This is a genomic window from Aetokthonos hydrillicola CCALA 1050, assembly GCF_017591665.1.
Taxonomy (GTDB): domain Bacteria; phylum Cyanobacteriota; class Cyanobacteriia; order Cyanobacteriales; family Nostocaceae; genus Aetokthonos; species Aetokthonos hydrillicola.
On record NZ_JAAKGC010000001.1, the window covers coordinates 92,437 to 150,107 of the forward strand.

The following is a 57,671-nucleotide window of genomic DNA, read 5'->3' on the forward strand; positions in this document are numbered from 1 at the left end:
CACTCTCCTGCTCAAATTGTTTTAACTCTTGCCAAAATCTGGTGGATTTGACTCCAACCAGTTGCGCAAATCCGCAGTTGATGTAAAGTCTAACAATTCCTCTCCAAGTGTATCCAATTGCTCTAGGGTTAGAGATTCGATATGCGCTTTCACCTGTTGTGGTAATTCTCCTAACCGTTTTTGTAGTTGCTTTAGAATTAGCGCTTTTGCATGCTCATATTGTCCTTTAGCTTGTCCTTCCTCTTTTCCTCGTTCGTAGCCAATGCGTTCACCAGTAGTCATGTAGCTCATACGACTCTCCTGCTCAAATTGTTTTAACTCTTGCCAAAACTCTGTTTCCAATTCTCTTGGTAAAATCATAACCCAATCAATAAATCTATATAGGTTACGAATATCCTTCTCCTGCCAGCCTAATTCATATAATCGTCTGATGAGGCTAAATTTCCACCTTTTTCTATCTTGGGGTTTTTTGGCTGTCTGTTGTGTCTTTAAATGTGCCATTACCACCGTCGCAAATGGATTATCGCTTGTCTCTAGTTCCGCCCATTTTTTTTCGTAATCCAGAAGCTTCACAATACCAAATTCAAAACTCAACCGCGTATTTGGATAATCATAGCTGTATTGGTTTGGTCGCCAATCATGGTTTGTGTCACACAAAATCGCCAGGCTAATTGCTGGTTTTTTAAACCTGTCAAAAATTCGCAGATTGTAGGAAAACATCCTTTCTGCAAAAGCTGCTTCTGATGTTGCTTGCACTTCTACATGTATGAGCAACCAAATTTCCTCTCCCCCTAACAGCCACACTTTTACTAGTTTATCTGCGTATCTTCTGCCAATTTCTCCTTCTCGGGCTATTTGCTGAAATTCTTTATCTAGAAATACATGGGGTCTAGACCAGTCAATTAATGCTGCTGTTTGCGGGAAAAAAAATTCTATGGCTAGGGGAAAGTAAGCTTCTAGAATTTCTTTCCAAGGACTGTCGTTATCTGCTCTTTGTTTCTCTTCGGTCATAAATTAGTTAACGAATATAATGCAGTTCAGTTAAAGAGTGTTGGCGATTTACATGATCTCATTTCGGCGCTGCTGAATACAGATGCACTTAGAACGCAAGTACAAGCGGTTCAAGTTATTCTACAAAAATTTAGGTACTGTGTATGATTCTTGCTGACTTACTTAGGTTTTTCAATCCTCCGATAACCACCTTCAGATTTTTTAGCAGAAGGGGTTGACATTGAACTGATCGTTCGGTAAAGTAAATTGTATACTGAATGTTCGGTAAAAGAGTTCAACTTGATTTTAATTAATTTACCGTCTACGTCCAATGATAAAATTCTAATTTGGAGAATATATGGCACGTAAATTTGCGAAAATTGCTTTCACCCCTGAGGTTAAGGCAATGCAAGAACATTATGGTTCACGGAATATCTATGCGCGATTTGAAGGAGATACCCCATCAAATGATCGCATTAACCCCGACATTGCTGCATTTATTGCCGCTCGGGATGGCTTCTACTTGGGTACAACCAGTAGCAATGGTTGGCCGTATATCCAGTTTCGGGGTGGTTCTACAGGGTTTCTGAAAGTTTTGGATGAGCAAACACTTGGCTTTGCAGACTTTCAGGGAAATCTGCAATATATCAGCGTCGGTAACCTATCAACAGATGATCGTGTGTTTCTGTTTTTAATGGACTATGCCCATCGTCGTCGCCTGAAAATCTGGGGACGTGCTAAAGTGATTGAAAATGATCCAGAATTGTTGCAACAGCTAATCGATCCTAACTATCCAGCAGAAGTTGGAAGGGCTATTCTGATTCACGTTGAAGCTTGGGATTGGAATTGTCCTCAGCATATTCCGATTCGGTATTCGGAAGCTGAAGTGAGAGACATTGTAAGACCACTGCAAGAACGTATTGCGCAACTGGAAGCACATTTACAATCTTCTTCTTAAAAATTACTGGATTATTGAGCCACTCCGCGCACGCTTCGTGACGCGGATTCTGGCTGAAAGATTACACTAACTTTTCGCCCGTTACAGCTATCTGGTTAGTGGTTTTCAGCTTATTGGAGAACTGCTCTGAGGGTGAATGACTCAGCCTCAATTAAGTTCAACTCAGGCAGCAGAGGGATGGAGTGACAGAAGTACCCTTATTAACTTGGCAATTGTGGCTCGCAAGGGAAGCTTGCATCGTAGTAGGTTTTTGATGCGTTCCCACCTACATTCCGCAAAAAACCTTCACCTTTGCGGGACGAGCTCGCCTGTGACAGTTGCGTAAGTCCTGCCGACGTTAAAACTGATGAAAGTCAGGGAATTATAAAGAAGAATCCATCTATCAGAGCGATCGCCATTATCTATTTTGGCTACCAAATTGCTCTTATTTTTATCCTCAAAATGAACAATACAGGTTTTCTGATTTGCAAATCTCACATATACAAATTTTGGTATTCCTTGATTTTGGCGGTTATTAGTGTCACCGTACCTTTGAACCTAGTAAAAGCACAGATACCTAATCAAGACAGTGCTAAAACTCCTTTACCTCCCTCTCAACCGGGTAAACCACCTTCTATTCAACCATTACCAGAGTTACCACCACCAACTAAGTTACCTCCTCTAGAGGAGTTATTACCACCTGCAACCACCTATCCTTCATCTCAAGAAACGCCTTTGGGAGAAAATTCTCCCACTATCGTAGTCAAAGCATTTGCCATTACTGGTAGCACAGTCTTCAGTCAAGAAGACTTTACCAAAATCACTGCACCTTATACTAACCGTCCCATCACGCTCAAAGACCTATTTCAGCTACGTTCAGAGATTACTAATCTTTACATCCAAAATGGATACATTACCTCTGGAGCGTACATTCCCCCACAGAAACGCCAAGATAGAGTAGTAGAAATCAAAATCGTGGAAGGGGGACTGGAAGATATAAAAGTTACAGGTACACGCCGACTCAATCCCCGTTATGTGCAAAGCCGGCTGGCTACTGCTACAAATAAACCCCTAAAACGCGATCGCCTGTTGACAGCACTGCAATTGTTAAGACTAAATCCTTTGATTGCCAATATTTCTGCCGAACTATCTACCGGTACAGAACCAGGAAAGAGTTTGTTAGAAGTGCAGGTAAAGGAAGCAAATACTTTTAATACCCAGATAGTGCTCGATAATGGGCGATCGCCAGCAGTTGGTAGTTTTAGCAGAAAAATCCAGGTGAGTGAAGCTAATCTCCTCGGTTGGGGCGATCGCATTAGCGCCAGCTATACTAACACGGATGGCAGCAATGCCTATGATTTCAACTACACTCTGCCCATCAACCCCCAAAATGGTACCCTTTCCTTTAGCTACGGCACATCTAATAATCATTTCATCGAAGAGCCTTTCAGTGTCCTCGACATTCAATCCAACTCCCATTACTACGAACTTACACTCCGCCAACCCATCATCCAAAAACCCACACAGGAATTAGCATTAGGTTTCACAGCCAGCCATCGCGCCAGTCACACCAGCTTCTTAAATGGAGAACTTCCTTTTCCCAGTGCTGGCGCAGATGAACAGGGAAGAACCAACACCACAGCCATCCGATTTTTTCAAGAATGGACTGCGCGCAGTAACCAACAAGTCCTAGCCTTGCGTTCTCAGTTCAGCCTGGGACTAGATGCTCTCAACGCCACCATCAGCAACAACTCTCCCGATAGTCGTTTTTTTGCTTGGCGAGGACAAGCCCAATGGGTGCGTTTATTGGCTCCCGATACTTTATTAGTGCTTAGAGGTGATTTGCAATTAGCAGACCGACCCCTCACGCCCTTTGAACAAATTGGTATCGGCGGTCAGGATAACGTCCGGGGTTATCGTCAAGATGCTTTGTTAAGCGACAATGGAGTGTTTGCTTCAGCAGAAGTACGAGTTCCCATTGCCCGCTTCTGGCAAGGAAAGAGCCTGCTACAACTCACCCCCTTTATAGAATTTGGCAGTGCTTGGAATAATTCTGGCAGAACATCACAATCAAAGCTAGATCAGAATACTTTAGTATCTACAGGATTAGGGTTGCGTTGGCAATTGCAAGATCATCTCACAGTCCGCTTAGACTGGGGTATTCCTTTAGTTTCCATTTCTACTGGAGATAAAAACTCATGGCAAGAAAACGGCGTGTATTTTTCTATTATCGCTAACCCCTTATGAATAGGACTTACGCATATACCAGATTGTTTATTGTCGTGTCTATGACAGTTTCTCAAATTATATACATAGCAATCATATTTGTGATGTCACGGATCAACTAATCACAAATTAGGATTGCCATTGCATTGTGTTGTCACTTGCCAGGAAGTTTGATCTGTCGCCTGTGGTATGCTTGCCAATAGCTCTATTGTTCCATCTGAACTAGCAATTAATCCTTGAGCTTCGACAATTGGTTCTTGATGGCTTGTAGAGTGATAGTTGCGCCTGTTGGTGTTTGGACTGCTGACTTGTTTTGATAAATCTCTCATATCATTCCAAACTATCTCTCCTCTAATAACATCAGTAGGGTTAGTAGGTAGTCCGCCGTGATTGCTGACAACAAAACGATTCTGTTGCGCTGCTGCACAACCATTGGTAATTTGTCGAGAGCGATCGCTCAAATCAGATGGTAACTTCACCAATCCGCTAGATGGATCAACATCTGGAGTATTAATCGTCACAGTGCCATTAAAATCCGCGCCTAAATCTGAAGAAGCCGTAATATCACTTTCAGGAGTTAGTTGGGGACGAAATTCAGTGCCAAAAATCCCCTTGGCGTTGACAAACACCTTACCACCAAAGCCTTTTTGAGCATTAGCAGTGATATCGCTATTTTCAAAAGCAACTAAAGTATTTGTCGTAATATTAATATTTCCGCCTACCGAGCTATTGCGGGCATTAGTGCTAATAATACTACCCTGACGCATTTGGAAATTGCCAGAGCGAATAGTAATATTACCTTGATCACCTGCATTAGTATTAGCAGTGATAATACCTTGATTTGCTAATAAAATAAATGCAGAACTAATATCGATGTTTCCTGCCGCACCTTGACCAGCTAAACCGCGCAAATTTTCAGGGTCTCGGCTGAGGAAGTTACTAGCATTAATAATTGCACCATCATGAACAACTAAGCGATTAGCCGTAACCTTCACATCACCACCCTGTCCTTTACCAACAATCGCACTAGCAAATAAACCGCTCCGACCATATTGATTCAACCCTACCAATTCTACAGAGTTGGCAGTAATTTTCATATTACCAGCAGAGCCATTCCCAGTTGTACTCACAGCAATCTGAGCACCATCAGCAACTCGTAAGTTATTAGTTTCAATCAATAAATTACCTCCAGTACCAAAGCCTAGACCTAATTTTGTAGCTATTGTTTGTGGAACACCTGGGATGATTTGAGTTGAAGATTGAATAGCGCTAGGTCCATTTTGGGTGCCACCAATTACTGCCACATCTTGTGCAAATATCTTCACATCACCAGCTTTGCCAAAGCTATAGGTACTGGTAAATATCTGTGCGCTGCCTAAAACTTGCAACCCATTGGTTCGTATAGTTAAGTTACCTCCTGTTCCCCTAGCTCCTGGAGCTACAGGCGCAAATAAACCACTCGGACCAAAGACAGAAAAGCCACTTGCTTGTATGTTGCCTGCTGTGATGCTCAATTCTCCAGCATTACCATCACCAAAAGTACCAGTAGATATTTGACCGCCATTACTCACTTGCAGAGTTTTTGTGTTAATAGTGATCTTCCCACCTTCACCGCTGGCTTGAGAAGCAACATCAGCCAGTATGCCACTAAATATCTGGTTATTGGGGTTTAATACAAAGCCATCAACAGTTAAGTTATTAGTTGCAAGTACATTTAAAATACCACCAGAACCATTACCTCTAGTATCTGTAATAATCATCGAGCCATTTTGCAAGCTCACATTTTGTCCCCGTACCTGGATGAAACCACCACTATTACCACTAGCATCAACAGAAGCAGCACGATTCAGGTCAATATTACCGTAACTAACTCCTTGTCCTGGTTGCAGTTGTATTTGTCCATTTGAGTTGATGATTGCAACTTGACCATTATTCACAGACCATAATTCTACTCTGCCCTGGGGTACAGTGATATTTCCACCGTCCAGTTCTACTTTACTGCCAACTAATGCTAAAGTCTGACCATTGGGTGTTTGATAACTCAATCCTGAAGGACGGCTACTGACATCGAGAGAATTATCAGGATTGAGTTGTAAATTGTTTCCTGAACCGTTGACGCGAATTGTACTGCTAGGATTAGCACCAAATTGCAAACCCAAAGGTGTGCTAATGGTAAGTAAGGGATGAGATGTGGGGTTGATAGCGCTAAATTCTGTTCCATCACTAAATTTGATGCTATCTGCTGTAGTACCAATAAATGAGCCACCAATATCTAACTTGGCATTAGCACCAAAAACAATTCCACTAGGATTAATTAAGAATAAATTGGCATTACCTATATTAGTCGTACCGTTAATTAATGTTTGAATAGTCCCATCAATCTGCGAAGAAGATCCCCCCGTGATCCGCGTAATGATATTACTTACACCTGGATCATAAATAAATCTAGCAGTATCACTTGATTTAATCGAAAAATCTTTGAGACTGTGAAAAAGATTAGCACCATTATTTGGTCTAGTACCGCCAGTAATGTCATAAATGCCACGAACATTAGTTACATTAGTAGGTAAGGTACCATCCGGCGTGATACTAGTTTGTCCCAATGCTTTTAAGGGTGTTCCTAGAACTAAGTAGCAGCTAATAAATAATAATATTTTTTTTATTTGCGGCTTCAGCATTTTATTTTTATGTATTTTTGTCAGCTTACCTAATATAAAAACCCGTTGCTAACATGAATTTATGTGTCAGCAAGTGGTAAAAATGAGAAAGATGAAAATCAACGAAGATTATCTGCTCCGATGGGGGATTGTATTGCTTACCAATCTATATTTCCCAAAAAATATACTAAACTAACAATCAACACCATACTAATTTTGACAGCGAAGTTGGAACCGTACAGCAAAACCCAGTAAAGCTATTGCTAGCAATCCAGAGGTAGCAGTAGGTTCGGGAACATCTTGAGTCTGAGAATAAGTATTGTCATGCTCACCATCTGCAAATTCATCCAGTGTTTCCCAGGCAGTATTTTGCCAAAAACCATCAGCAGTCAAGTTAGCAGTATTTTGCCAATAGCCATTCCAACCCCACCAATAGCCGTTCCAACCCCACCAATAGCCATTCCAACCCCAGTTGTATACACCACTGCTAGTCACCATTTTGTTTAATGCTTCACCGCGATCGTCGTAGCCATTTTTATTAGCATCGATGAATCCCGGTGTCAGGCTTAAAGCGGCTTGGGCAGAATTGGCATCCATCCAAGCAGTAGTTACACCCATCTTAGTAGCCAGCCCAGATTTGGCACTGTTGAAGATGGTGGTTAAATCTTGATTGTTTTGCTGTAGAGTCCAACCAAGAGCATCTAGCACAGTTAGATCATTATTCGTAACAAGCTTTCTTGTACCCCCTGCACCTAGACCAGATTCCATGATGCCATCATAGGTGCCATCTTTCTTCCAGTGACTGCCTTGACTTCCATCCCCTCCAAATTTGCCACTTCCAGAGGACATATTACCTAACTTGGTCATCCCACCATCAAGAGATAACATTGTATCTTGACCAATTGATATATCAGGTCTATTCCAAAAATTGCTATTCTGAGATAAACGAAACATATCCATCAGGTAGGTATATTTAGACATATCATCACTGGTAATAAATGACCTTTTTGTCAATAGGTCTGCGTATTCAGGTGAGTCAATGCCACTAATAAAGCCCAGGGTGTGAGTCAGTTCATGTACCGCCACACTGAAAAAGTCTAGAGTGCCTGTGGGAATAATATTGCTGCTATTGGTAGCAGAAAAATAATTCCATGAAAGTGGGCGGCTAATATTACCTAAGTTACTCACGAGGATGTAGCCATCATAACCAGTGTCGTTAGCACCAATAATTCCTAAAGCTTTAGCATTAGCACGGGTAAGATTGATCTTTTTGACACCGGATTGAACCTCTAAGTCAGAGAGTCCAGATACACGGGTTGTGGTTAAAGAGTTATATCCTGTGCATTGACTCTGCAATAAAGAGATGAGGCTTTTATCACATTGGTTATATACAGTATTTAAAGCTGTGCGATCGCTAGATGAAGTGGCATCCGCTTGTAGTCTTTGATAGACAGTATTAAAGTTTTGCGAAGTTACCCCTGGTATTGCCCCACCAATCACGTTAGTAGGTAGAGTATTTGTCGGCTCAATAAAGATGTTCAGGGTGACATCATCGGCTAAGTAGTTTGACCAATATCTACCAGCCATTTCATAGCCCAGCATTTGCTCTAGTCTTGTTCCAGGCGCGTAAGTAAAATTAAATTGCAAGGCTTGAGCTGATGAGCCAGCACCCATGATCCCAGAAACAGCTAGTGTTAAAGGTGTAAGTAACTTGAGCAAACCCAAAAATTTATTTTGCTGCTGATTGATGCTGTTATTCATAAAATACAAGAACCTCTACTAAGTTGAAAAAAGAATGCTATATATGGGGTAACATCTATAAAATGACTTTTATATACCCCAGAATTGTGGGTATTCCCTACAAAAATTGCTTGGAATTAGTACTACACTCTATAGATTCTTGATTGTTGAATAACGACGCTTCAATCGCGCAGCTAGAGCCATCACAGCTATGATTAATAATCCAGAGGTAGCAGTAGGTTCCGGAACAGATTGAGTCTGAGAATAAGTGGTCGAAGCACTATTGTCATCCTCACAATCTGCAAATTCATCCAGTGTTTCCCAGGCAGCATTTTGCCAAAAACCATCAGCAGTCAAGTTAGGAGTATTTTGCCAATAGCCATTCCAACCAACCCCAATAGGGATTCCAACTCCAGGTGTATACACCACTGCTAGCCACCATTGTTTTTAGTCTTTGAGAAACGGTGGTAGAGTTTTGGGAAGTCACCCCCGGTATTGCTCCACCAATCACGTTAGTCGGTAACTTATTGGTTGGCTCAACGAATATATTCAGGGTGACATCGTTGGCTAAGTAATTTGACCAATATCTACCAGCGATCTCATAACCAAGCATTTGGTTGAGAGTTTTTCCTGGTGCATGGGTGAAATTAAATTGCAAAGCTTGAGCTGATGAGCCACCCATAACCACAGAAGCAGCTAGTGTTAAAGGTGTAAGTAACTTAAGTAAGCACTGCTTATTATTGATGGAATTCCTTCCCTGCTTATGGAGATGAGGTTGATTTCTTATATGCTGCATAATCTACTAGATAGTCTGTTAGACAATAATCAGTAATATTAATTTTATAAAGTGTTACCAATTAAAGAGTTAACTTTCTGCTAAGAAACACACTTTTATCATGTGGCAGGCATGAAAATATATTTATCAAAAAAACATTTTTTTTGAATTTCACATTAAGCCCCATCCTGCGCTCAACTGGATCAACGTTGAATAATTAAATGAATATTAGATTATTACGTAAATTTAATATTCACTCTACTGACGATAAGGTTATTTAAAGTACGGCGGAAAGCCTAAAAAACTTGCTATCTCCGTGAATACAACAGGGATATTATTAAATAATGCTCCTCATGTACCGCCATCCCTAATAAAATTTGATTTGAACACCTAACAGAATTTGCCATATATAAGTGCCATAAGTGGTTTTACTGTTAACCTGCGATACAAGATAAAAGTATAATCATGGATGTTGACTTTTTTATAAAAACATTTATCTACGTCAACTGGATTTTTCCATCACGACTGACTCATTACATAATTTTAGTTATGAAGAATCAAAATAAAAGCCGTTTCAAACAAAGTTGGTTGAAAATTGCTTCTCTAATTTACTTAGCATCAATGCTGATGCCAATAGAGCCAAGTGCTGCACAAGTTACCTTCAACCCACCAAAGGAGCAAGCTCCAAAAAGCTCAATTGGGGGAGCGTCACGGGATGCTTCTACTTGCGGTGCTGATATGACTGCAACGACAAAAGCCTCAGTTACACCGTTGCTGCCAAACACTAATATCGGTTTGACAATAGCAGAACATCCGGCAATATTGGTTTATGTTCCTCAAACAAAAGCTAAAAAAGCACTTTTTGGATTGCAAGATGAACAAGGAAAACAGTCTTACCAGACAACCTTAGCCTTGCCTCAAAAACCTGGCGTGGTAGAAATTAAACTTCCCAGTTCAGTTTCAGCACTGAAAATCGGCAAGAATTATCGATGGTCTTTAGTCATGATTTGCACGGAAGAATTAGAACCTGATAGTCCTTGGGTTAGTGGATGGATTCGTCGAGTTGAATCCAATCGCAATTTAAATAATCAACCTACGCTAGAGTTAGCATTTAAGCTAGCTAATATGGGTATTTGGTATGATTCCCTGTCCACTCTTGCCGAATTAAAGAGAAAACAACCAAATGATTTAAAGGTAACTACTTCTTGGCAAGAACTTTTAAAATCTGTTAATTTGAATGCGATCGCTGAAGCACCTCTTGCCAATTAATTAAGTAAAACTAGACTAAACTAGAGCAAGAGAATAGGAAAAATGTGAATAATTACCCTCTTGCTTATTTTCTAGCGATTATTATTTGCCTTGTCAAGTTGCAAAATTTCTGTTCTTGCTTACAAACCTAATGAGGTTATCTGTCAAAACAATTGTTGGGTATATACACAGGGTGTGTTCCGCAGATTGGCGCAGTATATTTATGACAGCACCTGCTGTGGCAATCTGCGTCATGGCTGGTGGGGTAACAGGGTTATTTCAACTGCTGGAGTGGAGTACTATGGAGGGATTTTTTGCTCTACGTCTTACTGAACCACCAGACAAACGAATTTTAATTGTCACTATTGATGAACAAGATATTACTCAAAGTGGCAAATGGCCTATTCCTGATGTTATTTTAACCAAGCTGATTTCTCAACTCAAATCTCAACGACCAGCAGCCATAGGCTTGGATATCTATAGAGATTTGCCAGTGGAACCAGGTTATCAAGAATTGCTGGGAGTGATTAAATCTACGCCGAACTTGATTGGAATCAGAAAATTAGCTGGGGATCAAGTTGCTCCATCACCCACTTTATCTGCACTCAATCAAATCGCACTGGCGGATTTGGTGTTGGATACAGATGGAAAAGTCAGGCGAGGTTTGTTATCTGCCGGAGATGGTGAGGGAAAAATTTTTTTAGGCTTAGCACCTCAGTTAAGTTTAATATATCTCAAAAATAAAGGTATTGCTTTACAAGCACTTGATAAAAACAATACTTATTTGCAGTTGGGTAAGGCAGTATTTACCCCTTTGACTGGCGACGAATTTAGTTATCGTCATGCAGACATGGGAGGATACCAAATTATCTTGAATTTCCGTGGATTTCAAGATAATTTTGACACAGTAAAAATGCGGGATATATTGAATAATCGTGTACCTTCGGCGTTAGTGCGCGATCGCATTGTTTTGATTGGGACTACAGCTAAGAGTATTAATGATTTTGTAAATGTTGGTTACAGCCGCAATTTGCACGATCAAGAAAAAAATATGGCTGGGGTAGTAGTTCATGCCAATTTAATCAGCCAAATTTTGAGTGCTGCTCTTGATGGTAGACCGTTGTTGCGAGTGTGGTCAGAGCAAGCAGAGTGGTTATGGGTTTTGTGCTGGTCTTTTTTGAGTAGTGGTGTCACTTGGCGGGGCTTGCAAAGCAACTCTCAACGCAAACAGCCTTTACCAGGATGGTCAATTCTGGTGATTTTATCTGGTACAGTCATAATCTTGGGTATTAGTTATACAGCCTTGATGATTGGTTGGTGGATTCCTTCAATTTCGCCACTGCTAACAATTTTTCTATCTACAATTATTACTAATAACCTGTATAAACAATCACAATTAGAAAAAGCCAACCAGCAACTCCAAGATTATTCTCATACCCTAGAAGAAAAAGTCCGCGATCGTACTTTAGAGTTAGAAACTGCCAAAATTGCTGCTGATGTCGCTAACCAAGCTAAAAGTGAATTTTTGGCAAACATGAGTCACGAGTTACGGACACCCTTGAATGGAATTTTAGGATACGCACAAATTCTAGGACGGTCTCAAGCCATAGCTCCGTCAGAGTTAGAAGGCATTAATATTATTCATCAGTGTGGGACTCATCTGCTTACTCTGATCAACGATATTTTAGACTTGTCTAAAATCGAGGCACGAAAACTGGAATTACACAATACGGATTTTGATTTTTCTTACTTACTGACGGGAGTTGTAGAGATGTGTCGTATCCGTGCCTTACAAAAAGATATTTCTTTTATTTACCAACCGGATACCCAGATTCCTAAAGTAATTAGTGCCGATGAAAAACGTTTACGGCAAATATTAATTAATTTACTGGGTAATGCAATTAAATTTACGGAAACTGGTGGGGTCACTTTCATAATCAAAGTTTTAAAATTTGGAGAAAATTTTAACAAAATTAGATTTCAAGTGGAAGATACAGGGGTGGGAATGACTCGTGAACAATTGACAAAGATTTTTTTACCTTTTGAGCAAGTAGGTGAGAAAGCAAAGCAAGTAGAAGGTACGGGATTAGGGTTGACCATTAGTTGTAGAATTGCTGAGTTAATGGGCAGTGAGATACAGGTGGAAAGTACCTTCGGTACTGGAAGTAGATTTTGGTTAGATATAGATTTAAAAGTTGTTAGCAACTGGTGTCCAACAGCCAGTATTATACAGAATAAAAAAATTGTCGGCATCCAAAACAAACAACCTAAAATTCTTATTGTTGATGATAAATGGCAAAACCGTTCTATAATCTATAATTTTCTTCAAGCCCTTGGTTTTCAATGCTTTGAGTCTAACAATGGTCAAGAAGGATTAAACATAGCAATCAAAATTCAACCTGATCTGGTCATAACTGATTTGGTAATGCCCATCATGGATGGATTTGAAATGATCAAAAGTTTGAGAGCTTTACCTCAATTAAACAAAGTTCCGATTCTAGTTTCTTCTGGTAATGTGTTTGATAGCGATAAAGCTAAAAGTTTAGCAGTAGGAGGTAATGAATTTTTACCTAAACCTGTAGAAATGGATGAGTTACTCAAGTATTTACAGGATTATTTACAACTCGATTGGGTTTACGCAGAAAATAGACAGGCAATCACAGATACGGAAAGTAACAAATTTGAATACCAAAATCCTCAACTAATGGTTGTGCCACCAATAACAGAACTTGATAAGCTCTGGGATTTAGCTATGAGAGGCAATATTAAAGGTATACAAACGCTGTTAACTGAAATAGAAGTATCAGATAGAGATAGTAACTTTACCGAATTTATCACACATGTTCGGCAATTAACTGATAATTTTCAAATTAAACAAGTACGTGAATTAATAAAATCCTTAAAGGCTGGACAATCATGAAAATTTATAATGACCTGGAAAAAGCGATTATATTGATTGTTGATGATAATCCCACGAATTTAAAAGTTTTGTCTGATACTATTTCCTCGATAGGCTGGGAAATTTTAATAGCAACTGATGGTGAGAGTGCTATTGAACAGGCCGAATATGCCCAACCAGATTTAATTCTTTTAGATGTGATGATGCCAGGAATAGATGGGTTCAAAACATGTGAAGAACTCAAAAAGAAATCTGCGACTAAAGATATACCAATTATTTTTTTAACTGCTCTAACAGACCAATTTGATAAGGTTTTGGGTTTTTTAACAGGTGGAGTAGACTATATAACTAAACCTTTTCATCTAGATGAGGTTTTAGCTAGAATTCAAGTACATTTAAAATTGCGGTTTTTAACTAAACAACTTGAACTACAAAACCAGGAACTTGACAAGCGTGTAGAAGAACGCACACAGGAATTATCTAATAGCTTAGAGAAACTCAAGCAATCACATTTACATTTAGTAAAAAGTGAAAAATTATCTATGTTGGGTGAGTTAGTTGCCGGAGTAGCTCATGAAATTAATAATCCGCTCAACTTTGTGATCAATAATTCTGCATTTCTCCATAACTATATTACTGCTTTAACTCAGCATTTACAACTTTATCATGAACATTATCCTCATACAGTTATCGATATTAGTAAAAACGCAAAGCTAATAGAATTAGAGGAGATATTAGAAGATATTCCTAAAATTATATCCTCAATCAATACTGGATTAAAAAGAATTAACAATATCACTGATAGTTTACGCGATTTTTCCCGTTTAGATATATCTAAAAAGGCATTTTTTAATATTCATGAAGGTATTGATAGTGCTTTAATCATTTTGTCGCATCGTTTAAAAGATAATAAACTACGTGCAGCAATAGAAGTTATTAAAGAATATGATAATTTACCACTAATTGAATGCTATCCTGAACAAATTAGCCAAGTTTTTATAAATATGATTGCTAATGCTATTGATGCAATTGATGAATCATGTCAAGAAGTAGCAGGTAGTAAAAGCAATAAGGTGAACCAAATCATTATTAGAACTGAATTTAAAAAATGGGATAAATTACTCACTATTACCTTCAAAGATAATGGTTTGGGTATGTCAGCAGAAAATCAAAAGCAGATATTTGAACAGTTTTTTACCACCAAACCAATAGGTAAGGGAACTGGCTTAGGCTTATCTATTAGTAGGGAAATTATTGAAGATAAACACAATGGCAAATTAAATTGTTCCTCAGTATTAGGTGAAGGAACAGAATTTTTTATTGAAATTCCACTGCAATCTTTTGAAGATACAGGTAGCGGGGAATGGAAAGAACAACTAATGGCTAATGATTATTGACGTTTTGATTTCATTTGTAGCAGTTGGTACTCTGCCTGTTCAACTGCTATTAAAATCTAACCTGTGATTTATTCACTATAATCTACGCAAATCTCACAATTATGTATAAAAATAAATATACGCTAAATTTTACTAAATATGGTATTTATTTTGGGGGAATAGCTTTCTTTTTAGCAATAAACTTTGTAAAAGCAGATGCATACACCATTTGGCAGTTGCAACCTAGCTCCAAATTAAATTTAGTATCAGACTCACAGTTAAACCAAAACTTTATTACTAACTTTTCAGACCCAAAATCTCAACTTAATCAGGGTAGAAATCTATTTGAGGCTGGAAGCTTTGCTGAGTCTGTGAAATTTTGGGAAGCAGCCTCCGTTACTTTTGAGAAACAAGGTGATACTATTAATGAAGCTTTGAGTTTCAGCTACTTGTCTTTGGCTTATCAAAAGTTAGGAGATTGGCAAAAGGCAGAAATTACTATTGGTAAAAGTTTAGATATATTAAAGCATATCAAAAACCAGAAACAAGGAAATTCTACTATATTGGCAGTAGCTCTAAATGCTCTGGGAAATCTCAAACTTTCAACAGGGAAAGCAGAAGCAGCTTTAAAAGCTTGGCAAGATGCGGAAAGTGCATATGCAATAGCTGGGGACGAAGTGGGAAAGGTAGGTAGCCAAATTAACCAAGCCCAAGCTATGCGAGCTTTAGGATTATATCTTAGAGCGCAAAAGTTGTTACTGAATGTGCATCAAAAGCTGCAAAATCAGCCAGACTCGATCATTAAAGCAAAAGCATTACAAAGTTTGGGAATTGCTTTTCAACTAGTGGAAGATGTACAACTATCTGTGGAGATTTTACAGCAGAGCTTGAAGATTAGTAAGGGCTTAAATTCTGCGACAGATATCAACAATATTCTTTTTAATTTGGGGAATACTGCTAGAGATTTACAAAAAACTGAGGTGGCTTTAGGTTATTATCAACAAGTTGTAGCTCAGTCAGATAATTCTCAGTTAAGAGTAGAAGCGCTGTTAAATCAATTTAGCCTTTATTTAGAAACTGGACAAGTCAAGCTGACTCAGGCTTTATCATTGGAGATTAAGTCGCAATTGGAGAAACTGCCTCCAAGTCGAATTTCTCTTTATGCAACAATTAACTTTGCCCGCAATTTGAGTCAGTTGTCCAAGCTAGATAGAAATGATTCGGTATCGTATCGAGAATCAGCACAAATTTTAGCGCGTGCGGTACAACGGGCAAAAATGCTGGGAGATTTACGTGCTCAAGCTTACGCTTTAAATGAATTAGGGAAATTGTACTTTGACAAGCAGCAACTAGCTGATGCTTTAAAACTAAGCCAACAAGCATTACAAATTACTCAGGAAATTAATGCTACTGATATTAGTTATCAAGCTGCTTGGCAAGTTGGTCGAATTTTGAAAAAGCAAGGTGACATTCAGGGTGCGATCGCAGCTTATGATAGTTCGGTCAAAACTCTCAAGTCTTTGCGTGGTGACTTAGTAGCTATTAATCGTGACGTCCAATTTTCTTTTCAGGAGAGTGTCGAGCCTATTTATCGGGAGTTAGTGGATTTATTGTTGCAATCTCCTCAACCCAGTCAACAAAACTTAAAGCTAGCACGAGACACAATTGAGGGACTGCAACTAGCAGAGTTAGATAATTTCTTTCGAGAAGCTTGTTTAAACGCCAAACCAGAACAAATCGATCAAATAGACAAACAAGCAGCTGTCATATATCCAATTATTTTAGGCGATCGCTTAGAAGTAATTCTATCTATTCCTGGTAAACCCCTATCTAGCTATAAAACAAATTTAGCCGATAAAGAGATAGAAAAAACCATCAAACAGATGCGTCAATCTCTCAATCCGATTTTCTCGAATGAGGAAAGGTTATATATTTCTCAAAAGCTATATGAATGGCTGATTCGTCCGGCTGAATCTCAATTGAACAATAGTGGAGTCAAAACTCTAGCTTTTGTGTTGGACGGCTCTTTACGCAATATCCCCATGGCGGCTTTGTACGATGGCAAACAGTATTTGCTAGAGAAATATAGCTTAGCGCTATCGCCAGGAATGCAGTTGATGCCCGCGCGATCACTAAAACGAGAAAATCTCAGATTGATGACAGCTGGACTGAGTGAATCACGCCAAGGATTTAAAGCTTTACCAGCAGTTAAATCAGAAGTAACAGAAATTTCCTCAGAAGTTAACTCAAAACTATTATTAAATGAAAAATTTACTGACACCAACCTACAACAAGCTATAGAATCTACACCATTTTCGGTGTTACATTTAGCTACTCATGGTCAGTTTAGTAGCAAATCAGATGACACTTTTATACTCAGTTGGAACGACAAGATTAATGTTAAAAAATTGAGTGAATTTCTCCAAACTAGAAACGAATCGCAATCCACAACTGTAGAACTAATGGTTCTCAGTGCTTGTCAAACTGCAAAAGGGGATAATCGAGCGATATTGGGTTTGGCTGGAGTAGCAGTACGCTCTGGTGCGCGTAGTACTTTAGCCACTCTCTGGGCAGTGAAGGACGAGTCTACTGCTAAATTTATGGTGGAATTTTATAAAAATCTGAGACAACCAGGTATCAGCAAGGCGGAAGCATTACGACAAACTCAAATTAGTTTCTTGCAAAATGCTGATTTTTCACATCCTTTCTATTGGTCAACATTTGTATTAGTAGGAAATTGGTTGTAGGAGAGCGAAAAATTTTGGGGGAGATGTGTCTTAGTTCTCATGAATCGGTAAAGTAATAATAAATGTTGTTCCCTTACCCAGGGCTGACAAGCAGTTAATTGTTCCGTTGTGTTTATCAACAATAATTTGGTAACTTATAGCTAATCCTAACCCAGTTCCCTTGCCTACAGGCTTGGTTGTAAATGATTGCTCAAAAATTCGAGCTTGCACTTCTGGAGGCATACCTGGACCATTATCTGTGATGGAAATTGTGACAGTCTCCTGCTTGAGATCAGCGGATGTCGTGATAGTGATAGTGTTTAGACAATCAACTATTCGCTGATCAGAGCCGTTTTGATGAGAATAATCAAAGGCATCAATAGCATTAGCGATAATATTCATGAAAACTTGGTTGAGTTGTCCAGGATAGCAAGTGATCAAAGGCAACTCACCATATTCTTTTATTATCTCGATTCCATCATGGTTTGCATTAGCTTTCCATCGATGCTTTAGTAACGTTAAAGCGCTATCGATTCCTTCATGAATCTGAAACTCTACCCTAGAAGAAATATCCGAGCGAGCAAAGGTTCTTAGAGAAAGGCTGATGTTTTCAAGGCGGGTAATTCCATGATTCATTGATTCTAGGAGTTTAGGGAGATCATCAATCAGATACTCTAAGTCAATTTTTTCGAGGAGATCTTCAATTTCTGGATCTGGATGTGGGAGTTTTTTTTGCTGAAGGCTCACCAAACAAAGCAAATCATTTACATATTCTTGAATATGGCAGAGATTCCCTCCAATAAAACCAATGGGGTTATTAATTTCATGACCAATACCTGCTACAAGTTGTCCTAGAGTAGACATTTTCTCGCTTTGAATCAATTGTAGCTGAGTTTTTTGTAATTCCCGCAGAGACTTAGTTAATTCTGCAGTGCGCTCTTGCACTTGCTGTTCAAGAGTACGAGTGAGATGGGAAAGTTTAAGATGTAATTTTAATCTGGCAATGACTTCTTCTTGTTGGAAGGGTTTGGTAATGTAGTCAACTGCTCCCATTTCTAGTCCTTTTACTTTGTCTATGGAGTCAGAAAGAGCCGTCATAAAAATTACTGGAATATTCTGGGTGAGGATATTAGCTTTTAATCTCCGGCAAGTTTCAAATCCGTCAATACCAGGCATCATGACATCTAGGAGAATAAGATCTGGCGCAGCGTATTCTGTTTGTTCAATCGCCGATTCTCCATCTGTTGCCATCAGTACTTTCCAGCCACAGCCCTGAATTGCCTCCCATAGTACTTTGATATTATTTGGATTGTCATCCACCAACAAGATATGCATTGGCTTTAAAAGAGGATCAGCTATCATTGGTATTACTCCTGTGTTACAAATGATTTGAGAAATTTACGGATTTTACCAGTTTGGAAATTTGCAGTGAGTTTACTTAACTCGGCTGCGAAGGGAGCTAGCTGAGCATTTTGCTCACTTAACTCTCTTAATATTCCCTCTAGTGCCGGAATATCCCCCATCATTGCCAAATGATAAAGCTGTTGCAAAATATCCTGCGGTGGAAGAACCCATTCACCATCACTTGTTTGCTGAGGCTTGGAAGATGACTCTTGAGAAATGGATTTATTGTTATAAATCCACTCAACTTGCAACAGTGTTTGCAATGTATTAAACAATTCGTCCACCCGCAGAGGTTTAGGTAAAAATGCTGTTGCCCCTGCCTGTAAACTGCGCTGACGACTTTCATCAGATACACCAGCACTGGAGACAATGATAGGAACATTACAAGTTTGAGGATTTGTCTTGAGAGAAAGCATAAATTCAAAACCATCCATATTAGGCATGATTAAATCCAGCAAAATCACATCTGGATGATTGTCACCTACCACTTGTAACCCGTCTTTACCGTCTACTGCTTCTACTGTTCGACAACCAATTTCTTGTAGCACACTAGTTAGTATAGAACGATGGTTGTCATCATCGTCAACAATCAGAATTTGAGGTGTATTTCCGCGAACTCCAATGATTTTTTGGTGGGTTGAAGGGAATATTCGTGTATCCCAATCGTGGGAAATTGGTACTGCCAAATCCAACCAAAATATACTTCCTTCGCCGAAACGACTCTCGACTTCAATTTTGCTCCCCATCAAGGTGGCAATTCTTTGACTGATCGTCAATCCCAGCCCAGTACCCTCTGCTTGCCGCCTTGTTTCACCCACTTGCTCAAACGGCAAAAAGATTTTCTCCAGTTGATCTGGTGACATCCCTATACCGGTATCTTCAATCTGAAAGCGAATTTGGGTAGATTCTTGCTCGGTTTCCAGTACTTCTACTTTAAATGTCACTCCACCATTGTCTGTGAATTTAATAGCATTGCCCAGTAAGTTGATTAAAATTTGCCGCAAGCGTTTTTCATCAGTCTGAATAGCAAGTGGTAAGCGATCGCTAATCCTAAGGTTAAATGCAATTTGTTTTTCCTCAGATCGAATCCGACAAATCTCAGTTACACCATGTAAGAAAGTCCGTAAATGTACAACAGTGGGAACTAACTCCAATTTACGAGCTTCTATTTTGGAGAGATCGAGGATATCATTGATCAGCATGAGGAGGTGTGAGCCGCATTGGTGGATAATGCTGATTTTTTCCCGATTTTTATCTGTAATAGATGGTGTGCGTTCTAGCACCTGTGCATAACCGAGGATACCATTAAGCGGTGTGCGTAACTCATGGCTCATATTTGCAAGAAATTCGCTCTTGGCTTGGTTGGCAGCATCAGCCGCTTGCTTTGCCTCAACTAGTTGATGAGTTCGCTCTTCTACTTTTGCTTCTAAGGTTTGAGAATATTCTAATAGTTGAGCGTTCGCAATTTCCAGTTGGCGATTCACTTGTTCCAACTTCTGCTGTTTATAGGCATTCGTTGTTGCAATCACACTACTGATGAATGCAGCTAAGGTGGGCGTTACTGGAATTAAAATGCCACGCAAAAATATCCCATAGTTACCCCCTACACATAACCCGCAAATCACTACACTTGCCCAAAGAATTTTACCGCCTGGAATTCGTCGGTATGTAGGTACACTTTCTAACCACCAACTGCCTACAGAACCTATCGCAGACCAAAAAATGATCCACAACGATAAAGAAATACCAGACACAGAGCGTAAATTTGCTTGTCCTGTTTTTGCTCCTTGTACTAGTTGGTGAGCAATATTCGCATGGACGATAATACCTGGAGTTGATGTTTCGCCAGGCAACCAAGAAGAAAAAGGTGTGCTGAAGAAATCATTAGTACTGGAGGCGAATGATCCAATAAGTACCATACGATCGCGCATCAGGTTTACCGGAATTCGCCCTGCCAAAACATCGCGCATCGAAACTTTGTGAAATGCTGCTTCTGAGCCATACCAATTGAGCAGAATTTGATAACCCCCTAAATCTGCATCAAAATAACCTGCATCTCGATCTTTAAGTGGTAGATAAATTTGCTTTCCCAATCGGAACTTTTGCTGTTGGGGATCAATGTTTTCTAAGGTAATTCCTTCAGCTTCAAGGTATTTCAGTGCCACACGGGTTGCCAATCCTGCTTTAAGGGTATTTTGATGTTTGGCATCTGTTGCTGTAAGGAGCGCACGGCGCACATAGCGATCGCCATCTAGTACTAAATCTGCTAATCCCACTTGATCCCTTTTTTGCAGTTCTGGTGGAGGATTGACCCGCTCACCAATTATTTTCTCGACCCCGATTAAATTGGGAGTAGTGCGGAAAATGTTCACTAGTTGTTCGTGCCCATTTCCTTCTGGTAAATCGCGATAAAGATCCAGTCCGATAGTGCGAGGTTGCTGAGCGCGAATCTTTTCTAGTAATTGTGCTAGTACCGAGTCTGGGATCGGCCATTTACCTACCGATTGAATGTCCTTTTCATCGATACTGACAACGACAATTTCGTCAGCAATTCTCTGGTGCGATCGCTGACGTACCCATTCATCACGGACTTTCCACTCAGGCCAATTGAAAAGTCCCAAATATTGCCCAATCAGGACAGTTATAGCAACACTAGGAGTAATAACTAAAATGTTGCGAGTTTTTTGAAAAAAAGCCTGAAATCTGCCCCACATATTCACGCCATAAAGGTTAATTGATCTCTGGGGCAATACCCACAGAGATCTGGCTTACTCAGCAGATACTACAAAAGGAGCTGTCGTAACCTCCTTCAATCCAACTGAGGAGAGAAGTTCTTCCCATTGCTTAGCCAGAATCGCATTGTTAGGTTGAGCGCTGTGTAAACTAACAAGTGTTGCTGCACAGTCATACCAAACCCCATTTTTACCGAAAGCAGCAGCACGCTTGAGAGCATCTTTTTGCTCCATTGCTGTTGCCAGATCTGCACTGGGCTGAACACGCTCAATCCAACCATCCACGTATGGTGTACTTGGGTTTAGGCGTCCATCCACTTCCACTGCTAAGAACCATTGATAGTTTTTCCCAATAGCTAAAGGGGGTGCATCCTTCGGCAAATTCACAGAGATCACCCCAGTTTTTCCCGCCACCGGAATAGTCATTTGATACTGCATTTTGCCAGCTTCATCTTTGAGGCTGAATATCGCTTTTTGAGCATTGGAAGCAGGTAGATAGACCAATATTGTGGGATGTTCAGACACTGTTGTGCCATAAAAACTTTGAGGTAAGAGCGCAATGAGTTTTGCTGGAGTTTTTGGTTCAAGCGTTGGATTTAAGGCGTCATCGCCTGAGCGAGAAGCTCCCCCACTTGCTTGTTTAGGAGCACTGTTGCCAGAAGAGGGCGTAAAGAGATCGCCTCGAGAAGCTCCCCCGGTTGCTTGCTTGGGAGCGCTGTTGCTAGAGGAGGGTGTAAACAGGTTGCCTCGGGAAGCCCCTCCGGTTGTTTGCTTGGGAGCTCCTTTGCCATAGACAGGGGTAAAGAAATTTCCTCGAGAAGCTCCCCCTGTGGCTTGACTTGGGGGACTATTGTTGGCAGGTGGGATAAATGTAACAGCATAAGCATTTGCATTACCCCATACACCGCTCATAATGAGAGTTAGTATAGTCAATACACTCAATAAATATCGAGGTTTCATGATGTTTTACCTCTTGTAAAATAAGATCGATATAAATTACTTTAGAAAAATCCTCCAAGATTAAGTCTAAGATAACTTAAACTTTGCCGTCAGAATAGACAAAATTTGACTAAATCTCTATTAACGCAAGTTATTTTCTGATAAGAAAAAACCGTATTTCTACTGAACTAGAGCCAATTCCCTACTAAAACAAAGGCAGACCAAAAGAAAGAATCGTGGAAATCAGTTTGGTGAATTAGGTTTATTTGTGCTTGGCGCAGTGCTTCGGCTTTAGTGATTCCAGGTCGTTGCAGTTCATGATAAAAGCGAGCCATGAGCATTGCAGCAGCCTGATCTTTAATGGGCCACAAAGTTGCGATGGTTGAGCGGGCACCAGATTTCACTGCTAAGCCTGCTAGTCCAAGAACAGCGCGATCATCCCCTGCGGCTGTATCACAAGCACTTAGCACCAGCAAATCGATTGGTTTAGATCGATCTTTACCACGATCTTTGAGAAGTTCGGACAATTCCTTAACGTTAACTTGTCCATTCCAAGTCAGCAAGAATGTATCTTCGAGGCGAGAACTAAATTGTCCGTGGGTTGCTAAGTGAACAACGTCAATATTACTGTACTTCAGACGCTCAGCGAGAGCAAGACTTGTGAATTTGTGATTCAGCAACGTCGAAGAGATCACCGTTTTTGAAATTTGTTTCACTTCTAATTCCACACCCGGCAAAGCACTAAAGCCAGCATGAGATTGACTGATACCGCCTATAATTGCTGCTATCTTGTTGTTTTCGGATGATCTAGTCGTTATCAGTTGCAATCCAGGAGAAAGGGCAACAGCATACTTCTCGATCAAATATTGCTTGCCATCATAGAGCGCTGTCATTGGAATGTTGCGTAACCGACCATCTAGAACAAACACCAACGTTTTAATATCTTTAAATGCTTGATCTATTTCGGCAGGACGAATTAGCCAATCATATATTTGTTGTGACAATCGTTCTCGCTCCTTTGAGTCTGAGACAGGGTTAAGCGCAACCATTAGATCATCTAAAGTTTTCTCAATTTCAGCTTGAGATTTGTAAGTGACATAATAACGAAGTGGTTGTCCTACTTTAGACACAATCACTGCTAAACGATCTGGCAGAATAATAGGATAAATAACAGTTGCACTCCGATCAACTTGATCGATCTGCTGAGCTTTGTCTAAACACGCTTCCCGAAAAAAGTTATCAAGTTCTGCAATTTGAAGTGCCTCAATCAATTCACGTGCTTGTGCTAATGCTGCTTGATTTGGTTGATTATCCAGAAGTAATGCAACTAATTCCCGGTAAACAGGCTCTACACTTTCACGGAAAGAAAACTGCACATCAGGGTTAGTAGCAACCAAATCCCCTCGTAGTGCTTTTAAGGCATTGACTGCTTCGGTGTAAGCTGTAATTGCGGCTGATCGATCGCCCTCTTGCCGATACAACCGTCCCAATTGCCAAGCAGATTGAGCAATGATATCATCGGCTTGCAGTTGACGGGCAATATCAAGGGATTTTTGAGTTAACTCTTTTGCAATAGACCATTGTTGTGTACGTCGGTAGAGTTGTCCCGACTGATGCAATGCGTAGGCTTGTGCTTGAGTGTCCTGGATCTGTTGGGCTGACTGGACTGTTGCTGTCATGAGTTGTGCTAAGTCTTTGAGAGGTAGAATCTCGGAAGGACTTTTCAAACGATTGAGGGTTGCAACAAAATTAATAGCTGCGTAGAGCGAGGTATGGCTGGCTGGCAGTTCTTGGAGTTGTTGTAGCAGTTGAAGTGCTAGTGGACGAGCAAGTTCAGGCTTATTGTTCTGAAGGAAAAGCTTCAAACGAGCTAAACGTGCTTGCAATTGATCGCTCGGGTTAATAGCTACTTGTTCTGCTTGTTCAAAATTATCAAATGCTGTTTTTGGATCCTGCAACTCAACGGCGGTTTTCCCCAAACTCAGGAGGATAGAACTTAATTGGGGTTGAGCTCCAATTTTTCGAGCAATTGTTAAGCTTTGTTGTAATACCTGCTGGCTCTTGTTAGGTTCACCAATTATTTGCAGGGCTAAGCCAAGCGATCGCAGTCCACTGAGTTTGATTTCAGAATCTGGTATTGCTTCGAGCTTTTGAGTTAGTCTTTCTAACTGTTGTTTAGAACGTCGGTAGAAACCCAAACTTTGTAACGCTTGCGCCTGATTAATTTGGGTACCAAGGCTCCCGATTTTATCGCCTGCTTGTTCATACAATTTTTGAGCTTGTTCCCAACTTTGAAGGGCGGTTTCAGCTTTGCCAGTATGCAACTGTAAATTCGCCTGAGTGTTAAGTGCCTGTGCCCAGAAAATTGCATCAGGAGAAGGCTTAAGATTTTGTAAAAGTTTCAGGCTTTTCTCAATGGATTCTTGAGCTGGTTGCCATTGATTAAGTTCCTGTTGTGCCACTGAGAGGTAACTTAAGCTCAAGGCTTCGTTTAGGCGATCGCCTTGAGAATGGTATTGCTGTGCTGCTGTTTGCCAAGCTTTTATCGCTTCTGCAAAACGTCCTGATTGGTAGAAGTTCCGTCCCTGTTCTAGCCAATTGGTAGACTGAGACGACGATAGGCTAGAAGAACTCGATAATGCTGGTGGAAATGCTTTGACTGGCCTAATAGTAACTACCAAACACAGGGTTAGGATACTAAGACTAATATATAGCCAACGACGCTGTCTGATGTGGAAAGTCATGGATAATTAATTACAGCACAAATGCTAGGAAATTTACTACACTTAGTTTGCCCAGCTACAGTTTTGAACTATCAAACATTTACCTCGAACTCTGGTTCATTCGTTCCATGTTACTGGCAACAGCAATGTATCTTCGATCTCTGGACGAACTTGACGATCGACATAGCAGTCGCTGTTAAGGCAAGTAATCAGTAACTTATTAGCATCATGGTACTGTAGCAACAGTTTCCATTGAAAGTTAAGAATGGTAAAGCAATTGATTTTCTCAGCAGCAGCTAATTTGTCTATTGTAAATGGGAACAATAAAGAAGAAATTACTTTGCCTTCGCATGAATGTTTAATCACGCAACAACTGTCACGCCATTAGAATTGAAGCCTGCGATTATCCGTCATCCCTTGATAGTGGAACCAGATACGACGGTGATAGACGCGATCGCCCAAATGAGTGGCGTGCGGGCTTGTTGTCTGACAACGAAAAGTGTAGATGGGCGGCTCGATGAAATGTATTTGGAGGCACGTTCAAGCTGCGTATTAGTTGTCGAAGAAGGGAAATTGCTGGGTATCTTCACAGAACGGGACGTAGTGCGCTTGTCTGCTCAGCAGTGTTCCTTGGAGAATGTGGCGATTCGGGAAGTGATGATCCGTTCAGTTATCACCCTGTACGAGTCTCATTTTACTGATCTATTTTCGGCTGTTAATTTGCTCCAGCAGTACTCCATTCGCCACTTACCTGTGTTGGACGATCAGGAACAGGTAGTAGGGCTAGTAACCCATGAAAGTTTACGAGAGTGTTCTCGTCCTGTAGATCTGTTGCGCTTACGACTGGTGTTTGAGGTGATGACAAATGAGGTGATTTGTGCTGCGCCAGATAGTTCCATGCTAGAGATCGCCCAACTTATGGCGAAACACCACGTTAGTTCAATCATCATTATAGAATCTCGTGGTAGCCAAACTCAAGCTTTGCAAATTCCTGTGGGAATTATCACCGAGCGGGATATTGTCGAGTTTCAAGCCCTAGGTTTAAACTTACAAACTTGTCTAGCACAGGCGGTTATGAGTACACCAATTTTTACGGTGAAACCTGACGATTCGCTGTGGATAGTACAGGATCTGATGGAACAACACTTAATTCGTAGATTGGCGGTAACAGGGAAAGAGGGTGAATTATTGGGAATTGTCACTCAAAGCAGTTTGCTAAAAGCACTTAATCCGTTAGAACTGTACAAGTTGGCGCAACTGTTGGAAAAAAAAGTAGTGTCTTTAGAAGCAGAAAAAGTGGCTTTGCTGGAAAGTCGTACTATTGAACTAGAACAACTGGTTGAAACTCGGACATTAGCTCTCACAGTTAAAGCAGAGCGGGAGAAATTGGTGGGAGAACTCGCTGCACAAATCTGCTCGTCTCTGAGTTTGCAGACTATTCTCGACACCACAGTAAAACAAGTGCGGCGTGTATTGGGCTGTGAGCGTGTTAATATTTGGCACTTTCAACCAGATTGGGAAACGGTTGGCGTTGCGGAGTCAACTGACTCCTCACTATCACTGGTGGGTGAGCGCATTAACGATATTTGTTTTAAAGAAAACTGTAGGGAAATTTATCGCCAAGGGCAAGTTCGCATTGTTAGAGATATCTATGCAATCGAAATGTCCGATTGTCACCGCCAGATGCTGCTTCATCTCCATACTCGGTCAAAAATTTTGGTACCGCTTTTGTGTGGTAATCAACTCTGGGGTCTGCTTAATGCTACTGAAAGCCAGTATGCTCGTGATTGGCAAGAATCAGAAGTTGAACTGCTGCAAGCCTTATCAGTGCATCTAGCGATCGCCCTTCAGCAAGTGACTACGCACCAAAAATTGCAAAAGCAACTGAGCGATCGCAAACGCATAGAATTCACGCTGCATCGCTTGAACCAGGACTTGGAAGTGAGGGTACAACAGCGAACTCAAGAACTACAAGCTAGAGAAGCTCAACTGCGAGATCTGTTTGACAACGCTACGGATCTGATTCAAAGTGTAGCTCCGGATGGTCGTATTTTATTTGTCAATAAGGCATGGAAAGAGACATTGGGATATAGTGATGTCGACCTAGAACATTTGTCCATTTATCAGGTTATCCATCCGGATGAACTTGTGCATTGGCACAAAGTGATGCTAAGTCTATTTACTGGCTCTATGTGTTTAAGCATAGAAACCAGATTCTTGACCAAAGATGGTAGAGAAATCATCGTAGATGGAAATGTTAATTGTCATTTAAAAGATGGTATCCCAATAGCGGCGCGGGGAATCTTTCGCGACATTACTGAGCGCAAACAAATAGAGACAACTATCAGCCAACAGGTAGAAAGAGAAACTCTGTTGCGGGAAATCACTCAGCGTATTCGTCAATCCTTAGACCTCCAGACCATTTTCGACACTGCTTGTCAGGAAATCCGCCAAGTCATTGGGGCTGATCGGGTGGGCATTTTTAAATTCTACCCTCAATCCAACTTTGACGACGGCGAATTTATGGCTGAATCAGTCGTAGAAGGATTTCCTTCAGTAGTGGCGATTCGGGTACATGACCACTGCTTTGGCGAAAACTATTCATCCCTCTATGGCAAGGGCAGATTTTATGTTGTCGATGACATTTATGATGGCACGGTAACAACTTGCCATACAGACATTTTAGCTCAGTTTCAGGTGCGTGCCAATGTGGTAATGCCTTTGCTATGTGGTGAGGAGTTGTGGGGTTTGCTGTGCATCCATCAATGTGCAACAACTCGTCACTGGCAACAGTCTGAAATTGATTTTACACAACAATTGTCTAACCAGTTAGCGATCGCAATTCAGCAAGCAAATCTCTACGAGCAATTACACCAAGAACTTATCGAACGACAGCAAGCAGAGGAAAAGCTAACTAACAGCAATCAACAATTGGGCATTTCTAACCAAGAACTCGCCCGTGCTACCCGCCTTAAGGACGAATTCCTAGCCAACATGAGCCATGAACTCCGCACTCCCCTAAACGCTATTTTGGGCATGGCTGAAGGGCTGCAAGATGAAATCTTTGGTAGTCTTAATGAGCAACAACTCAAAGCATTGCAAATGGTGGAGCGTAGTGCTTCACATTTACTAGAGTTGATCAACGATATCCTTGATGTGGCAAAAATTGAAGCCGGACAAATTAAACCAGATTATACCCTAGCTTCAGTCGCTTATCTGTGTCAATCTAGCCTAACCTTTATCAAGCAGCAGGCACTACAAAAAGGGATTGAGGTTGAAGTCAAACTTCAGAACAATTTGCCTGACGTGCTTGTGGATGAAAGACGCATTCGCCAAGTGTTAATTAACCTGCTCAATAATGCGGTAAAATTTACCCCTGAGAAAGGACGAATTACCCTAGAAGTTACCTGGCTTTGCGATAACCTCTCAGCTAATGATTTACCAAGGCAACACTTCTTGCGCTTTACCGTAAGCGATACGGGCATTGGTATCTCTCCAGAGAATATTAAAAAACTATTTCAGCCTTTCATCCAAATTGATAGCGCTTTAAATCGTCAATATGCAGGTACAGGATTGGGACTGACATTAGTAAAGCGAATTGTCGAACTCCATGGCGGTAGGGTTGGACTAACCAGTGAACTGGGTGTAGGAAGTTGTTTCATGATCGATCTTCCCTATACTCCCAGTTGTGCCTTGTCACCGGAAATAACAGCAGATGATAAAACATCCCTTACTTCACAAGTATACTCCCCAACCATTAACGAAAGAATCAGCCTTGCTCCTGTAATCTTGCTAGCAGAAGATAACGAAGCCAACATCAGTACAATTTCTAGTTACCTCAAAGCCAAGGGCTATCGCATTCTATTGGCAAACAACGGTCAACAAGCTATCGAAGTTGCTAAAAGTGAGCACCCTGATTTAATTTTGATGGATATCCAAATGCCAGGAATCGACGGTATAAACGCAATCAGACAGATGCGACTCGATCCTAACTTGGTTTTTACTCCGATTGTAGCGCTCACTGCCTTGGCGATGACTGGCGATCGCGATCGCTGTTTAGAAGCAGGAGCCAGTGACTACTTGAGTAAACCTGTGAAGCTCAAGCACCTCGTTACCACTATCCAACAGCTTTTAAATACAACAAAGGACGACAAATGAATACACCCTCTATTTTAGTAATCGATGACCAACCTGATAACTTTGATGTTATTGAAACACTTCTAACTGAGCAAGCTTATGTATTGCATTATGCCGCCAGTGGTGAGGAGGCGATCACATCACTGAGCCTATTTCAGCCAGATGTCATTTTGCTAGACGTGATGATGCCAGGAATTGATGGGATAGAAGTCTGCCAGCGAATAAAAGCCATGCCGCAATGGCAACCAGTTCCGATTATCATGGTTACGGCTCTCACAGCTAAAGAAGACCTTGCTATGTGCCTAAAATCAGGTGCAGATGATTTTATCAGTAAACCTGTTAATGGTCTTGAACTGCGCGCCCGCATTCATTCAATGCTCAGGATTAAGCAACAGTACGATAGAATCCAAGCTTTATCAAATACTCAAGCAGCTACTATCAAAGTCTTGGAAAACAGCGTTGAACACATGTGTGGCAATATAACTTATAGTTTACCTCATGAAATCAATACACCACTATATGGTATTGTTGGAATCATCGGCTTACTTATCGAAGATATTAACGACATGAGTACTGCCGAAGTCCTTGAATTTTTAGGCTTGGCAGATAAATCGGCTCGTAGGCTAGAAAAATTAACCAAACGATTCTTGATCTATTTAGAACTAGAGCTATCAACATCCCAACAGCAAAACATTCAACCTAAGTCAACTTACTTTTCATTGGCAGCAATTCGAGACGCTTTGGAATCTCTTGCTCAAAGTGTTGATCGCAGTAACGATCTGATATTTGCCATTGAACAAGCTGATGTATCAATATCAGATCGATATTTAGAAATTATCCTTTACGAATTAGTCGATAATGCGCTCAAATTCTCTGATGCTGGGACACTTGTCAAGATTACTAGTCAGGTGCTTGAAGGAATGTTACATCTCTATGTCCATGATTTGGGACGAGGTATGACAGAAGAACAGATGTCACAAATAGGTACGTTCATGCAGTTTGAACGCAAAATGTATGAACAGCAAGGTGTAGGCATGGGATTAAAACTCGTTAAAAAAATCGTCCAACTTTGTGGTGGTAACTTCTCAATTAAGAGTGTCTATCAACAGGAAACAACGGTACATATTGCTTTTTCTTTGTCTCAAGAAATTGAATAACACACCTCTACCAGTTAATTCTGAGAAAGAACACCACAGTTTAAGGAATGTTGAGCCTGAGCATTTTTATCATCTGCAATCAATTCAATTTTGCCTTGTTGATTACGTCGCCAACTAGTAGCTTGAATAAGATCTGCTGGTGACGTTGGTATTTGGGTGTTAACTTCGTTAGGTTTACCGGATACAGAGAGATTGCGCACATCAGACCAAGTGCGATCGCTCATTAGTTGTTGATTGGGGTTATCAGGAATTCCACCCCGTCCAGTTACTACAAAACTACTGCTAGAGTGATTAGAACAACCTGTAGCAATTTTTTGTGATGAATCTGTGACGTTAGCTGGCAATTCCACTAGCCCAGAATTTGGGTCAACTCCAAAATTATGAATATCGACAGTACCATTAACACCAAATTGGGAACTAGCAGTGATGTCACTGTCATTAGTGAGGTGGTCACTGTACTTCAACCCGAACAGACCTTGAGTAGTGATGTTGATGTTACCACCACGACCTTGAAAAGCATTGGCGATGATATCGCTATTTTCTAATCCAAGGACGATGGGTGAATCTATTGTAATATTACCGCCATTACCACTGCCGCCTGCTGAGGCTGTAATTTTACTACCATGACGGCTTACCAAAATATTTCCTAGCGCTAGATTAATGTTACCGCCATTTCCAGACGCAGTGGTAGTATTAATTTGCCCTCTATCCAAAGAGATGTTATCAGCTTGGATGTTTAACTGTCCCGCATTACCTATACCATCATTGACGGCGACAATATAACCACCATTGCGAATCGTCAGTTTCTGGGTATTGATATTCAACACACCTGTATTACCTGTAGGAACATCCGGTAGATGATAAAATCGACGAGTTGTTTCAGTAAAGATTCGTGCGCTCACACCGATAACTGCGGGGCGGAGGAGATTCTGACCTTCTATCAGAATTTCATTTGCGTGGATTGTCAAAGCCCCAGCATTGCCACTAGCAGAAGTAGCGCTGAAAACTCCCCCACCATCTTTGACCAACAATTGATTCGTGTGAACGGTCACATTCCCAGCATTGCCATTGCTGTAGGTACCGCTTCCTACGAATGTATTAGACAGTGTAACCCTATTTATACCACTGACTGTTAAACGATCAGCTACATTTACGGTGACATTGCCACTATTTCCCACATTATTGGACTGATTTGGGTCTCCAAAGATGCCAATCACAGGCACAGTCGTTGTTGCCAAGTTGGCTCCGTCTTGCAATGACAGGATCGGTGTTGTCACCGATACATTGCCGCTATTGCCAGAGCCAGTGGTGGAACTACCAACATAGCTCATCTGGGTTGGTAAGATTGGCGATATACCCACCATATTGATACCTTCCCTTGCTACCACCGTCACATCCCCTGCATTCCCAATACCCGTCCCTGGTATTCCTGCCAAGCGGCTAGCAAAGCTAATAATTGATGCCCCTTCTGTGACGTTCAATGTTCCTGTCGAAACCCTAACATTACCACCATTCCCAATGCCAAGTGTGAAAGCATTGATGCCACTAGGGGTTAAACCGATGGGACTGACCCCGCTTGCATCAATCTTATCAGTAACATCAACAGAAATATTTCCACCCCTTCCAGTTGCCCCCGGAAAGACTGTTGCCCCTACTTGACCACCATCTTCAAGAGTCAGTTTTCGGGCTACTATAGTAACATCTCCCCCTGCTCCTGATGCATAAGTTTCACTGGCAATACGACTCATGCTGGTACCAGAGGGAGCTAAGGCAGATTTAAGGGCAACAGCACCACGTGCGGCAATGGTATCGGCTGTCACTTGCACATTGCCTGCTGCTCCTGCACCTAGGGTCAGGGTTTCAATAGCTGCGCCATCTTGCAATGTCAACTGTCGTGCTTTAATATTCACTCCTCCTCCATTCCCCATTGCTCTCTGCGCCACCTGATTCACAATCCATGCGCTCGGAGCCTGCGCCTTTGGATTTACCCCTCCCAAAAACAGCGAGCCTGCTGCATTCACCGTAATACTACCCCCCTGTCCATTCCCTACAGTTGCTGCAGCTATTTGAGATTGTTCTAAACGGATATCTCCTCCCACTACTTGAATACCTCCAAGTGGATTCCCCACCAGATAAGGATTCCACAAGGAAGAACGCTGTGTGAAGTTTACTGAGCGAAAATCTTGCACTTGTGAATAGTCAAATTGCCATCCTGCTGGTGTCTGGACAAGATTCACTGTCCCGTTACCCACTGCACCAATTTCAATTCGACCCGCAGGCGCAGTTATGACACCGCCTGTAAATTGTATATCTCCCCCAACTAAGCCGATAGTCTGTCCTGGACTTGCTACTATCCCTAAATTTTTTGTCGGTACAATTGCGTCATTCCCTGACCCCTGTACTTGGATCTGACCTGCTGAACTACCTAGCTGCAATCCAATCGGTGCGCTTATGGTTAATAATGGTGGTGTCCCAGAATTAACTGCACTAAACTCCACCCCATCGCTAAACTTAATACTATTTGCCGTCGTTGCTACGAACGAACCACTAATATTTAACGCTGCGTTTTTCCCAAACACTATCCCAGCAGGATTCATCAAAAACAAACTCACTGGATTACTACTATTTGCTGTACGAATCAACCCGTCAATCTGAGAGACATTTCCACCAGTAACCCGACTGAATATTGTTGTGATATTTGGTGTGTTACTTAAATCAAAAGTGGCTGCACTACCTGTAGGTACTGAGAAATTACTGAAGCTATGAAATAAATTCTTACCTTTTTCAATGCCATTGAGAATACTATAATTATTACCTTTGAGATTAACGGTGGTGTTAGTCGTACCATCTGATATCACTTGAGCCTTTGCAGGTAGTAGCATTCCACCTATCAAGATTCCATGAACTAAGCCTAGGGTAAGATAAATCGCTTTCATTTTGACCTCTCACAACGAGTAACTCACTGAAAAATACAGCCCCTGTTTCTATAGCGATCGCTTTTGATTGCACCGAACCAATCTACTCGCATCGGTTACCAGTTCATTTGTTAGAAACAACAGCACAGTTTAAGGAATGTTGATCCTGAGCATTTTTATCATCTGCAATCAATTCAATTTTGCCTTGTTGATTACGTCGCCAACTAGTAGCTGGAATAAGAACTTCTGGTGATGTTGGTATTTGGATATGAGTTTCGTTAGGTTTACCGGATACAGAGAGACTGCGCACATCAGACCAAGTGCGATCGCTCGTTATTTGTTGAGTAGGGTTGTCAGGAATTCCACCCCGTCCAGTTACTACAAAACTACTGGCAGAACGATTAGAACAACCTGTAGCAATTTGTTGTGATGAATCCGTGACGTTGGCTGGCAATTCTACTAAACCAGAATTTGGGTCTACACCAAAATTATGAATATCGACAGTACCGTTAACACCAAATTGGGAACTAGCGGTGATGTCGCTGTTATCGGTCAGGTGGTCACTGTACTTCAACCCGAACAGACCTTGAGTAATGATGTTAATGTTACCACCACGACCTTGAAAAGCATTGGCGATAATGTCGCTGTTTTCTAATCCAAGGATGATGGGGGAATTTATCGTGATGTTACCGCCATTACCACTGCCGCCTGCTTGTGCAGTAATTTTACTACCATAACGGCTAAGCAGAATATTTTGTAGTGTGAGATTGATATTACCTCCTTTTCCAGATGCGGTGGAAGCAGAGAGTATTCCAGTATCTAAGGAGACTGTATCGGCTTGGATGTTTAATTGTCCAGCATTACCTGTACCGTCATGAGTTACACTAATATTGCCACCATTACGAACTGTGAGATTGTGGGTATTAATGTTCAATACACCTATGTTTCCTGTGGGAACATCAGGTAAATTATAAATTTCACGAGTGGTTTTATTTAAGATTGGTGCGCTAGCGGCGATCTGTGATGGGCTGATATTCTGACCTTCAACCACAATATCGTTTGCTTGAATTGTCAAAGTGCCAGCATTGCCAGTAGCAGTAGTAATATTGGTAATTGCTCCCCCATCTGTAACGAACAATTGATTAGTGTGGATCGTTACATCGCCTGATTTGCCATCGCCATAGGTGCCACTGCCCAAGTTAGTCGGAGCCAACGTAAATTTATTAATGCCACTGACTGTTAGACGCTCTGCTACATTTACAGTGACATTACCACTATTCCCGAGATTATTAGGATAGTCTCCATCCGGTACAGGTATAGTACTTGTCCCTAAGGATGCTCCGTCTTTCATGGACAAGATAGGTGTTACTACCGTTAGATTGCCACTATTACCATGGCTATGAATAAAACTACCGATAAAGGTCAGGTCAGTTGGTAAAATTGAAGACACACCCACCATATTGATAGCTTGCCGTGCAATTACCGTGACATTCCCTGCACCCCCAATACCCGAACCTGGTATCCCTTCTATGGGGGTAGCATAGGTAAAAATAGTTGCCCCATCTGTGAGATTTAATGTCCCTGTTGAGACTCTGATATTACCACCATCCCCGATACCTAACGCGTAAGCATCAATCCCACTACCGGTGAAAGTTATTAAACCGATCCCACTAGCATCAATTTCATCAGCAACATCAACAGAAATATTTCCACCCCTTCCAGTTGCGCCTGGAAAGACAATTGTTCCCACAAAAGCGCTATTTTCAAGAGTTAGTTTTCGGGCTACTATGCTGATATCTCCCCCTCCTCCGGACGCGTAATTTTCACTAGCAATGCGGCTGCGGCTGCTTCCAAAGGGTGCAAGTGGAGAATTGATAGCAACTTCATTACGGGCTGCAATACTATCTGCTATAACCTGTATATTTCCTGCTGCTCCTGCACCCAGGCTTAGGGTTTCGATCGCTGCACCATCTTGCAAAGTCAATTGTCCTGAGCGAATATTTACTGCTCCCCCATTTCCTGTTGCTCCTTGTGCTACCTGATTGACAATCCATGCACTCGGTGCCATTGCATTTGGATTGACTCCTCCCAAAAACAGCGAGCCTGCTGCATTCACCGTAATACTACCCCCTTGTCCACCACCCGCAGTTGCTGCGGCTATTTGGGATTGATCGAGACGAATATCTCCTCCCACTACTTGAATACCCCCAAACGGATTCCCCACAGGATAAGGATTCCACAAGGAAGAACGCTGTGTGAAGTTTACTGAGCGAAAATCTTGCACTTGTGAATAGTCAAATTGCCATCCTGCTGGTGTCTGGACAAGATTCACCGTCCCATTACCTACTGCACCAACTTCAATTCGACCTGCAGGCGCAGTTATGACACCGCCTGTAAATTGTATATCTCCCCCAACTAAGCCGATAGTCTTTCCTGGACTTGCTACTATACCTAAATTTTTTGTCGGTACAATTGCGTCATTCCCTGACCCCTGTACCTGAATTGGACTTGCTGAACTACCTAGCTGCAATCCAATCGGTGCGCTTATCGTTAATAATGGTGGTCTCCCAGCATTAACTGCACTAAACTCCACGCCATCGCTAAACTTAATACTATTTGCTGTCGTTGCTACGAACGAACCGCTAATATTTAACGCTGCTCCTTTGCCAAAGACTATCCCAGCAGGATTCATCAAAAACAAACTTACCGGATTACTACTATTTGCTGTACGAATCAACCCATCAATCTGAGATACCTTTCCACCAGTAACCCTACTGAATATTGTTGTGATATTTGGTGTGTTACTTAAATCAAAAGTGGCTGCACTACCTGTAGGTACTGAGAAATTACTGAAGCTATGAAATAAATTCTTACCTTTTTCAATACCATTGAGAATACTATAATTATTACCTTTGAGATTAACAGTGGTGTTAGTCGTACCATCTGATATTACTTGAGCTCTTGCAGGTAGTGGCATTCCACCTATCAAGATCCCATTAAGTAAACCCAAGGTAAGATAAATCCCTTTCATTTTGACCTCTCACAACGAGTAACCCACTGAAAAATACAGCCCCTGTTCCTGGAGCGATCGCTTTTGACCTTCCACGGATATCAGCGGAATACCCCAATCTAAGCGGGCGGAAAAACGGTCATCTTGTTTCCACAACAGCCCTAACCCAGTACCAACCAGTGTACTCGGTGATGGATTTTTACCGTTGACATTCCAGCCTTTGCCAACGTCAATAAAGGGTGTCACTTGTAAGAGCCCACTTCTTTTAGAAGTATGGAGAATAGGTAACCGAAATTCAGCTGAAAACAACATACCGTTATCCGTGAGCAATGCATCTTGACGATAGCCCCTTACACTTAGCTGTCCACCAAGACCAATTTGCTCTAACGGCACGAGAGAATCAGATGCTAATTGTAAATCACCTTTGACCAAAAATAGTGTGTCTGGTGCCAACTGCCGCACCCACTGCGCCTGTCCTCTCCACACAAAGAAGTGGCTATCTGGAGCATTCTGATTGACGTTTGCACCGAACCAATCTACTCCAAAACCAAATAGCGATCGCAGTGCAAACACGTACTCATTGCTGCGGTGAGTATACTCTTGAACAAAGTGTACAGCAGAAATTCTGGTTCTTCCCTTGGCATCTGCTCCCGGCGACAGTGGAAACGCTCCAATATGATCAATACCTAACTCAGTTTGGCTTTCCTGACGGGAGAACGACAGCCCTATTGCTAACTCCTCAGTTGGCTTTTGTATTAAGGGTTGCCGATAGCCTACTTCATATGATTGGGATGTGGATTGAATATCGAGTAAGCTGAATGGTTTTTCAATAACGTGGTTCCACCCCTGATTGAAATCAAAGCATAGATTCCCATTGTGGGCATTAATCGGCAATTTGTAGTTGGCATTAATCGTGTTACTGCCATCAGTATTGGTATATCCTACGCTGAGAGTATCACCAAAACCCAATAAATTCGTTTCTTGTAACTGTACTCCACGGCGAAAGCTACCTACACTTGGCGATCGCCCATTATCTAGAGTTGCTGTGAGGTTGAAGGTGTTGGCTTCTTTTACCTCAACTTGTAACACATTGGTTCCCGGATGCACACCCGTCTGCAACTCCGCCGATAAACTTTGAATATGGGGATCGAGCCGGAGGAGTTGTAGCTTTTCTAGCAGGTGTGGTACATTTAGAGGTTTTCCAGCACCAAGTCGGATGCGATCGCGAATGTATTCACTGTGTAATCGTCGATTGCCAATGATCTTGATATCTTGCAAACTACCCTCAATGACTTTAATTTTGACGACCCCAGCTTCTATTGTCTGCGGTAGAATCAATGCTCCTGTTGTGACATAACCGTGATCAACATAAAGTTTTGTGATAGCATTTTTCACTTCTAACAACTCTGCAAATGATAGCTCCCGTTTAACGAAGGGTATTGTGACACTAGCAAACTGTTCTGGAGTGAAAACTGTACTACCAACAACTTCAATACGATCAACTCGAAATCTGGCATTTGGATCATCTGGCGCAGAAACAGGTTGGTTAGGTAGTTTCAAAGGTGGAAGCAGTTCATTTGAGGGTAATGGAGTGGCAGGAAGCTTTTCTAACTGAACTGAGGGCAACCTTTGAGGATTGAGAGTTTGAGCAATCGCATTCTCATAGCTGCACAACATTGAGAATATCACAATCCCGAATACCACAGGTCGATTGAGAGACTCGTTCAAGGTTTGGGTAAATCTGATAATCTTTTGTGCTGTATGAAGAGGTAGCATCATCTATAAGCTAGTTAGTTTGGGCAGTGGTCAATATATACTGAGAAATGTTATGGTCTGTACTTCTTGCTTGAGTTTGTAGTATGGGCAATCTGCTCTGAAAGAGCCGCAATCATGCGATAGCGTTCGCGAAGCGTCTCGTACCCCTACGGGGAAGCAAGCTACGCGCAGCGTCTCCGATAGGAGAAGAGAAGCGCTGCCGCCAAAGGCAGATCGCCACATTATATCTGCATAAGCATGACTACCCTCTTCAAGTGCTTCGTCAGTCAATTCTTGCTCTGATCACCTATATATTGCAGCATTGCCTCGATCCTGCTTCAAAACCATTGATTAAGGCTTGGTGCGTCGATTTTCGCAACGGTTAATTGTGGAATAGATGACACCTAGTTCTATGGCAAACTGTTTTTCTGTCAACCCAACTCATATCAAGTCCTACTGACGTACACATAAGCTTTCCCCCTCTTGCAAGCTTGGAAAAGAGGGCGGATAGACAGACTTGAGATCAAGGACACAGCTTATGAATCAACTTCCCAACTTCTGGCTGGTTAATTGTTAAGTATGTTTTAATGAGCATTTAGTTCATAACTCACCGTGTAATACCGTAGTGGATATGTTTTCTGCTACATATTAACGCAGTTAAATTTCAAACGTGTCGAGTAAGGTTACTGAATTAGCAGAAATAAGTTTACCAATGGGGTCTAGACCATTCGATTAATGCTGCTGTTTGTGGGAAAAAAATTCTATGGCTAGGGGAAAGTAAGCTTCTGGAATTTCTTTCCACGGAATGTCGTTATCTGCTCAAAGTTTCTCTTCGGTCATAGATTATTGGATGACTCTGGTGGATTTGCTTCCAACCAGTTGCGCAAATCCGCAGTTGATGTAAAATCTAGCAATGCCTCCCCTAATGTATCTAATTGCTCTAGGGTCAGAGACTCGATGTGCGCTGTTACCTGCTGTGGTAATTCTCCTAACCGTTTTTGTAGTAGCCTTAAAACAAGTGCTTTTGCATGCTCATATTGTCCTTTGGCTTGTCCTCGCTCGTAGCCAATGCGCTCACCAGTGGTCATGTAGCTCATACGACTCTCCTGCTCAAATTGTTTTAACTCTTGCCAAAACTCTGTTTCCAATTCTCTTGGTAAAATCATAACCCAATCAATAAATCTATATAGGTTACGAATATCCTTCTCCTGCCAGCCTAATTCATATAATCGTCTGATGAGGCTAAATTTCCATCTTTTTCTATCTTGGGGTTTTTTGGCTGTCTGTTGTGTCTTTAAATGTGCCATTACCACCGTTGCAAATGGATTGTCACTTGTTTCTAGCTCCACCCATTTGTTTTCGTAATCCAGAAGCTTAACAATACCAAATTCAAAACTCAACCGCGTATTTGGATAATCATAGCTGTATTGGTTTGGTCGCCAATCATGGTTTGTGTCACACAAAATCGCCAGGCTAATTGCTGGTTTTTTAAATCTGTCAAAAATTCGCAGGTTGTAGGAAAACATCCTTTCTGCAAAGGCTGCTTCTGATGTGGCTTGCACTTCTACGTGTATGAGTAACCAAAGTTCCTCCCCCCCTAACAGCCACACTTTTACTAGTTTATCTGCATATCTTCTGCCGATTTCTCCTTCTCTGGCTATTTGCTGAAATTCTTTATCTAGAAATTCATGGGGTTTAGACCAGTCAATTAATGCTGCTGTTTGTGGAAAAAAAAATTCTATGGCTAGGGGAAAGTAAGCTTCTAGAATTTCTTTCCACGGACTGTCGTTATCTGCTCTTGGTTTCTCGTTGCTCATAGATTATTGGATGACTCTGGTGGATTTGCTTCCAACCAGTTGCGCAAATCCGCAGTTGATGTAAAATCTAACAATGCCTCCCCTAGTGTATCCAATTGCTCTAGTGTCAGAGATTCAATGTGGGAGTTAACCTGTTGTGGTAACTGTCCTAACCGTTTCTGTAGCTGCTTGAGAATAAGCAACTTTTGTCCTTTGGCTTGTCCTTCCTCTTTTCCTCGTTCGTAGCCAATGCGCTCACCAGTAGTCATGTAGCTCATACGACTCTCCTGCTCAAATTGTTTTAACTCTTGCCAAAACTCTGTTTCCAATTCTCTTGGTAAAATCATAACCCAATCGATAAATCTATATAGGTTACGGATATCCTTCTCCTGCCAGCCTAATTCATATAATCGTCTGATCAGGCTAAATTTCCATCTTTTTCTATCTTGGGGTTTTTTGGCTGTCTGTTGTGTCTTTAAATGTGCCATTACCACCGTTGCAAATGGATTGTCACTTGTTTCTAGTTCCGCCCATTTGTTTTCGTAATCCAGGAGCTTCACAATACCAAATTCAAAACTCAGCCGCGTATTTGGATAATCATAGCTGTATTGATTTGGTCGCCAATCATGGTTTGTGTCACACAAAATCGCCAGGCTAATTGCTGGTTTTTTAAACCTGTCAAAAATCCGCAGATTGTAAGAAAACATCCTTTCTGCAAAGGCTGCTTCTGATGTGGCTTGCACTTCTACGTGTATGAGTAACCAAAGTTCCTCCCCCCCTAACAGCCACACTTTTACTAGTTTATCTGCATATCTTCTGCCGATTTCTCCTTCTCTGGCTATTTGCTGAAATTCTTTATCTAGAAATTCATGGGGTTTAGACCAGTCAATTAATGCTGCTGTTTGTGGAAAAAAAAATTCTATGGCTAGGGGAAAGTAAGCTTCCAGAATTTCTTTCCACGGACTGTCGTTATCTGCTCTTGGTTTCTCGTTGCTCATAAATTATTGGATGACTCTGGCGGATTTGCTTCCAACCAGTTGCGTAAATCCGCAGTTGATGTAAAATCTAACAATACCTCCCCTAGTGTATCCAATTGCTCTAGGGTCAGAGATTCAATTTGGGAGTTCACCTGTTGTGGTAATTCTCCTAACCTTTTTCGTAGCAGCTTGAGAATAAGCAATTTTTGTCCTTGGGCTTGTCCTTGGGCTTGTCCTTCGGCTTGTCCTTCTTCTTTTCCTCGTTCGTAGCCAATGCGCTCACCAGTAGTCATGTAGCTCATACGACTCTCCTGCTCAAATTGTTTTAACTCTTGCCAAAACTCTGTTTCCAATTGTCTTGGTAAAATCATAACCCAATCGATAAATCTATATAGGTTACGAATATCCTTCTCCTGCCAGCCTAATTCATATAATCGTCTGATCAGGCTAAATTTCCATCTTTTTCTATCTTGGGGTTTTTTGGCTGTCTGTTGTGTCTTTAAATGTGCCATTACCACCGTTGCAAATGGATTGTCACTTGTCTCTAGTTCCGCCCATTTTTTTTCGTAATCCAGAAGCTTCACAATACCAAATTCAAAACTCAGCCGCGTATTTGGATAATCATAGCTGTATTGGTTTGGTCGCCAATCATGATTTGTGTCACACAGAATCGCCAGACTGATTGCTGGTTTTTTAAATCTGTCAAAAATCCGTAGATTGTAAGAAAACATCCTTTCTGCAAAAGCTGCTTCTGATGTGGCTTGCACTTCTACATGTATGAGCAACCAAATTTCCTCTCCCCCTAACAGCCACACTTTTACTAATTTATCTGCGTATCTTCTGCCAATTTCTCCTTCCTTGGCTATTTGTTGAAATTCTTTATCTAGAAATTCATGGGGTTTAGACCAGTCAATTAATGCTGCTGTTTGTGGGAAAAAAAATTCTATGGCTAGGGGAAAGTAAGCTTCTAGAATTTCTTTCCACGGACTGTCGTTATCTGCTCTAGGTTTCTCGTCTGCCATCGATTGCTTAATGAATATGATTCGGTTAAAGGCTATTGGTGATGTATATAATAAAGTTTTTATGCTAATCTGTAGAAATAGTTTTTAATTAAGGTCGATTTTTGAAAAAAATTTGATCGCTACGCTCAAAAGGTCAAAGAGAAAGAAGTGCAAAGGGCAAAGTGCTAAAGAGTCCTCGCCGCACCACCACCGCACACCACCCGAAAACCGAAATCGTAGATGACGAAGGCGGGGATCTGGAAGTTGCGAGAAGCAGAACGGCAGTTCCCAGGATAGCTGAACCACGAACCGCCGCGCAGCAGACGTAAATGAGAATAATTATCATTATCTAACCAACCAGTGCCATCTGTAGGTGCTCCCTCATAATTATTATGCCAATGGTCTGCACACCATTCCCATACATTCCCGTGTATATCATATAACCCATACCCATTGGCTACGCCAAAGCTACCAACAGGAGTTGTTTTTTCCCGATAGATTCCTTTAGTACCTAGAGCATAGGAACCTAACCATCCGCGTTTTTCCCAATCTATACCGTGATAATTCGCTAAATCGGTCGTTATCGTTTCACCAAAATGAAACGGCGTTTTTGTCCCTCCTCTACATCCATACTCCCACTCGGCTTCACTAGGTAAGCGATAAGTTCTCTTTGTTTTTGCAGACAGGCGCGAGCAAAATTCTACGGCATCGTACCACGAAACACGCTCAACCGGATTATTTTCTCCTTTAAAATGTGATGGGTCTGGTTTGAGTTCTCGGTTCACTTGAGGAAGACCTGCAACCTCTCGCCACTGTGCTTGTGTTACAGGGTATTTCCCCATGAAAAAGTCTTGAACTGTGACTTCGTGTTGTGGACGTTCAGTTTCCCTACTACCTTCTTCTGTCTCTGGCGCACCCATTGTAAATCTACCAGCTTTTATTTCCACCATTTCTAAGGTGATACCATTGCCTAATTCTTCACTGTAGTATTTCGCTTGTTTGCTTTCTCTGTTGATTATTTCTCCTCGACTGTTGACTATAACAACCTCAAAGCCAAACCTCGGTTCTGGTGTTTTCACAACTCCCAGCAATTCTCTAAATTCCCTCACTGTCTGGGGACGGTCTTGCTGTTCTATCCCCATCCCTGTCATTATTGCATCGTTCACTCTGTCACTAATTTCTGGGTTATGTTGTTTTGGTGGCGGTAATTCTGCATACTTTCTATAATTAGACGGAAACGGTACAACTCCTGTCACTAATGCATACAACGTTGCAGCTAATGCATATACATCTGTTGCTGCTGTAAATCGCCCCTGTCTTTCATACTGCTCTATTGGTGCATACCCTTCTGTTCTCGCGCTTGTCATGCTCAGGGTTTTTCCTATTGTGAATTCCCTGGCGAGTCCAAAGTCTATTAATACTGCTTCTGTTCTCTGACTTCGTAGAATAATATTATTTGGCTTTATATCTCTGTGTAAAAACCCCTGCTTATGGACATACTCTAATGCTTGTCCCACTTGATCTATGTAACGTAGTGCTTCTGTTTCTGACAGGAAACCATGTTTATCAACGTATACCCCTAAATCTTCTCCTTCTATGTATTCCATTACCATTCCCCACATTCCTTCTTCTTGTATCACTTCATATACTTTGACTATGTGGGGATGTTGACAACTCGCTAACTTTATCGCTTCGTTTACGAATTTTTCTTGTTTTTCGGGAAAGTTTTCTTCATTTTGGTGCAATGGGTTAAGGGTTTTGATTGCACACAACTTTCCACTTCGTTGTTCTACTGCGCTATAGGTTACACCAAATCCACCTCCTCCCAGCACTTTTTGTATTACAAATCTGCCGTTTTTCACAGATTGGTTTGGTGTCCACAGTTTCATAGACGTGAGATATGCTTCTCAGGATTTAATTGACAATACTCCTAAATTGTACTGCCAATTAGGAACAGGAATTGGATGGTTTGTGGTTAGGCTTTAGAGGGCTAAAGCCCAACTACGAACTCATTGTTTACCTTTTGCCTGCTACTTCTGCGACTAATTGTTTCTCAGGTAGCTGGGTGTATTCCGCAACTATTTTCCGGAATTCATCGCCTTCAATTGTTTCCTGTTCTACTAACAAATCTACAAGACGGTCTACTAACGCTCGGTTTTCACGAATTATACGACAGGCTTGTTGATAGCAAGCAACTGTTAGCGCTCGTACTTGTTGATCAATTTTAGTTGCCATTTCTTCAGAATACTCTGAGCGATTCACCCAATCTCGACCAAGAAACACATCACTATTCTGAGTTTCAAGAGCCACTAATCCTAACTCAGACATACCGTACATAGTCACCATTTGACGAGCGAGAGTTGTGACCTTTTTCAGATCATCACTTGCCCCGTTTGTAACTTCATCTTCACCAAAAACTTCTGTTTCTGATGCTTTCCCTCCTAGTGCTATTGTTATCTTGTCTTCGAGCCAAGCTTTACTATAAAGACCACTGTCAATTATCTCTTCATTAAGAATCTGCTGCGAAAAGCCACCAACCCCACCAGAGCGGGGAATTATTGTTACTTTATTTAGAGGATCGGAGTGTTCTAAAAGTGTTGCTAATAGAGCGTGTCCTACCTCATGATAAGCAATCAGTCGCTTTTTCTTACTGTCTAAAAGTGGGTTGAGAGTTAGCCCAATTGTCAGTCGATCAATAGCATCATCAATTTCTATTGGTGTAATTGCTTCCTTGCGCCTACGTGCTGTAAGAATTGCTGCCTCGTTAAGCAAATTAGCTAAGTCTGCTCCTGTAAAGCCTGGTGTACGGCGAGCAACAACTTCTAGAGAAACTGATGGATCAACTTTTTTATTACGAGCATGGACTTTTAAAATTTCCAATCGACCTTTTCGGTCTGGTGCATCAACAATCACTTGTCGATCAAACCTTCCTGGTCTCAGCAGCGCTGCATCTAGTACATCTGGGCGGTTAGTGGCAGCAATAATGATAATACCATTATTACCTTCAAAGCCATCCATTTCAGTAAGCAGCTGGTTTAGGGTTTGCTCCCGCTCGTCGTTTCCACCACCAATCCCTGCACCCCTTTGTCGTCCCACAGCGTCTATTTCATCAATAAAGATTAAACAGGGGGCGTTTTCTTTGGCTTTTTTAAACAAATCACGCACGCGAGATGCACCTACACCAACGAACATTTCTACAAACTCAGAACCAGAAATACTGAAGAATGGTACACCTGCTTCTCCTGCAATAGCTTTTGCTAATAGAGTCTTACCAGTTCCTGGAGGACCAACTAACAGTACACCTTTAGGAATGCGCGCGCCAACAGCAGTGAATTTTTCTGGTTGTTTAAGGAAGGTGACAACTTCTTGCAGTTCTTCTTTGGCTTCTTCAATACCTGCTACGTCGTCAAATTTTACTCCGGTTCTTGCTTCCATTTGAAAACGAGCTCTGGTTTTGCCAAAGTTCATTGCTTGACTAGAAGCGTTGGTAGAACGGCGTAAGAACAATAGCATTAGGGCAGCTAGTGGCAAAATCCACATAAGATTAATTAAAAGCCCTATGGCAGCTCTGCTATTAGCAGAGGAAACTTCCTCAAAATCTACTTTATGTTCTTTAAGTCTATTAATTAACTCTGTGTTTTGATCTAAAAGCCTTACTTGTAGCGGTGGTGAATCTGGTTTCTGTCCTTCTAAATAGACTCTTGCAATCTGTTCGGTTTCGTCAAGCTCTACTTTTTTTACTTCTCCCTTATCAGTTTTCTGAAGCAATTGACCATAAGTTAGGGGCTCCCGCTCTGGTTTTTGCGCCTGTGCGGGATTTCCCCCTAAAATTCCTGGCAAAAGCATCAAACTAGCAGCAAGTGTTCCGGTCAAAGCTGCACGTTTTGTCTGTTGCTTTTTCATAGGTGTCTTTTTCCCAGAATTTTTCATAAAAATTACCCTTTGTTTACCGCTCTAAGCTTAGAGAACTAGTTTTATGCTGTTTTTGTTCGCAAGCGTTCAAAATAATTGTTTTCTAATCTTCTAGTGTAGCTTCCAAAAATATCATTCCCAAGTCCCTTGCGATATATGCTGCTACTAGCCGTGTTATTGCGATAACTCTAGACTACTGACTTTTGAGCACATTCGGCAATTTGAGCATTGAGGCGGATAGGAAAGAATAATGATTGCCTCATAACAGAAAAATCTGCTGAAGCAGAAGTTTGACATATTATGTCACAAATAGGTAAGATATAAACATAGTCATAATGATTCCGTTTCTCAAATACCTATCTTTTGAGAGAGTCAAAAATATTTAAGCTGATTAGGATTGTGTGGATTAACTATGGTAAAAATTGTTGGTATATCCGGTAGTTTAAGACCTGACTCGTACTCTTACGAGGCGTTGCTTTTAGCCGCACAACGGGTAGAAGCTCTAGGCGCAGAGGTTGAACTTCTTGACTTGCGGGAATTACATTTGCCTTTTTGCAATGGTGGGGATGAGTATCCCGATTACCCAGACGTTAAGAAGCTACAAGATACGGTGAGTCAGGCTGATGGGTTAATTTTAGTAACGCCAGAGTATCACGGCGGTGTTAGTGGTGTTCTCAAAAATGCCCTTGATTTGATGAGCTTTACGGAACTGTCTGGTAAGGTAACAGGATTGATTAGCGTGTTAGGGGGACAACCTAATAGTAACGCTCTCAATGATCTGCGGTTAATCATAAGATGGGTCCACGGATGGGTAATTCCAGAGCAGGTTTCTATCGGGCAAGTGTGGAAAGCCTTTAGTCCTGAAGGTAAATTATTAGATGAAAAACTGTCTCAACGATTTGACCAATTTGCTCAAAGTTTAGTTGACAATACACGTAAGTTACGTGGAAGTGACTAATACAACTCTTTGCGGAGCATACTGTAAATCTTGTACCTTGCCTTAAATCCTTGGTGAGTAAACTTTTCAAGACTTAAAGGGAAAAGTCAGAAACAGTTATCAGTTATCAGTTATCGGTGATCAGTTATCAGTCAAGAGTAATGAGTTGATCGAAACGCGAAACAATGCACCATAAGCCTTGACAACTGATAACTGTTTACTAGCCCCATGCCCAAAAGCTCCATCCCCTTGAGGGTGGAGTTTTTTATATTAAAATATGAGAAAGCTTATTCAAAAATCCTGGGAAAGTTATGTATAGTACCTATGATGATATATTTGATGCGGCATTATCGTTACCTCCTGGGTTAAGAGCTATGCTAGCTGAACACTTATTCAAAAGCCTTGATGCGGAAACCCAAGCTGAAGTTGATTCTATATGGGCTTCTGAAGCAGAAGCAAGACTTCGAGATATTGAAGAAGGGAAAGTCGTAACTATTCCTGGAGACCAGGTGTTTAAAAAGCTCCGTACTAGGAGGAAGTGATGGCATATGAGTTTCATCCAGATGCCGAACGAGAACTAGAGGATGCTACTGCTTTTTATGACAGCATAAGCCTTGAACTAGGCAATGGATTCATTACAGAAGTTGAGCTTACTATCAACCGTATTGAACAGTACCCTGAAGCATGGTCACAATTATCGAATAATATTAGACGCTGCCGAATAGCAAGCTTTCCCTACGGGATAGTTTACTCGAATATAGAGGAAAAAATCTTCATAATTGCTGTTATGCATCTCCAACGTAAACCAAATTATTGGTCTGATAGAATCTCACAAGAATAAATATTTACGGTTATGTGGGTATCTCAAAGATGAAGTTAAACTGTGGAATGTTACACCTTGATCATTGGGAATCGAATTAGCCAACGGCAAAATGGATATTATCCTTCCAGCCAACACTCAGATTCCATACGACGACAGCAAAATCAAAAATCCTAGAACATTTACCACTCAACGCGATGGACAAGAAAGTATTAAATTTCGCTGCTCCTTGAGTAACTACCAAAGAAGATTCTCCTATGAAGACGCCACGCGATCGCACTACCAAATCCTGCAACCATTCCCGTAGCTTCCCTTTCTCTGATGGCTGCAAGCCTAGCGTTCGACAAGTCGCTACAAATTCTTGTGAGATCGCAGCATCACCATATAATTGTTCCAACCAAATATCAAATTCCTCATCTTGAGGCAATTCTATTCCTTGTCTCAAGCTAAAAGTTTGTAGTTTTTTACCCAAACGAATTTTTTCTAAAATTGAAAGCCCTAGGCATTGGGCTGCTTTTTGCGCTATTGGTCAATGATAAAGAAATATCGATAATATATACCTAAGATTATCTAAAAAAACCCAAATCATGGACAAAATCCCTCAGATTTTGGGACTAGACAGCCCCAGCCTTACTCTTTATGCTTTTCATCTGCGAAATAGTATCAACCAGGAGAACGAGGCGAGTGTATCAGAAGCACCTAGGCTTTGGGAACAGTTAGAGGATTTGGGAGATCAACTGGATATCCCAGAATTAAAAAGTTTACCCCAGCATTTAATTTGTTATGAGGACAACCTGTATTCTCCGGAAGTAGAAGATGATTTTGGGATTGAATATTTAAATTTGTTACATAATCAAGAATCAAGTTTAGATTTTAAGTTATCGAACAACGAGCAACTAGATATCCAAGGTGCACTTTGTCCTTTTCGTTTACATGATACTTATGCCATCGATTTAACCATACTTTCTCAAGATACTTTTAATTTACATCAGTTAAGTTATCTCAATCCTCAGAATTTACTGTCACAATCACAAATTCAAGCCAATCTAGGTCAGACACTACTGCTATTTGTTCAGCCATTAGAAGTGCAAGGTAATTATCAACATTTAGCGGATGCTTGCATTGAACAAATACTCCAAAAAAATAATTCTATAGAGTTAGTATCTGAGGGTAAATTGCTGGGCAACCCAATTTTTGAATACGAAAATAGGCACATAGATGCAGTACGGCAACTACATATCTTAGTTTGGTTTCAATGTCAAACTATAGAACCACAACATTTAGATAAAGTTTCTGAATTATTGATGTATCTACTGTGGTTTCGCCATAAAATTTTCTATGTTTATCATCAATCTCGCTGGTGTGTAAATCAAGCAAAAAAACTTTACAATAAAGTAGAAAATTATCGCCAAAAAGTTCGCAACATTTCTCAATCACCAAATCAGCAAATACAACTTAGGCAGTTGCGAGATGATCTAGGGCAAATAGATATAGAGTACGCTGACTATTTACACTATTTGTCAGAACATCAAAAGGCCATTGGTATCAATGAGAAAAATTACAGCGCTAAACTGGGAAATTTAAATAAATTACCAAATAATGATTTAATCTTTGGGCAGGAGTTTTTAAGTTATATCAGCAGTATACAGCTACAAATTCAAACAGACTTAGAATTTCTGACTCCAGGACCCGATCGCTTGCGAGATATCAAAGCTATCATCGAGGAAAGAATTAGTGATTTAGCAGTTGAAATACAGCCTGAGAATAGTATACTTTACAACAAGGATCAGCAGCTAGTTGCTGATTCGCCAAACCCTGCACAATATAATTGTAACAACGCTATTAAAAATAATATGCCTGGGATTCCTCGTGAAATCTATCCCAAATTAAAACAAACTTTGTCGGGCTGCGACCAGTTTAAGAGTCATGACCGACTAATTGGTTTTTTTGATGCAAACGAAGAGCTAAAACCCTGGTGTGATGATTTGCCAGAGGCTGGTAACAAGAATGAGCGAGCGGAAAGGGTAATCAGCTATCTGGTAGATCAATATCGCAGTGATACAAAAGAAAATGTTTTATTAATGTTATTACGTTTGTTGAAAGACCAAGTAGAGCCTGTCAAACAAATATACCAAAGTTTATCTGAGAGATTACAGGAACTTGAACCTGTACTTTCTATCAATTCTAGCAGCAAGCCAAAACTTGTAGTTTTACCAAATATTAATGATACTGCTGATAGCTTACCTAAAACTGGGACGACGGCAGAAGCTAACCCAAAAAGTCAACCGATGCGTTTTATTGCAGCAGATGAAAAATTGCTAAGTTGCGCTCGTGCAGTCGCTCGTGTCAGTGTGCTTAAATTTGATAATGGGCAGCAAAGACAAATTCCTACAGGTACAGGATGGCTAGTAACTCCCCAACTAGCATTAACCTGTTGGCACGTTATCGAAGCTAGAAGTGATAATGATACACCAATTCGTGCATCTGACCTGACCAAGCAAATTCAGAATACTTTGTTTACTTTCAACGATACAGAACCTGGTAAAGGTATTGAATATGACGTGGTTGCGCTTGAACATGAGGATGTTAATTTAGACTATGCGGTGCTGCGTTTGCGCGATCGCGAACATGACCCACTGAAAAAATGGGGATTTCTGAAATTAGATGCAGAAGTACCACTCACACTTCAAACCCAGCTATATGTAGTTCAACATCCCAAGGGACTTCCCCAGCAACGCTCTGGTGGAGTTTTTATTAAATCTGGCTTGGCTAGCAAAATTCTCCACGATGCTCCTACCGAGCCTGGAACGTCAGGGGCACCCGTGCTAAATGTAACTAATTGCCACGTAGTAGCACTGCACAACGGCGAAAATAATGATGAAAAATTGCGGGAAGCAACCTTAATCGATGGTATATTATCTGATTTAAAGAAAAATAGTTCAAATTTATTCAACGAAATAATTGCAGCGCAAAAAGTAGATGGGAATGAAATATGACAACAGGTGTTAGCCCTCTTTATTATCCAAAAGACCAACCGGCTCCTGAATTTAATTTGGAAATAGATAACAGCTACTTTCGTGTCAGATTGCACGATACCCAAGTATTTTTTCAAGCAAATTGGTGGAGTCAGGCTGATTTAGTCACATTAACTTCCTCTGTTGAAAGTACCTTTCAACCTAATTCTGCTACCCAAAGTTTACATAAAATCTCTACTATTGAAAAAAACACTCCTTGTCATTTGGGTGTTGCGACTAATTTAACTGACTGGTTACCTGGTCGTGCTAGTGATTCATTACGGATAAATATCAAATATACCGTGTTGCAGGGTAAACCGATAGAAAAATTAGTCACTCAAATGGAAAAAGCTGATTTAGTCGCCAAGCTGTCATTACGACCAGATTGGGCTGTAGCAGTTAAAGTTACTAGTATTGTTGGCAAACTGTTGAGTTTTTTGGCGGAGGAAGGCAAACAAAAAGACGTTTTTAACTTAGTGATAGATTTAAATGTCGCCAATTTAAAAACGGGTTATTACGTTACCATTGGCTCCCATAGTAGCGAAGATTGGGTTCAACCGCAATTCATGAAAATTGACACTCACGGACGTTTAAAAAATAACAGCATAGAAAGTTCGTTTTCTCGTCTTTCATATGCTGTTATTCAAGTTTTGGGTATTCCGAGGCTACGACAAGAAGAATTCCGCGATGAACCGTGGTGGCAACTATTAGAAACTGTCAAAGAAAATATCTTTGATTCTGAACCATCTGATGACCGAGAGCGTAGAGAATTAATACGTGAATGGCGTTTTACACTGAGACAAGCGAGAGATTTAGCTCGGAAGCGACGTGAATTTTTATGGTCAGAGATTAAAGAAATTTTAGGTGCGGCGGAAGTTGAAGTTAATCAAAAGTTAAAACCTCAAACAACAAAAGAGGCTTTTAGTAATGATGAATTACCTGGAGATTTACAAGATATTTTAGAATTGGAGACAGAAGAAGAACTTCAAACCGAAGTGCGAGATTATCAGGATGCATTGGAGGTAGCACAGCGATTGCTGGCAAAGTACGGAGAAATGTTGGGAGGTTAATTTGTGAAATTGCCGGTCGAACTGTATAACCAGTGCTTTAAATACTTGTTAAAATGCGATCAATGTGAAAGTTATTCTCGGTTTGTAGATTTCTGCAAACCACGAGAAGACTTATTCTTCTTGATTTTTCCCACTTCACATTCTCTCTTTTTTGTCAATCACTATTACTTGACCGACGCCCTAGTTTATCCATCAAGGGTCAGGACGAATTTCCACAATTTTTTTCGCGAATTTTCGGATATTTTCCGCAAAATTGGGAACTTATCTACTAAATATTTCTTTCTGCTACTGGTTATTAGGAGTAAAAAATGGCGCTATCACCTTATGAAGAAAATATTCTCACTTTTGTTTATGTAATAAAAAACCAACCCGAGCTTTTCACAGTAGAAACAGGTACTGAGTTACTAGAGTTACTAGAGAAACTTCCAGATGATGTAGAAAAAATTTCAAATGAAATTGCCCTCTGGTGCGAAAATCACCCCCAAATTCTAGGTTCGATTCTTGAGGTACCTGTTGAGGACTTAAACAGTGTGCGAGGACCAAACGGTACTAAACCTTCCCTCACAGGTCAGGAAACAAAAAGCATTATTGGAAATGAGGTGCGCCAAAACATAACCGAAAAGCACTCACCCCCTAAAACAGACAAAGATAAATAGGTCTTCACTGACCGATCACGCAAAATTTTTATTTACTCGTATCAGAGAGTTATTGTATCGTACTCTGTATTACATTGTGAATGCGGAATGTCGGTTATAAAGAAGAGTACTCAAACTCATCCTAACAACTGGTTTCAATAGACTTTTCCGGAAAATTCTAACCCCGTCTGTACAAGGGTTTTAAACGTTGCCTATACGTCTTCAATCAACCTAGTAATAAGGATTTGATATAGTTGATGATAGTTTAGAGACAAAAAATAGGGGTTTCAAATTTTGATTGCCAACATGATTTATTATGCTATTTTTTCCGTAAAAACTATATATTGTAAGTATTATGGTTTATAAAGATAAAATTTTACGTTCTCTCTTTTTAAGAATTTAATTCCCGGACGGGTCTAATTGTAACTTATATTTTTCAACCCATTTTTTCAAATTACTCTTGGTCAAATTATTTTGATTCTTTGTTTATGTCTTAGCTGTTGTGCCAGCATACTTTTTCTCTATTAAGACTAACCAACAGCACAAAACGCTGCCCAGTAGAAAGGTAATTTAAAAAGTTTAGTATCCGGCTCCAACGGATAAAGACGACGACGCAAACTCACCCTAACTGCTGGTTTTAATGGTAACTGGTTTTCTTGAATCCATTTTTCCAAATCCCCCTTGGTCAAATTTTTTAACCAGAGTTGAGCTTGATTGAGCGCCAAAGCCACAGGCAAACCATCGTGTAGGTTTTGATAAAACTTTAGCATTAAAAATGCTGTGGATAAGTCATCCACTGTCCAGAGGGAACTGACGACGCTAAAAGCACCTGCATATAGGAAACCACTGGGTAAGCCAATATACTCGTCGCTCGTATTGCGAAAATCAATCAATCCGGTTTCGCAAGCAGATAGAGTGACGAGACGACATTTTTCTAGATTTAGAGTGAAAATGCTATCTAAAGTAAGACACTTGTTGAGGTCAAGTACGCTGCCTTTTTCCAAACTGAGATAATTTTCTGCATCAGGTTGTGTGGGTGCAGAATCCAGGTAGCCATTGGCTAGGATGAGGGCAGATTTGCTCGGTTGGGTAGTGTTAAAGTAGCCGTGACAGCTAAAGTGGACGCAGTGGACGCTAGCGAGAGAAGTATTATCAATTGCTTTTAGTGTTGCTATTTGCTGTTTAAGGATATTACTGGTATTGAAATAGCTTTGTATGGTTTCAACTTCAATATCAGTATATGTGAGGTCGCCTGTGGGGTTTTTGACTGCAAATAGGTGAGTAAATTCCGGGCGTTGTCGAGTTTGGGCGAGTTGTAATATTTGACAGCTGGGGGCGTAGCTGACTCCTGAAGAAAATCTCTCAAAAAGACTGGAGTCTCCCGCCAAAGGCAATGCATGAAGTGGCAGCAAATGCAAGTACCGATGGGGAATTATAATTAACTGGTCGCACTCTGTGGGAATGTGCTTAATAATTTCATCAATGTGCAGAATTTTTGCCAGCAGATGCAGACGGGTAGTTAGGCGGCACTGCCAATGGGATTTTTGATTACTGTAGGCTTTCAAATAGCTATTTGCCCAATTCTCTAATTTTTTCGGGTTTATCGAATCGTCTGGTAAAACAATCGGTTGTTGCGTTGGTTTGGTAATAATAAAGACAAGTAGCTTATCGCTTGTAATATAAAACTCAACAATTGCAGTGCGATCGCTCAAAGTTGACCGGAATGGCTCAAACACAAAACCAGAACCAATGGACAGGTATCGATTTTGCAATTCGTTGCGCTGCTGTCGAAGTTGTTGGAGATGTTGGGCTAGTGCAGTTGGCTCTTCTGCTGTGGCATTTTGAAGTTGGTACTGACTGCTGGCGATTTCATCTCGAAGTCGATCTAGTTGAGTGACAGCGTCTGCGGGGAAAATTGTGTGGCGATCTTTCGTGAGGATAAGTTCTACCAGGTTACGGTTTTTGCTGCGTTCGACGTATTCTATAGCTTGGTCGCAATAGTCCAATTCTAGGCAAACTTCGACTGCACCTTGATAAAGTTTGTTCCATTCTTCAGCTAGTTTTTGTTTATCTGCTTCTATTCCAGAACCAGAAACTATCTCTGCACGCAGATAATTTTCTAGGGTATCAATAGCGGCAGCAAAAGCGGTGTAGGCATTGTGGAACTGCCGATCATCTTTGTAGGCTAGACCCAAGTTCCATTGGGTTTCAACATAGTACTGGGAAAAAGCTTCACGGGTGCGTACCTCTAAAGCTGCTGATAGACAAGAGATCGCCTTTTGTAAATTTTCTGCTTTTTTGCCAAAAATACGGTTGCGGTAGGCGTTACCAAGATTGTTTTGCGTTCCTGCCCATCTTTCAGAGAAAGTTTCACGGGTGCGTACTTCTAAGGCTGCTTCATAACAACTAATTGCTAATTCCAAATTGTCTGCTCTTTCTCCCCTAAGACGAGCGTCATAAGCAGTACCAAGATTGTTTTGGGTTTCTGCCCACTCTTCGGGGAGAGCTTCGCGAGTACGTACCTTCAAAGCGTCTAAGTGATGATCGATTGATATTTCCACATTTTCTGCCCTGTTCCCTCGTACTCGGTAAAGGTACACTTCTCCCAAGTTATGTTTAGTCATAGCCCAATCCAGTGGCAGAGTTTCACGGGTGTATACTGCCAAGGCAGAATTGTAGCAACAGATTGCGGCTTCTAGATTTTCTTCTCTTTTTCCTCGAATGCGTTGAAGGTAGGTGACACCTAAATTATTTTGGGTTTCTGCCCATTGATCGGGTACAGTTTCACGAGTACGTACTTTCAAAGCACCTTCATAATATTTAATTGCCTCTTCCAAATTTTCAGATCTCTCTGCGCGAAGACGGTAAAGGTAAGCAGTGCCTAGATTATGCTGAATTGCTGACCAAGTTTTGGAGGCTGTTTTGCAGTTAAGTATCTCCTGTGCAGCTAGTAAATGGCGAATTGCTAGTTCTAAATTCTCAGCCCTATCTTCACAAAGACGGTAAAAGTAAGCAATGCCCAGATTAGATTTTGTTTCTGCCCATTTTTCAGGAAATGCTTCGCGAGTGCGTATTTCCAGAGCTGATAAGTAGTACCCAATTGCTAGTTCTATATTCTCTGCACGTTGCCCTCTGATGCGTTTGTCATAGCCAATGCCCAGATTATCTTGGATTGTTGCCCATTGTTGAGGAAAAGCATCGCGTGTAAAAACATTGGCAGCAACATTATAGCCTGTAATCGCAATTTCCACATTAATAGCTGGGTTCCCCAGAGAGAAATCAGAAATCAGGATACTGAAGTTCACGATATCTGCGGCGATGAGCTGGGCTTGATCTATAGACATCTCCGACAAACCCATTCCCCAATTATACAATAACTCAACTAAATTATCATTCAACAAGTTTAAATTCGCATTCAAAAGGGAGTAGACAATTTCTGGATTATTCTGACTATTTGCTGTTAAGTTTAATATTTCTTCTAAAAAGCTAAAATACTCTCCAAGGTTAGCTGTTTGTAGTACGTCCTGTTGGTTAGTTGACTCCTCCACAGGATTTTCGGACACTAACAATGCTTGAGATATCTGATGAGCCAAGTAATCTAGGAAATCAGCATTATTGTTGTCACCTCTGTGATGCAGAACCTTTACCACCTGTTTTATTATCTCTACCAAGTCTTCATCAATCAACTCTGGGTTAGCTTGTAAAATCTCTATTTCCTTGCCGTTGGGACAGATCAACAGTTCGTTAATGAAATTAAGATAGGCTTCTTGGCGTTGTTCATCCATCATCATTGACCGTACAAACAAGCTGCGGTGTTCTTATCATCCTGTTTACATATACTTCTGCTGCTTCTACCATTATTTCTAGCAAGCCGACATCAATCAGGTGTGGGTTAGCTAGCAAAACCTTTAATACTCCCTCATGACCGTCAACCAGCCCCAGAGGACTTTTTTCATTGTAACGACGAACAATCCTCCTTACCCAAGCAGCACTCAAGTCGGTAATTTCCGCCACTTGTTCCACTTTCACCGGATTTCCTGGTCGGCTAAGCAAGCAAATCACTAGCCATCGGGTGCGTTTTGCTCCGTTTCGACAACGACAGTAGCGACGCGTCAATTCTGCATACTCCAAGTGCGGCACAATTTTTATTCGTGGGCGCGGCATAGTTAACGGCACTTTTTAATCTTCCATCAAATAATACTATCTTTGGCAACTTCGTATTATTATAGATATTTCGTTATCATTGACCGATTGCACAAAACGCTGCCCAATAGAAGGGGTTTTGAAAAGGTTTGCTGTCAGGAACTCTTCTAAAGTAGTTTTTCTGTGTAGGGTCTAGCGGTAATTGCTTTTCTTGAATCCATTGCCAAAGTTCCCCCCTAGAAACATCTCGGAGCCAAAGTTGAGCTTGGTTAAGGGCAACAGCTACTGAGACCCGCTCTTGTAAATTTTCGTAGAACTTCCCCATTAAAAGGGCGGTTGATAGATCGTTCACCGTCCAAAGGGAACTAACAGTACTAGGAGTACCTGCGACTAGAAAACCACTGGGTAAACCAATATACTCGTCACCCAATGAATTGAAGTCAGTTAACCCAGTTTCACAGGCAGATATACTCACCAAACGGCATTGCCTAAGATCGAGGGAGAATATATCTGCCAAAGTCAAGCATTTTTTTAGGTCGATCGCTCCGCCGTTTTTTAAGATCAGATGGTAAGTTGGGTCTGGTATGTCCGGTGTAGGAATGTTACAATCTGCTAGTAGTAGGGCAGATAACAGAGGTTGGTTAAAGTTAAAGTAACCGTGACAGGAGAAGTGAGCGCAATGAGCGGTGCCAAGTGAGTTTTGGACTAGTTGATTGCGATCAAGATTAGCTTTGTTAGCATCTTTTTTCACCAGAATTTGCTTAAAGCGGAAATGCGTCTGGATTGCTAGGACTTCTAAGTTAGTGTAAGCAAGGTCTTCTGTGGGGTTTTGGATAGCAAAGAGGCTATCGAAGTTAGGTCTATGTCTTGCTCGTGCTTGTTGTAGTAGTTGACAACTAGGAGCATATTTAATACCACCTGGGAATCTTTCGAGGAGGCACTGGTTATCAGTGAGGGGCAAGGCGTGGATGGGAATTAAATGCAGGGCACGATAGGGAATCAGAATTACCTGATCATGGG

The 57,671-nt window shown here is 41.1% G+C and carries 36 protein-coding genes (1 of these 36 running past the window's edge); 14 read left to right on the forward strand and 22 right to left on the reverse strand.

The features are described 5' to 3' along the window. Nucleotides 1-21: 21 nt before the first annotated feature. Nucleotides 22-1,011 (reverse strand): DUF4351 domain-containing protein, encoded by a 990-nt coding sequence (locus G4P69_RS00395; protein WP_208347925.1) that lies wholly within the window; start codon nt 1,009-1,011, stop codon nt 22-24. A gap of 337 nt (nt 1,012-1,348) precedes the next feature. Here G4P69_RS00395 and G4P69_RS00400 point away from each other — a divergent pair, with 337 nt between their 5' ends. Further along, nucleotides 1,349-1,948, forward strand: a complete 600-nt coding sequence (locus tag G4P69_RS00400) for a pyridoxamine 5'-phosphate oxidase family protein (RefSeq protein WP_208345141.1) — start codon at nt 1,349-1,351, stop codon at nt 1,946-1,948. 441 nt (nt 1,949-2,389) lie between these two features. Beyond that, complete coding sequence (locus G4P69_RS00405) at nt 2,390-4,174, forward strand: ShlB/FhaC/HecB family hemolysin secretion/activation protein (RefSeq protein WP_208345143.1); 1,785 nt, start codon at nt 2,390-2,392, stop codon at nt 4,172-4,174. Between the two features lie 101 nt (nt 4,175-4,275). Here G4P69_RS00405 and G4P69_RS00410 read toward each other — a convergent pair whose 3' ends face one another. From G4P69_RS00410 to G4P69_RS38890, 4 genes are all read right to left on the reverse strand, one after another. Continuing rightward, a complete protein-coding gene (locus G4P69_RS00410) occupies nt 4,276-6,831 on the reverse strand; it encodes a two-partner secretion domain-containing protein (protein WP_208345140.1) in 2,556 nt (851 codons plus the stop codon). A gap of 189 nt (nt 6,832-7,020) precedes the next feature. Continuing rightward, nucleotides 7,021-8,571 (reverse strand): NF038122 family metalloprotease, encoded by a 1,551-nt coding sequence (locus G4P69_RS00415; protein WP_208347927.1) that lies wholly within the window; start codon nt 8,569-8,571, stop codon nt 7,021-7,023. A gap of 129 nt (nt 8,572-8,700) precedes the next feature. Next, on the reverse strand, nt 8,701-8,979 hold the full coding sequence (locus G4P69_RS00420; RefSeq protein ID WP_208348115.1) for a PEP-CTERM sorting domain-containing protein: 279 nt from the start codon (nt 8,977-8,979) through the stop codon (nt 8,701-8,703). After that, complete coding sequence (locus G4P69_RS38890; RefSeq protein ID WP_243902855.1) at nt 8,909-9,346, reverse strand: hypothetical protein; 438 nt, start codon at nt 9,344-9,346, stop codon at nt 8,909-8,911. Before G4P69_RS38890 ends, G4P69_RS00420 begins: the two co-directional genes overlap by 71 nt. 444 nt (nt 9,347-9,790) lie before the next feature. Here G4P69_RS38890 and G4P69_RS00430 point away from each other — a divergent pair, with 444 nt between their 5' ends. The 4 genes from G4P69_RS00430 (at nt 9,791) to G4P69_RS00445 (ending at nt 17,595) form a co-directional block, all read left to right on the forward strand. Continuing rightward, a complete protein-coding gene (locus G4P69_RS00430; protein ID WP_243902856.1) occupies nt 9,791-10,594 on the forward strand; it encodes a DUF928 domain-containing protein in 804 nt (267 codons plus the stop codon). Between the two features lie 202 nt (nt 10,595-10,796). Continuing rightward, nucleotides 10,797-13,493: a CHASE2 domain-containing protein gene (locus G4P69_RS00435; RefSeq protein ID WP_310834411.1), complete on the forward strand. Its 2,697-nt coding sequence runs from the start codon at nt 10,797-10,799 to the stop codon at nt 13,491-13,493. Continuing rightward, nucleotides 13,490-14,869 (forward strand): hybrid sensor histidine kinase/response regulator, encoded by a 1,380-nt coding sequence (locus G4P69_RS00440; protein ID WP_208347931.1) that lies wholly within the window; start codon nt 13,490-13,492, stop codon nt 14,867-14,869. The genes G4P69_RS00435 and G4P69_RS00440 overlap by 4 nt, the downstream gene beginning before the upstream one ends. A gap of 101 nt (nt 14,870-14,970) precedes the next feature. Next, nucleotides 14,971-17,595: a CHAT domain-containing protein gene (locus tag G4P69_RS00445; protein ID WP_208347934.1), complete on the forward strand. Its 2,625-nt coding sequence runs from the start codon at nt 14,971-14,973 to the stop codon at nt 17,593-17,595. Between the two features lie 30 nt (nt 17,596-17,625). Here G4P69_RS00445 and G4P69_RS00450 read toward each other — a convergent pair whose 3' ends face one another. The 5 genes from G4P69_RS00450 to G4P69_RS00470 form a co-directional block, all read right to left on the reverse strand. Next, the gene (locus tag G4P69_RS00450; protein ID WP_208347937.1) at nt 17,626-18,936 is read right to left on the reverse strand and encodes a hybrid sensor histidine kinase/response regulator; all 1,311 of its coding nucleotides are present in this window, start codon (nt 18,934-18,936) and stop codon (nt 17,626-17,628) included. A 5-nt stretch (nt 18,937-18,941) separates the two neighbouring features. Beyond that, the gene (locus G4P69_RS00455; protein WP_208347939.1) at nt 18,942-21,692 is read right to left on the reverse strand and encodes a CHASE2 domain-containing protein; all 2,751 of its coding nucleotides are present in this window, start codon (nt 21,690-21,692) and stop codon (nt 18,942-18,944) included. Nucleotides 21,693-21,746: 54 nt separating this feature from the next. After that, the gene (locus tag G4P69_RS00460; RefSeq protein WP_208347940.1) at nt 21,747-22,670 is read right to left on the reverse strand and encodes a DUF928 domain-containing protein; all 924 of its coding nucleotides are present in this window, start codon (nt 22,668-22,670) and stop codon (nt 21,747-21,749) included. Between the two features lie 167 nt (nt 22,671-22,837). Next, nucleotides 22,838-25,393 carry a CHAT domain-containing protein gene (locus G4P69_RS00465; protein ID WP_208347941.1) on the reverse strand — a complete coding sequence of 852 codons (2,556 nt, stop codon included), beginning with the start codon at nt 25,391-25,393 and terminating at the stop codon, nt 22,838-22,840. 96 nt (nt 25,394-25,489) lie between these two features. Continuing rightward, nucleotides 25,490-25,738, reverse strand: a complete 249-nt coding sequence (locus tag G4P69_RS00470) for an NACHT C-terminal helical domain 2-containing protein (protein ID WP_208347942.1) — start codon at nt 25,736-25,738, stop codon at nt 25,490-25,492. On the opposite strand from G4P69_RS00470, the gene G4P69_RS00475 reads away from it, so the two are divergent. Both G4P69_RS00475 and G4P69_RS00480 read left to right on the forward strand, forming a co-directional pair. Next, nucleotides 25,727-29,530, forward strand: a complete 3,804-nt coding sequence (locus G4P69_RS00475; protein WP_208347960.1) for a GAF domain-containing protein — start codon at nt 25,727-25,729, stop codon at nt 29,528-29,530. The genes G4P69_RS00470 and G4P69_RS00475 overlap by 12 nt on opposite strands. Next, nucleotides 29,527-30,666, forward strand: a complete 1,140-nt coding sequence (locus tag G4P69_RS00480) for a hybrid sensor histidine kinase/response regulator (RefSeq protein ID WP_208344795.1) — start codon at nt 29,527-29,529, stop codon at nt 30,664-30,666. Before G4P69_RS00475 ends, G4P69_RS00480 begins: the two co-directional genes overlap by 4 nt. A 14-nt stretch (nt 30,667-30,680) precedes the next feature. Here G4P69_RS00480 and G4P69_RS00485 read toward each other — a convergent pair whose 3' ends face one another. The 8 genes from G4P69_RS00485 to ftsH all read right to left on the reverse strand — a co-directional run bounded on the left by G4P69_RS00485 (nt 30,681) and on the right by ftsH (nt 46,050). After that, nucleotides 30,681-33,602 carry a two-partner secretion domain-containing protein gene (locus G4P69_RS00485; protein WP_208344793.1) on the reverse strand — a complete coding sequence of 974 codons (2,922 nt, stop codon included), beginning with the start codon at nt 33,600-33,602 and terminating at the stop codon, nt 30,681-30,683. Nucleotides 33,603-33,705: 103 nt separating this feature from the next. Continuing rightward, the gene (locus G4P69_RS00490; protein ID WP_208347963.1) at nt 33,706-36,612 is read right to left on the reverse strand and encodes a two-partner secretion domain-containing protein; all 2,907 of its coding nucleotides are present in this window, start codon (nt 36,610-36,612) and stop codon (nt 33,706-33,708) included. 9 nt (nt 36,613-36,621) lie between these two features. Further along, nucleotides 36,622-38,268 carry a ShlB/FhaC/HecB family hemolysin secretion/activation protein gene (locus G4P69_RS00495; protein WP_243902635.1) on the reverse strand — a complete coding sequence of 549 codons (1,647 nt, stop codon included), beginning with the start codon at nt 38,266-38,268 and terminating at the stop codon, nt 36,622-36,624. 914 nt (nt 38,269-39,182) lie between these two features. Further along, the gene (locus tag G4P69_RS00500) at nt 39,183-40,163 is read right to left on the reverse strand and encodes a DUF4351 domain-containing protein (RefSeq protein WP_208347966.1); all 981 of its coding nucleotides are present in this window, start codon (nt 40,161-40,163) and stop codon (nt 39,183-39,185) included. Continuing rightward, nucleotides 40,160-41,140 carry a DUF4351 domain-containing protein gene (locus G4P69_RS00505; RefSeq protein WP_208341517.1) on the reverse strand — a complete coding sequence of 327 codons (981 nt, stop codon included), beginning with the start codon at nt 41,138-41,140 and terminating at the stop codon, nt 40,160-40,162. The genes G4P69_RS00500 and G4P69_RS00505 overlap by 4 nt, the downstream gene beginning before the upstream one ends. Continuing rightward, a complete protein-coding gene (locus G4P69_RS00510; protein WP_208341516.1) occupies nt 41,137-42,141 on the reverse strand; it encodes a DUF4351 domain-containing protein in 1,005 nt (334 codons plus the stop codon). The genes G4P69_RS00505 and G4P69_RS00510 overlap by 4 nt, the downstream gene beginning before the upstream one ends. A gap of 164 nt (nt 42,142-42,305) precedes the next feature. Further along, nucleotides 42,306-44,009, reverse strand: coding sequence for a bifunctional serine/threonine-protein kinase/formylglycine-generating enzyme family protein (locus G4P69_RS00515; protein ID WP_208341515.1), 1,704 nt, complete (start codon nt 44,007-44,009; stop codon nt 42,306-42,308). Between the two features lie 127 nt (nt 44,010-44,136). Next, nucleotides 44,137-46,050: an ATP-dependent zinc metalloprotease FtsH gene (gene ftsH, locus G4P69_RS00520; RefSeq protein ID WP_208341514.1), complete on the reverse strand. Its 1,914-nt coding sequence runs from the start codon at nt 46,048-46,050 to the stop codon at nt 44,137-44,139. Nucleotides 46,051-46,444: 394 nt separating this feature from the next. On the opposite strand from ftsH, the gene G4P69_RS00525 reads away from it, so the two are divergent. The 3 genes from G4P69_RS00525 to G4P69_RS00535 all read left to right on the forward strand — a co-directional run bounded on the left by G4P69_RS00525 (nt 46,445) and on the right by G4P69_RS00535 (nt 47,810). Beyond that, on the forward strand, nt 46,445-46,990 hold the full coding sequence (locus G4P69_RS00525) for an NADPH-dependent FMN reductase (protein WP_208341513.1): 546 nt from the start codon (nt 46,445-46,447) through the stop codon (nt 46,988-46,990). Between the two features lie 290 nt (nt 46,991-47,280). Further along, a complete protein-coding gene (locus tag G4P69_RS00530; protein WP_208341512.1) occupies nt 47,281-47,511 on the forward strand; it encodes an addiction module protein in 231 nt (76 codons plus the stop codon). Beyond that, nucleotides 47,511-47,810, forward strand: a complete 300-nt coding sequence (locus G4P69_RS00535; protein WP_208341511.1) for a type II toxin-antitoxin system RelE/ParE family toxin — start codon at nt 47,511-47,513, stop codon at nt 47,808-47,810. Before G4P69_RS00530 ends, G4P69_RS00535 begins: the two co-directional genes overlap by 1 nt. Before the next feature lie 76 nt (nt 47,811-47,886). On the opposite strand, the gene G4P69_RS00540 is transcribed toward G4P69_RS00535, so the two are convergent. Beyond that, on the reverse strand, nt 47,887-48,261 hold the full coding sequence (locus tag G4P69_RS00540; RefSeq protein ID WP_208341510.1) for a hypothetical protein: 375 nt from the start codon (nt 48,259-48,261) through the stop codon (nt 47,887-47,889). Between the two features lie 115 nt (nt 48,262-48,376). On the opposite strand from G4P69_RS00540, the gene G4P69_RS00545 reads away from it, so the two are divergent. The 3 genes from G4P69_RS00545 (at nt 48,377) to G4P69_RS00555 (ending at nt 52,529) form a co-directional block, all read left to right on the forward strand. Then, nucleotides 48,377-50,785, forward strand: coding sequence for a trypsin-like serine peptidase (locus tag G4P69_RS00545; RefSeq protein ID WP_208341509.1), 2,409 nt, complete (start codon nt 48,377-48,379; stop codon nt 50,783-50,785). Continuing rightward, nucleotides 50,782-51,873: a hypothetical protein gene (locus tag G4P69_RS00550; RefSeq protein WP_208341508.1), complete on the forward strand. Its 1,092-nt coding sequence runs from the start codon at nt 50,782-50,784 to the stop codon at nt 51,871-51,873. The genes G4P69_RS00545 and G4P69_RS00550 overlap by 4 nt, the downstream gene beginning before the upstream one ends. Before the next feature lie 308 nt (nt 51,874-52,181). Further along, nucleotides 52,182-52,529 (forward strand): hypothetical protein, encoded by a 348-nt coding sequence (locus tag G4P69_RS00555; protein ID WP_208341507.1) that lies wholly within the window; start codon nt 52,182-52,184, stop codon nt 52,527-52,529. Between the two features lie 509 nt (nt 52,530-53,038). Here the strand turns inward: G4P69_RS00555 and G4P69_RS00560 are convergent. The 3 genes from G4P69_RS00560 to G4P69_RS00570 form a co-directional block, all read right to left on the reverse strand. Further along, on the reverse strand, nt 53,039-56,314 hold the full coding sequence (locus tag G4P69_RS00560; protein ID WP_243902366.1) for a CHAT domain-containing protein: 3,276 nt from the start codon (nt 56,312-56,314) through the stop codon (nt 53,039-53,041). Further along, the gene (locus G4P69_RS00565) at nt 56,286-56,672 is read right to left on the reverse strand and encodes a COG3415 family protein (protein WP_208341506.1); all 387 of its coding nucleotides are present in this window, start codon (nt 56,670-56,672) and stop codon (nt 56,286-56,288) included. Before G4P69_RS00565 ends, G4P69_RS00560 begins: the two co-directional genes overlap by 29 nt. Before the next feature lie 76 nt (nt 56,673-56,748). Next, nucleotides 56,749-57,671, reverse strand: partial view of a CHAT domain-containing protein gene (locus G4P69_RS00570; RefSeq protein WP_208341505.1) — the 3' portion only. It continues 292 nt past the right edge of the window; the window shows 923 of its 1,215 coding nt (coding positions 293-1,215); its start codon lies beyond the right edge, outside the window; the stop codon is at nt 56,749-56,751.

Bases quoted from the DNA above. Each gene is read 5' to 3' on its own strand.
- G4P69_RS00395 (WP_208347925.1), bottom strand. From the start codon at position 1,011: ATGACCGAAGAGAAACAAAGAGCAGATAACGACAGTCCTTGGAAAGAA.
- G4P69_RS00400 (WP_208345141.1), top strand. From the start codon at position 1,349: ATGGCACGTAAATTTGCGAAAATTGCTTTCACCCCTGAGGTTAAGGCA.
- G4P69_RS00405 (WP_208345143.1), top strand. From the start codon at position 2,390: ATGAACAATACAGGTTTTCTGATTTGCAAATCTCACATATACAAATTT.
- G4P69_RS00410 (WP_208345140.1), bottom strand. From the start codon at position 6,831: ATGCTGAAGCCGCAAATAAAAAAAATATTATTATTTATTAGCTGCTAC.
- G4P69_RS00415 (WP_208347927.1), bottom strand. From the start codon at position 8,571: ATGAATAACAGCATCAATCAGCAGCAAAATAAATTTTTGGGTTTGCTC.
- G4P69_RS38890 (WP_243902855.1), bottom strand. From the start codon at position 9,346: ATGCAGCATATAAGAAATCAACCTCATCTCCATAAGCAGGGAAGGAAT.
- G4P69_RS00430 (WP_243902856.1), top strand. From the start codon at position 9,791: ATGGATGTTGACTTTTTTATAAAAACATTTATCTACGTCAACTGGATT.
- G4P69_RS00435 (WP_310834411.1), top strand. From the start codon at position 10,797: ATGACAGCACCTGCTGTGGCAATCTGCGTCATGGCTGGTGGGGTAACA.
- G4P69_RS00440 (WP_208347931.1), top strand. From the start codon at position 13,490: ATGAAAATTTATAATGACCTGGAAAAAGCGATTATATTGATTGTTGAT.
- G4P69_RS00445 (WP_208347934.1), top strand. From the start codon at position 14,971: ATGTATAAAAATAAATATACGCTAAATTTTACTAAATATGGTATTTAT.
- G4P69_RS00450 (WP_208347937.1), bottom strand. From the start codon at position 18,936: ATGATAGCTGATCCTCTTTTAAAGCCAATGCATATCTTGTTGGTGGAT.
- G4P69_RS00455 (WP_208347939.1), bottom strand. From the start codon at position 21,692: ATGTGGGGCAGATTTCAGGCTTTTTTTCAAAAAACTCGCAACATTTTA.
- G4P69_RS00460 (WP_208347940.1), bottom strand. From the start codon at position 22,670: ATGAAACCTCGATATTTATTGAGTGTATTGACTATACTAACTCTCATT.
- G4P69_RS00465 (WP_208347941.1), bottom strand. From the start codon at position 25,393: ATGACTTTCCACATCAGACAGCGTCGTTGGCTATATATTAGTCTTAGT.
- G4P69_RS00475 (WP_208347960.1), top strand. From the start codon at position 25,727: ATGTTTAATCACGCAACAACTGTCACGCCATTAGAATTGAAGCCTGCG.
- G4P69_RS00480 (WP_208344795.1), top strand. From the start codon at position 29,527: ATGAATACACCCTCTATTTTAGTAATCGATGACCAACCTGATAACTTT.
- G4P69_RS00485 (WP_208344793.1), bottom strand. From the start codon at position 33,602: ATGAAAGCGATTTATCTTACCCTAGGCTTAGTTCATGGAATCTTGATA.
- G4P69_RS00490 (WP_208347963.1), bottom strand. From the start codon at position 36,612: ATGAAAGGGATTTATCTTACCTTGGGTTTACTTAATGGGATCTTGATA.
- G4P69_RS00495 (WP_243902635.1), bottom strand. From the start codon at position 38,268: ATGTTGTGCAGCTATGAGAATGCGATTGCTCAAACTCTCAATCCTCAA.
- G4P69_RS00500 (WP_208347966.1), bottom strand. From the start codon at position 40,163: ATGAGCAACGAGAAACCAAGAGCAGATAACGACAGTCCGTGGAAAGAA.
- G4P69_RS00505 (WP_208341517.1), bottom strand. From the start codon at position 41,140: ATGAGCAACGAGAAACCAAGAGCAGATAACGACAGTCCGTGGAAAGAA.
- G4P69_RS00510 (WP_208341516.1), bottom strand. From the start codon at position 42,141: ATGGCAGACGAGAAACCTAGAGCAGATAACGACAGTCCGTGGAAAGAA.
- G4P69_RS00515 (WP_208341515.1), bottom strand. From the start codon at position 44,009: ATGAAACTGTGGACACCAAACCAATCTGTGAAAAACGGCAGATTTGTA.
- ftsH (WP_208341514.1), bottom strand. From the start codon at position 46,050: ATGAAAAATTCTGGGAAAAAGACACCTATGAAAAAGCAACAGACAAAA.
- G4P69_RS00525 (WP_208341513.1), top strand. From the start codon at position 46,445: ATGGTAAAAATTGTTGGTATATCCGGTAGTTTAAGACCTGACTCGTAC.
- G4P69_RS00530 (WP_208341512.1), top strand. From the start codon at position 47,281: ATGTATAGTACCTATGATGATATATTTGATGCGGCATTATCGTTACCT.
- G4P69_RS00535 (WP_208341511.1), top strand. From the start codon at position 47,511: ATGGCATATGAGTTTCATCCAGATGCCGAACGAGAACTAGAGGATGCT.
- G4P69_RS00545 (WP_208341509.1), top strand. From the start codon at position 48,377: ATGGACAAAATCCCTCAGATTTTGGGACTAGACAGCCCCAGCCTTACT.
- G4P69_RS00550 (WP_208341508.1), top strand. From the start codon at position 50,782: ATGACAACAGGTGTTAGCCCTCTTTATTATCCAAAAGACCAACCGGCT.
- G4P69_RS00555 (WP_208341507.1), top strand. From the start codon at position 52,182: ATGGCGCTATCACCTTATGAAGAAAATATTCTCACTTTTGTTTATGTA.
- G4P69_RS00565 (WP_208341506.1), bottom strand. From the start codon at position 56,672: ATGCCGCGCCCACGAATAAAAATTGTGCCGCACTTGGAGTATGCAGAA.